Source organism: Microbacterium sp., assembly GCF_041909575.1.
Lineage (GTDB): Bacteria > Actinomycetota > Actinomycetes > Actinomycetales > Microbacteriaceae > Microbacterium.
Genome location: NZ_JAYRDE010000004.1, coordinates 1 through 56,496 on the forward strand (window position 1 = coordinate 1; position 56,496 = coordinate 56,496).

50 protein-coding genes and 1 tRNA gene (1 of these 51 only partly in view) are annotated in these 56,496 nt (G+C 71.7%); 29 read left to right on the plus strand and 22 right to left on the minus strand.

What is annotated here, in order from left to right; all coding sequences use genetic code 11:
* Window positions 1–6 precede the first annotated feature (6 nt).
* Window positions 7–2,571 (minus strand): ATP-dependent Clp protease ATP-binding subunit, encoded by a 2,565-nt coding sequence (locus ACE3O1_RS01115; RefSeq protein ID WP_374311566.1) that lies wholly within the window; start codon window positions 2,569–2,571, stop codon window positions 7–9.
* A 188-nt stretch (window positions 2,572–2,759) separates the two neighbouring features.
* On the opposite strand from ACE3O1_RS01115, the gene ACE3O1_RS01120 reads away from it, so the two are divergent.
* Together ACE3O1_RS01120 and ACE3O1_RS01125 are read left to right on the plus strand one after the other, a co-directional pair.
* Window positions 2,760–3,131, plus strand: a complete 372-nt coding sequence (locus tag ACE3O1_RS01120) for a VOC family protein (RefSeq protein WP_374311568.1) — start codon at window positions 2,760–2,762, stop codon at window positions 3,129–3,131.
* Window positions 3,132–3,215: 84 nt separating this feature from the next.
* Window positions 3,216–6,104, plus strand: a complete 2,889-nt coding sequence (locus tag ACE3O1_RS01125; protein ID WP_374311570.1) for an aminotransferase — start codon at window positions 3,216–3,218, stop codon at window positions 6,102–6,104.
* Between the two features lie 3 nt (window positions 6,105–6,107).
* Here the strand turns inward: ACE3O1_RS01125 and ACE3O1_RS01130 are convergent, their stop codons facing one another.
* On the minus strand, window positions 6,108–6,572 hold the full coding sequence (locus ACE3O1_RS01130) for a DUF3817 domain-containing protein (protein ID WP_374311572.1): 465 nt from the start codon (window positions 6,570–6,572) through the stop codon (window positions 6,108–6,110).
* A 171-nt stretch (window positions 6,573–6,743) separates the two neighbouring features.
* On the opposite strand from ACE3O1_RS01130, the gene ACE3O1_RS01135 reads away from it, so the two are divergent.
* Window positions 6,744–7,853, plus strand: a complete 1,110-nt coding sequence (locus tag ACE3O1_RS01135; protein WP_374311574.1) for a class I SAM-dependent methyltransferase — start codon at window positions 6,744–6,746, stop codon at window positions 7,851–7,853.
* 19 nt (window positions 7,854–7,872) lie between these two features.
* Here ACE3O1_RS01135 and ACE3O1_RS01140 read toward each other — a convergent pair whose 3' ends face one another.
* The 3 genes from ACE3O1_RS01140 to ACE3O1_RS01150 all read right to left on the minus strand — a co-directional run bounded on the left by ACE3O1_RS01140 (window position 7,873) and on the right by ACE3O1_RS01150 (window position 10,134).
* On the minus strand, window positions 7,873–8,487 hold the full coding sequence (locus ACE3O1_RS01140) for a hypothetical protein (protein WP_374311576.1): 615 nt from the start codon (window positions 8,485–8,487) through the stop codon (window positions 7,873–7,875).
* 138 nt (window positions 8,488–8,625) lie between these two features.
* Window positions 8,626–9,006, minus strand: coding sequence for a hypothetical protein (locus ACE3O1_RS01145; RefSeq protein ID WP_374311676.1), 381 nt, complete (start codon window positions 9,004–9,006; stop codon window positions 8,626–8,628).
* A gap of 126 nt (window positions 9,007–9,132) precedes the next feature.
* Window positions 9,133–10,134, minus strand: coding sequence for an Lrp/AsnC family transcriptional regulator (locus tag ACE3O1_RS01150; protein WP_374311578.1), 1,002 nt, complete (start codon window positions 10,132–10,134; stop codon window positions 9,133–9,135).
* Window positions 10,135–10,232: 98 nt separating this feature from the next.
* Between ACE3O1_RS01150 and ACE3O1_RS01155 the strand changes: the two genes are divergently transcribed.
* From ACE3O1_RS01155 to ACE3O1_RS01165, 3 genes are read left to right on the plus strand one after another with little or no spacing between them, the layout of a single operon-like run.
* Complete coding sequence (locus ACE3O1_RS01155; RefSeq protein WP_374311581.1) at window positions 10,233–11,726, plus strand: MFS transporter; 1,494 nt, start codon at window positions 10,233–10,235, stop codon at window positions 11,724–11,726.
* Window positions 11,723–12,967, plus strand: coding sequence for a M20 family metallopeptidase (locus ACE3O1_RS01160; RefSeq protein ID WP_374311583.1), 1,245 nt, complete (start codon window positions 11,723–11,725; stop codon window positions 12,965–12,967). Before ACE3O1_RS01155 ends, ACE3O1_RS01160 begins: the two co-directional genes overlap by 4 nt.
* Window positions 12,964–14,349 carry an L-serine ammonia-lyase gene (locus tag ACE3O1_RS01165; protein WP_374311585.1) on the plus strand — a complete coding sequence of 462 codons (1,386 nt, stop codon included), beginning with the start codon at window positions 12,964–12,966 and terminating at the stop codon, window positions 14,347–14,349. Before ACE3O1_RS01160 ends, ACE3O1_RS01165 begins: the two co-directional genes overlap by 4 nt.
* A gap of 160 nt (window positions 14,350–14,509) precedes the next feature.
* On the opposite strand, the gene nrdF is transcribed toward ACE3O1_RS01165, so the two are convergent.
* From nrdF to nrdH, 4 genes are read right to left on the minus strand one after another with little or no spacing between them, the layout of a single operon-like run.
* Window positions 14,510–15,484: a class 1b ribonucleoside-diphosphate reductase subunit beta gene (nrdF, locus tag ACE3O1_RS01170; protein WP_204978861.1), complete on the minus strand. Its 975-nt coding sequence runs from the start codon at window positions 15,482–15,484 to the stop codon at window positions 14,510–14,512.
* A gap of 32 nt (window positions 15,485–15,516) precedes the next feature.
* A complete protein-coding gene (gene nrdE, locus ACE3O1_RS01175; RefSeq protein ID WP_374311587.1) occupies window positions 15,517–17,673 on the minus strand; it encodes a class 1b ribonucleoside-diphosphate reductase subunit alpha in 2,157 nt (718 codons plus the stop codon).
* On the minus strand, window positions 17,655–18,119 hold the full coding sequence (gene nrdI, locus ACE3O1_RS01180) for a class Ib ribonucleoside-diphosphate reductase assembly flavoprotein NrdI (RefSeq protein ID WP_374311589.1): 465 nt from the start codon (window positions 18,117–18,119) through the stop codon (window positions 17,655–17,657). Before nrdI ends, nrdE begins: the two co-directional genes overlap by 19 nt.
* Before the next feature lie 4 nt (window positions 18,120–18,123).
* Window positions 18,124–18,357, minus strand: a complete 234-nt coding sequence (gene nrdH, locus ACE3O1_RS01185; RefSeq protein WP_019181042.1) for a glutaredoxin-like protein NrdH — start codon at window positions 18,355–18,357, stop codon at window positions 18,124–18,126.
* A gap of 351 nt (window positions 18,358–18,708) precedes the next feature.
* On the opposite strand from nrdH, the gene ACE3O1_RS01190 reads away from it, so the two are divergent.
* Both ACE3O1_RS01190 and ACE3O1_RS01195 read left to right on the plus strand, forming a co-directional pair.
* A complete protein-coding gene (locus ACE3O1_RS01190; protein ID WP_374311591.1) occupies window positions 18,709–19,914 on the plus strand; it encodes an MFS transporter in 1,206 nt (401 codons plus the stop codon).
* 68 nt (window positions 19,915–19,982) lie between these two features.
* Window positions 19,983–20,873 carry a 3,4-dioxygenase subunit beta gene (locus ACE3O1_RS01195; protein WP_374311593.1) on the plus strand — a complete coding sequence of 297 codons (891 nt, stop codon included), beginning with the start codon at window positions 19,983–19,985 and terminating at the stop codon, window positions 20,871–20,873.
* 13 nt (window positions 20,874–20,886) lie between these two features.
* On the opposite strand, the gene ACE3O1_RS01200 is transcribed toward ACE3O1_RS01195, so the two are convergent.
* Entirely contained in the window at window positions 20,887–21,291 is a 405-nt protein-coding gene (locus ACE3O1_RS01200) for a pilus assembly protein CpaE (RefSeq protein WP_374311596.1), read from the minus strand.
* Window positions 21,292–21,367: 76 nt separating this feature from the next.
* Here ACE3O1_RS01200 and ACE3O1_RS01205 point away from each other — a divergent pair, with 76 nt between their 5' ends.
* The 7 genes from ACE3O1_RS01205 (at window position 21,368) to ACE3O1_RS01235 (ending at window position 27,898) form a co-directional block, all read left to right on the plus strand.
* Window positions 21,368–22,126, plus strand: a complete 759-nt coding sequence (locus ACE3O1_RS01205; protein WP_374311598.1) for an alpha/beta fold hydrolase — start codon at window positions 21,368–21,370, stop codon at window positions 22,124–22,126.
* Window positions 22,123–23,295, plus strand: coding sequence for an acyl-CoA dehydrogenase family protein (locus ACE3O1_RS01210; RefSeq protein WP_374311600.1), 1,173 nt, complete (start codon window positions 22,123–22,125; stop codon window positions 23,293–23,295). Before ACE3O1_RS01205 ends, ACE3O1_RS01210 begins: the two co-directional genes overlap by 4 nt.
* A gap of 104 nt (window positions 23,296–23,399) precedes the next feature.
* On the plus strand, window positions 23,400–24,719 hold the full coding sequence (locus tag ACE3O1_RS01215; RefSeq protein ID WP_374311602.1) for a hypothetical protein: 1,320 nt from the start codon (window positions 23,400–23,402) through the stop codon (window positions 24,717–24,719).
* Between the two features lie 94 nt (window positions 24,720–24,813).
* Window positions 24,814–26,085 (plus strand): DUF445 domain-containing protein, encoded by a 1,272-nt coding sequence (locus ACE3O1_RS01220; protein WP_374311604.1) that lies wholly within the window; start codon window positions 24,814–24,816, stop codon window positions 26,083–26,085.
* Between the two features lie 23 nt (window positions 26,086–26,108).
* The gene (locus tag ACE3O1_RS01225; protein ID WP_374311606.1) at window positions 26,109–26,450 is read left to right on the plus strand and encodes a gamma-glutamylcyclotransferase family protein; all 342 of its coding nucleotides are present in this window, start codon (window positions 26,109–26,111) and stop codon (window positions 26,448–26,450) included.
* Between the two features lie 72 nt (window positions 26,451–26,522).
* Window positions 26,523–27,431 carry an agmatinase family protein gene (locus tag ACE3O1_RS01230; protein ID WP_374311608.1) on the plus strand — a complete coding sequence of 303 codons (909 nt, stop codon included), beginning with the start codon at window positions 26,523–26,525 and terminating at the stop codon, window positions 27,429–27,431.
* Window positions 27,428–27,898, plus strand: coding sequence for a histidine phosphatase family protein (locus ACE3O1_RS01235; protein ID WP_374311610.1), 471 nt, complete (start codon window positions 27,428–27,430; stop codon window positions 27,896–27,898). The genes ACE3O1_RS01230 and ACE3O1_RS01235 overlap by 4 nt, the downstream gene beginning before the upstream one ends.
* Window positions 27,899–28,157: 259 nt before the next feature.
* Here the strand turns inward: ACE3O1_RS01235 and hutI are convergent, their stop codons facing one another.
* The 3 genes from hutI to hutH all read right to left on the minus strand — a co-directional run bounded on the left by hutI (window position 28,158) and on the right by hutH (window position 32,730).
* Window positions 28,158–29,339: an imidazolonepropionase gene (gene hutI / locus ACE3O1_RS01240; protein WP_374311612.1), complete on the minus strand. Its 1,182-nt coding sequence runs from the start codon at window positions 29,337–29,339 to the stop codon at window positions 28,158–28,160.
* Between the two features lie 29 nt (window positions 29,340–29,368).
* A complete protein-coding gene (gene hutU, locus ACE3O1_RS01245; RefSeq protein ID WP_374311614.1) occupies window positions 29,369–31,045 on the minus strand; it encodes a urocanate hydratase in 1,677 nt (558 codons plus the stop codon).
* Between the two features lie 107 nt (window positions 31,046–31,152).
* The gene (hutH, locus tag ACE3O1_RS01250; RefSeq protein WP_374311616.1) at window positions 31,153–32,730 is read right to left on the minus strand and encodes a histidine ammonia-lyase; all 1,578 of its coding nucleotides are present in this window, start codon (window positions 32,728–32,730) and stop codon (window positions 31,153–31,155) included.
* Between the two features lie 61 nt (window positions 32,731–32,791).
* Here hutH and ACE3O1_RS01255 point away from each other — a divergent pair, with 61 nt between their 5' ends.
* Window positions 32,792–33,568 (plus strand): IclR family transcriptional regulator, encoded by a 777-nt coding sequence (locus ACE3O1_RS01255; protein WP_374311619.1) that lies wholly within the window; start codon window positions 32,792–32,794, stop codon window positions 33,566–33,568.
* A 91-nt stretch (window positions 33,569–33,659) separates the two neighbouring features.
* Here ACE3O1_RS01255 and ACE3O1_RS01260 read toward each other — a convergent pair whose 3' ends face one another.
* Complete coding sequence (locus ACE3O1_RS01260) at window positions 33,660–34,667, minus strand: LacI family DNA-binding transcriptional regulator (protein WP_374311621.1); 1,008 nt, start codon at window positions 34,665–34,667, stop codon at window positions 33,660–33,662.
* Between the two features lie 217 nt (window positions 34,668–34,884).
* Between ACE3O1_RS01260 and ACE3O1_RS01265 the strand changes: the two genes are divergently transcribed.
* The 4 genes from ACE3O1_RS01265 to ACE3O1_RS01280 are packed head-to-tail and all read left to right on the plus strand — an operon-like array spanning window position 34,885 to window position 40,181.
* Window positions 34,885–36,153 (plus strand): extracellular solute-binding protein, encoded by a 1,269-nt coding sequence (locus tag ACE3O1_RS01265; protein WP_374311623.1) that lies wholly within the window; start codon window positions 34,885–34,887, stop codon window positions 36,151–36,153.
* A 4-nt stretch (window positions 36,154–36,157) separates the two neighbouring features.
* A complete protein-coding gene (locus tag ACE3O1_RS01270) occupies window positions 36,158–37,351 on the plus strand; it encodes a carbohydrate ABC transporter permease (protein ID WP_374311625.1) in 1,194 nt (397 codons plus the stop codon).
* Window positions 37,348–38,259 carry a carbohydrate ABC transporter permease gene (locus ACE3O1_RS01275; protein ID WP_374311627.1) on the plus strand — a complete coding sequence of 304 codons (912 nt, stop codon included), beginning with the start codon at window positions 37,348–37,350 and terminating at the stop codon, window positions 38,257–38,259. The genes ACE3O1_RS01270 and ACE3O1_RS01275 overlap by 4 nt, the downstream gene beginning before the upstream one ends.
* Entirely contained in the window at window positions 38,256–40,181 is a 1,926-nt protein-coding gene (locus ACE3O1_RS01280) for a glycogen debranching N-terminal domain-containing protein (RefSeq protein WP_374311629.1), read from the plus strand. Before ACE3O1_RS01275 ends, ACE3O1_RS01280 begins: the two co-directional genes overlap by 4 nt.
* A 1-nt stretch (window position 40,182) precedes the next feature.
* On the opposite strand, the gene ACE3O1_RS01285 is transcribed toward ACE3O1_RS01280, so the two are convergent.
* Both ACE3O1_RS01285 and ACE3O1_RS01290 read right to left on the minus strand, forming a co-directional pair.
* Window positions 40,183–40,659: a YbaK/EbsC family protein gene (locus ACE3O1_RS01285; protein ID WP_374311631.1), complete on the minus strand. Its 477-nt coding sequence runs from the start codon at window positions 40,657–40,659 to the stop codon at window positions 40,183–40,185.
* A 77-nt stretch (window positions 40,660–40,736) separates the two neighbouring features.
* Complete coding sequence (locus ACE3O1_RS01290; RefSeq protein WP_374311633.1) at window positions 40,737–41,537, minus strand: class I SAM-dependent methyltransferase; 801 nt, start codon at window positions 41,535–41,537, stop codon at window positions 40,737–40,739.
* Window positions 41,538–41,781: 244 nt separating this feature from the next.
* Here ACE3O1_RS01290 and ACE3O1_RS01295 point away from each other — a divergent pair, with 244 nt between their 5' ends.
* Together ACE3O1_RS01295 and ACE3O1_RS01300 are read left to right on the plus strand one after the other, a co-directional pair.
* On the plus strand, window positions 41,782–42,858 hold the full coding sequence (locus tag ACE3O1_RS01295) for a Glu/Leu/Phe/Val dehydrogenase dimerization domain-containing protein (protein ID WP_374311635.1): 1,077 nt from the start codon (window positions 41,782–41,784) through the stop codon (window positions 42,856–42,858).
* Between the two features lie 193 nt (window positions 42,859–43,051).
* Entirely contained in the window at window positions 43,052–43,810 is a 759-nt protein-coding gene (locus ACE3O1_RS01300) for a ZIP family metal transporter (RefSeq protein WP_374311637.1), read from the plus strand.
* A gap of 37 nt (window positions 43,811–43,847) precedes the next feature.
* On the opposite strand, the gene ACE3O1_RS01305 is transcribed toward ACE3O1_RS01300, so the two are convergent.
* From ACE3O1_RS01305 to ACE3O1_RS01315, 3 genes are all read right to left on the minus strand, one after another.
* Entirely contained in the window at window positions 43,848–45,224 is a 1,377-nt protein-coding gene (locus ACE3O1_RS01305; RefSeq protein ID WP_374311639.1) for a DUF222 domain-containing protein, read from the minus strand.
* 143 nt (window positions 45,225–45,367) lie between these two features.
* Entirely contained in the window at window positions 45,368–46,204 is an 837-nt protein-coding gene (locus ACE3O1_RS01310; RefSeq protein WP_374311641.1) for a MerR family transcriptional regulator, read from the minus strand.
* A gap of 81 nt (window positions 46,205–46,285) precedes the next feature.
* Entirely contained in the window at window positions 46,286–47,542 is a 1,257-nt protein-coding gene (locus ACE3O1_RS01315) for a glutamyl-tRNA reductase (RefSeq protein ID WP_374311643.1), read from the minus strand.
* Window positions 47,543–47,601: 59 nt separating this feature from the next.
* On the opposite strand from ACE3O1_RS01315, the gene hemE reads away from it, so the two are divergent.
* The 7 genes from hemE (at window position 47,602) to ACE3O1_RS01350 (ending at window position 54,714) form a co-directional block, all read left to right on the plus strand.
* A complete protein-coding gene (gene hemE / locus ACE3O1_RS01320) occupies window positions 47,602–48,660 on the plus strand; it encodes a uroporphyrinogen decarboxylase (RefSeq protein ID WP_374311645.1) in 1,059 nt (352 codons plus the stop codon).
* Window positions 48,653–49,870: an NAD(P)/FAD-dependent oxidoreductase gene (locus tag ACE3O1_RS01325; protein WP_374311647.1), complete on the plus strand. Its 1,218-nt coding sequence runs from the start codon at window positions 48,653–48,655 to the stop codon at window positions 49,868–49,870. Before hemE ends, ACE3O1_RS01325 begins: the two co-directional genes overlap by 8 nt.
* 160 nt (window positions 49,871–50,030) lie before the next feature.
* Window positions 50,031–50,720 (plus strand): hydrogen peroxide-dependent heme synthase, encoded by a 690-nt coding sequence (gene hemQ, locus ACE3O1_RS01330; RefSeq protein ID WP_374311649.1) that lies wholly within the window; start codon window positions 50,031–50,033, stop codon window positions 50,718–50,720.
* Window positions 50,717–51,646, plus strand: a complete 930-nt coding sequence (gene hemC, locus ACE3O1_RS01335) for a hydroxymethylbilane synthase (protein WP_374311651.1) — start codon at window positions 50,717–50,719, stop codon at window positions 51,644–51,646. Before hemQ ends, hemC begins: the two co-directional genes overlap by 4 nt.
* Entirely contained in the window at window positions 51,643–52,677 is a 1,035-nt protein-coding gene (gene hemB / locus ACE3O1_RS01340; RefSeq protein WP_374311652.1) for a porphobilinogen synthase, read from the plus strand. The genes hemC and hemB overlap by 4 nt, the downstream gene beginning before the upstream one ends.
* Window positions 52,674–53,987, plus strand: a complete 1,314-nt coding sequence (gene hemL, locus ACE3O1_RS01345) for a glutamate-1-semialdehyde 2,1-aminomutase (RefSeq protein WP_374311653.1) — start codon at window positions 52,674–52,676, stop codon at window positions 53,985–53,987. The genes hemB and hemL overlap by 4 nt, the downstream gene beginning before the upstream one ends.
* A gap of 109 nt (window positions 53,988–54,096) precedes the next feature.
* On the plus strand, window positions 54,097–54,714 hold the full coding sequence (locus tag ACE3O1_RS01350) for a DUF6624 domain-containing protein (RefSeq protein ID WP_374311654.1): 618 nt from the start codon (window positions 54,097–54,099) through the stop codon (window positions 54,712–54,714).
* An 89-nt stretch (window positions 54,715–54,803) separates the two neighbouring features.
* Here the strand turns inward: ACE3O1_RS01350 and ACE3O1_RS01355 are convergent.
* From ACE3O1_RS01355 to ACE3O1_RS01365, 3 genes are all read right to left on the minus strand, one after another.
* Window positions 54,804–54,876 (minus strand) — tRNA-Ala (locus ACE3O1_RS01355).
* A 403-nt stretch (window positions 54,877–55,279) separates the two neighbouring features.
* Window positions 55,280–56,359 (minus strand): large exoprotein, encoded by a 1,080-nt coding sequence (locus tag ACE3O1_RS01360; RefSeq protein ID WP_374311655.1) that lies wholly within the window; start codon window positions 56,357–56,359, stop codon window positions 55,280–55,282.
* A gap of 57 nt (window positions 56,360–56,416) precedes the next feature.
* Window positions 56,417–56,496: the 3' portion of a GNAT family N-acetyltransferase gene (locus ACE3O1_RS01365; protein WP_374311656.1), read on the minus strand. 550 nt of this gene lie beyond the right edge of the window; the window shows 80 of its 630 coding nt (coding positions 551–630); its start codon lies off the right edge, out of view; the stop codon is at window positions 56,417–56,419.

The following is a 56,496-nucleotide window of genomic DNA, read 5'->3' on the forward strand; positions in this document are numbered from 1 at the left end:
GCCGGATCAGGCGGCGGCGGAGAGAGGGAGGCCGGCGCCGACGAGGAGGCCACCGGCTGCGGCATCCACCGTCACGGTCCCGAGGTCGGCGAGCTCGCCGGTGACGAGGAGATCGGCGATGCGGTCGTCGATCTCACGCTGGATGAGCCGGCGCAGCGGACGTGCCCCGTACTCGGGCTCGTAGCCGTTCTCGGCCAGCCAGTCGATCGCGGCGTCGGTGACGACGAGCCGGGCTTCGCGCCCCGCCAGCCGCGCCTGGGTGGCCCCGAGCAGCAGGCCCACGATCTCGCGCAGCTGAGGCTTGTCGAGCTTGCGGAACAGCACGATCTCGTCGATGCGGTTGAGGAACTCCGGCCGCATCGCCTCGCGCAGCTTGGCGAACACGCGGTCGCGCAGATCCTTGTCCGAGCCGAAGCCCGTCGAGCCGCCGCCGTCGGCGATGAAGCCGATCGCCCCTCCGCGCGAGGCGAGGAACTCCGAGCCGAGGTTCGAGGTCATCACGACCACCGTGTTGCGGAAGTCGACCGTGCGACCCTGCCCGTCGGTGAGCCGCCCGTCGTCGAGCACCTGCAGCAGCAGGTTGAACACGTCCGGGTGGGCCTTCTCGATCTCGTCGAACAGCACGATCGAGTACGGGTTGCGGCGCACGCGCTCGGTGAGCTGGCCGGCCTCGTCGTAGCCGACGTATCCGGGAGGAGCTCCGACCAGGCGCGATACCGTGTGCCGCTCGCCGAACTCGCTCATGTCGAAGCGGATCACCGCCGCCTCGTCGTCGAACAGCGACGACGCGAGCGCCTTGGCGAGCTCGGTCTTCCCCACGCCCGTGGGTCCCAGGAACAGGAAGGAGCCGACCGGCCGCCGCGCATCGCCCATGCCGGTGCGGTTGCGGCGCACGGCCTTGGCCACGGCGGCGACGGCGTCGTCCTGGCCGATGACGCGGTCGTGCAGCTCGTCCTCCAGCTGGGCCAGGCGCTCCCGCTCCGTCTCGGTGAGGCGGTTGACGGGGATGCCGGTGGCCCGGCTGATCACGGCGGCGATCTCGGGCTCGCCGACGACGGCCTCGCCGCGTGCGGCCGCACCCGAAGCGGTGACGTCGTCGAGGCGCGCCTGCACGGCCGCGATGCGGTCGCGGATGCGCGAGGCCTCCTCGTAGTGCTCGGCCGAGACGGCGGCGTTCTTGTCGGCCTCCAGCGTCGCGAGCTGCTCGATGAGCCCGCTCACGTCGACCTTCGCGCCCAGCCGCAGCCGCAGCCGCGCGCCTGCCTGGTCGATGAGGTCGATCGCCTTGTCGGGCAGCACGCGGTCGCTGATGTAGCGATCGCTCAGCTCGACGGCGGCGCGGATCGCCTCGTCGGTGTAGACGATGCCGTGGTGCTCCTCGTACGCGGGCTTGAGCCCCTGGAGGATGAGCACGGCGTCCGCGACCGACGGCTCGCCCACGCGCACCGGCTGGAACCGGCGCTCCAGCGCCGGATCCTTCTCGATGATGCGGTACTCCTTGAGCGTCGTGGCGCCCACGAGGTGCAGGTCGCCGCGTGCGAGGCGGGGCTTGAGGATGTTGCCGGCGTCCATGCCGCCGTCGCCCGCACCGCCGGCGCCGACGACGGTGTGCACCTCATCGATGAAGATCACGAGCTCGCCCTTGTGGGCGGCGATCTCGTCCATCGTCTTGGTGAGGCGCTCCTCGAAGTCGCCGCGGTAGCGTGTGCCGGCGAGCATGGCGGGCAGGTCCAGCGCGATGACGCGCTTTCCGAGCAGCTGCTCGGGGACGGCCCCGTCGACGATCGCCTGGGCCAGTCCCTCGACGATCGCGGTCTTGCCGACGCCCGCCTCGCCGACGAGCACGGGGTTGTTCTTCGTGCGACGGCTGAGGATCTCGATCGTCTGCTCGATCTCGTCGGCGCGGCCGATCACGGGGTCGAGCTCGCCGCCCGCGGCGCGCTCGGTCAGGTCGGTGCCGTACGTGTCGAGCATCGGGGTGGCCGATGCCGAGGCATCCGTCCCCTCCTCCGTCGCGGGAGCGGAGCTCGGCGCCACGGTCTCGCGGAGGCCCTGCGTGAGAGCCTCGGCCGTCACGCCGGCGCGCGCGAGCACCTGGCCGGCGGGGGTGTCCTGCGCGAGGACGAGCGCGAAGAACAGGTGCTCCGGGTCGACGTAGGTCGACCCCGAGGAACGCGCGACCTGGAAGGCGTGGAACAGCGCGCGCTGCACCGACGACGTGATGACCGCGCCGTCGACGTCGGCGGGGGCGGATGCCGCAGGCAGGCGCTCCTCGGTGGCGCGCAGGATCGCCCGAGGGTCGGCGCCGATGTGCTCGACCGCGTCGCGCGCGGGAGCGTCCTCGACGAGGACGCGCAGCACGTGGAGGGCGTCGAGCTCGCGCTGGCCGCGCTCGAGGGCGAACCGGCCGGCGCGCTGCAGCAGTTCCTGCGTGCGCGCCCCGAGGAAGCGACTGAGGTCGATCGACCGCTCCGCACGCGCGCGCTCTCCGGCCAGATACCGCGCGAGGAACTCGTCGAACGAGCTGCCGCTGTCGTCGGCGCCGGCGGAGGGGGTGAAGTCTTCGGGCATTCCGTCTGTCTCCTGGGATCGGGAAACGACTGCACGGATTCATAACTTGAGCGCAGTCGTATCAACTTCAACGCTCGCGGAGGCGCCGTATTCCCGACGGTCGGGTGACGCGGCACCCGGTGTCCGCGGCCGGGCCTACCGTGGGCAGCGAGTCGGGCACCGCCGCCCGTCGAGAGGAAGGCCGCAGCATGGACTGGAAGATCGAGCTCATCTTCGTGCCGGTGACCGATGTCGACCGCGCCAAGGACTTCTACGTGAAGATCGGGTTCACCGCCGACCACGATCAGGTCCCCTACGAGGGAGTGCGGTTCGTGCAGCTCACGCCGCCGGGGTCTGCCTGCTCGATCGCGATCGGCGAAGGGCTCGGCATCGATCTCGAACCCGGGCGGCAGAACACCATCCAGGTGGTGGTGCCCGACGCCGACGCGGCTCTCGCCCATCTGCGGGGTTTCGGCGTCGAGGCCGAGGGTGTCCAGGACCTGGGCTGGGGACGCTTCGTCTTCTTCGCCGACCCCGACGGCAACCGCTGGACGCTGCAGGAGCTGCCCGCCCGTTCCTGACAGCTCGCCTCGTGGCGCGCGGATTCCGGACGGATCCGCCGCCCCGACCCGGTAGCCTCGTGCTGATTCCAGCGAGGAGCACGCATGAGCGCCGATCCGGTCACGCCCGCCCCGCCCGACATCGACGAGGCCGCCGCGGCGGCGATCGCCCTCGAGCACTGGGGCATCGTCGCCACCGCGCGGGCACTGGGCAGCCATCAGGACCGCAACTTCCTGCTCGAACCCGCCGACGGGCCGCGGCTGCTCCTCAAGATCGCGAACCCCAGCGTCTCGGCCGCGGAGCTCGAGGCGCAGTCCGCCGCGGCCGCGCTGCTGTCCGAGCGGGCCGGCTGCCGCGCTCCCCGGGCCCGCGCCGCGAGCGACGGCACCACGGCGATCCTCCTCGACGTCGACGGCGTCGCCATGCACGGGCGGGTCCTGGAGTTCCTCGAAGGCGAGACCCTGTCGGGGCACCTCCCCCGGCCCGTCGTCGAGGCGATGGGCGACCTCGCCGCACGGGTCGCGCTCGCCCTCGCGGACCTCGACGCGCCAGCCGCCGAGCGTGTGCACCAGTGGGATCTGCGTCACGCCCGCGCCGTCCTGGACGATCTTCTCCCGTTCGTGGCCGACCCGGCTCTGCGCGCACGACTGACGGATGCCGCAGCCTCGGCCTGGTCGGTCGTCGACGCCGTCGCGCACGAGCTGCCGACGCAGTTCATCCACGGCGATCTGACCGACGACAACGTCGTGACCGGCGACCCCGTCGCCCGCGTGCCCGACGGCGTGATCGACCTCGGCGACCTCAACCGCACCTGGACGGTCGGCGAGCTCGCGATCACCGTCTCATCGCTGCTGCACCACGACGGCATCGACCTGCCGGCCGCGATGCGGGCCGTCGCGGCCTACCATCGGCGACGCCCGCTCTCCGACGCCGAGACGACGGCACTGTGGCCGCTCCTCGTCGTGCGCGCCGCCACGCTCGTCGCGAGCGCCCATCATGTGCTGGCGACCGACCCCGGAAACGACTACGCCGCCGGGAACCTCGATCACGAGCTCGCGATCCTCGACGCCGCGACCTCCGTCCCGCTCGAGGTCGCGACGGCGCTCGTCGCGGCGGCGACCGGACGCGCGGCGGATCCGCTCGCGCTCCCGCCCGGCCAGGCCCTGCTCCCCCGGCTCGGGCCGGGCGAGGTCGCCGTCGCCGATCTGTCGCCGACGAGCCCGGCGCTGCACGAAGGACGGTGGCTCGCCGCATCCGCCGAGGCCGACGTGATGAGCGGATGCCTCGGCTCCGCCCGCGTCGTCGTGGCGAGGTTCGGCGAGGCCCGGCTCACACGCTCACGACCGCTCCACCCCGCCGAGCCGCTCAACGTGGCACTCGGCGTCGAGCTGCTCTTCGGTGGAGCTGAGCGGGTCTCGGCGCCCTGGCCGGGAACGATTCAGGCCACGACGCAGGGGGTGCGACTGCGCAGCGGCACGGTCGACCTCGTGCTCGACGGCGTGCGCAGCGCGGTGCCCGACGGCACCGCCGTCCAGGCCGGCGACCTCGTCGGCGAGGCACAGGGATCGCTGTGGGTCCAGGTCGTCCGCACCGGCGCGGAGGCGCCCCGGTTCGCTCCTCGCAGCCTCGCCGCGGCCTGGCGCGTGGTCGTCGCCGATGCGGGTGCGCTCGTGCCGGGGCATCCGTCATCGACCGCCGATCCGGACGCCGACGCCGCAGAGCTGCTCGCCCGGCGGGAGGCCGCGTTCGCCGACGTGCAGGAGCACTACTTCGCCGACCCGCCCGTGATGGTGCGCGGCTGGCGCGAGCACCTCGTCGACGCCGACGGGCGCGTGTACCTCGACACCCTCAACAACGTGACCTCGATCGGGCACGCCCACCCGCGTCTGGTCGCCGCCGTCGCGGCCCAGTGGAATCTGCTGAACACGAACTCGCGCTTCCACTACCCCGCGGTCGTGGAGTTCTCCGAGCGCCTGGCGGGGCTCCTCCCCGACCCGCTGGACACCGTGTTCCTCGTCAACAGCGGCTCCGAGGCCGTCGACCTCGCCCTGCGGCTCGGCCAGGCGTGGTCGGGGCGCACCGACGTGCTGGCGCTGCAGGAGGCGTACCACGGCTGGACCTACCTCAGCGATGCCGTCTCGACCTCGGTCGCCGACAACCCCGCCGCGCCGGAGACCCGACCCGCCTGGGTGCACACGCTCCCCGCCCCGAATCCGCTCCGCGGCGCCCACCGCGGCGCCGACGCGGCGCGCTACGCCCCGGAGGCCGTCGCCGAGATCGACCGGCTGGCCGCCGCGGGAGCGGCACCCGGCGCGTTCATCGCCGAGACGCTCTTCGGGAACGGCGGCGGCGTGGCCCTTCCCGACGGATACCTCGACGCCGTGTACACCGCGGTCCGCGCCCACGGCGGGCTCGCGATCGCCGACGAGGTGCAGGTGGGCTACGGCCGGCTCGGCGAGTGGTTCTGGGGTTTCGACCAGCAGGGCGTCGTCCCCGACGTCGTCACCGTCGCCAAGGCGATGGGGAACGGGCATCCGCTCGGCGCCGTCATCACCACCCGCGAGATCGCCGACCGCTACCGCTCCGGCGGCTATTTCTTCTCGTCAGCGGGAGGGAGCCCCGTGTCGAGCGTCGTCGGCCTCACCGTGCTCGACGTGATCCGCGACGAGCGCCTGCAGGAGAACGCCCGCGACGTCGGCGGCTACCTCAAGGGGCGGCTCGAGGAGCTCGGGGAGCGGCATCCGCTCATCGGCGCGGTGCATGGATCGGGTTTCTATCTGGGCCCGGAGCTCGTGCGCGACCGCGCCACGTGGGAGCCCGCCACCGCGGAGACCGCGGCGATCTGCGTGCGCCTGCGCGAGCTCGGCGTGATCGCCCAGCCCACCGGCGACCACCAGAACATCCTGAAGATCAAGCCGCCGATGTGCTTCACGCGCGAAAGCGCGGATGCGCTCGTCGCGACGCTCGACCGCGTGCTGACGACCGGCTGGTGAGGGTCAGTCGCGGCCGCCGGGTGGCCCGACGATGAGCAGCACGACGTAGAGCGCCACGACCGCGAGCGCGATCAGCAGGGCCAGCAGCCACGCGCGCGCCAGGAACCACCGCATCAGGCGGTCGTGCCACGCGGCGTCACGCGGATCGCCGGTCGCTGTCAGGCGCCACGGCCCGGCCAGGCGCCCCGAGCGGTGCAGCCACAGCTCGGTGGGGATCGTCGCGTACGGGATCACCGCGCTCGCGATCGCCACGATCGTCGGCCACGCCCCCCAGCGCTGGTTCTTCGCGACGAGCACCGCCGTGGCGCCGTACGAGAGGAACACGAACCCGTGGATGCCGCCGCCGATCGTCACCGCGACGGCGAGGTCGCTGGTCGCCCGCACGATGAGCCCCGCGATGAGCAGCGTCCACGAGATCGCCTCCGCGACCGCCATGACTCGGAACAGGTTCAAGGGCGTGCGGAACACAGGTCTCCTTCGGGTGTGGATGCCCCCAGCCTACGTTCGTGCGTCGTCGCGTCCTGACCGCCCGATCCGGTGAAACGGCGGGGAGATTCCGGGGGCAGCGCCGCGGGACCGGCCCGGAAGCGGCCGTTTCTCCCCGCCGTTTCACGCCGCGCCGCCCGATACCGTGGGACTGTGGACTTCTCCCCCGCCGCGCTGCGCCGCTGGCCCGATCTCGAGGGCCCTGATCTTCCGGCCTCGGATGCCGCGGACCGGCTGATCCTCGACGAGTCGGCGGACGCGCGCTCCGCCGCAGCGGACGGAGCGATCGCAGTGATCGGCGACGCGTACGGAGCGCTCGCGCTGGGAGCGGCCGCCGACGGCGCGAGCGGCATCCGCGTGCACCAGGATGCGCTCACCGGCGAGCGCGCACTCGCGGCCAACGCCGAGCGCTTCGGGCTCCAGGTCGCGTTCACGTCGCTGCCGCTCTCGCCCGATGTGGTGCGCGGGGCGCGAGTCGTGCTGCTGCGACTGCCGCGCTCGCTGGACGCGCTGCGCGACATCGCCGGCCTCGTCGCCGCGCACGCCGACCCGGACGTCGTCGTCTACGCCGGCGGGCGGCTCAAACACATGACGGTGGCGATGAACGATGTGCTGCGCGAGCACTTCGAGCGGGTCGACGTGACCCACGCGCGCCAGAAGTCACGCGCGCTCATCGCCCGCGGCCCCCACGACGGCCGCGACCCCGCGCCGCGGCGCGAGCGGCACGACGGACTCGTCGTCTGCGCGTTCGGAGGGGTCTTCGCGGGGGCGTCCATCGACATCGGCACCCGGCTGCTCCTCGAGCACCTGCCCGTTCCACCGAAGGGGACGGATGCCGCCATCGACCTCGCGTGCGGCACCGGTGTGGTTGCCGCGACGCTGGCGCTGCGGCATCCGGAGCTGCGCGTGTACGCGTGCGACCAGTCCGCCGCCGCCGTCGCATCGGCGCGCGCCACCGCGGAGGCGAACGGCGTCGCAGACCGTGTCGAGGTCGTGCGCGACGACATGCTGGCCACGCGCGCCGATGCGTCGGCCGACTTCATCGCGCTCAATCCGCCGTTCCACGTGGGTGGGGCGATCAGCGAGAGCGTCGCGCCGCGCCTGTTCGCCGACGCCGCTCGCGTGCTGCGGCCGGGGGGCGAACTGTGGACCGTGTGGAACTCGGCCCTGCACTACCGGCTGGCTCTCGAGCGCCTCGTCGGACCGACGCGTCAGGTCGCGCGCAACACCAAGTTCACCCTGACGGCGTCGACCCGGCGCTGACTCACCGGGCGACCCGGGATCACTCCTCGGGCGCGGTCTCCTCGGCCGGCGGGGCGAACGACACCCACACGCCGTCCGCGCACTGGTAGAACATCGGCGCGGACGTGTCGATGTAGATCTCGTCGCCCTGGCAGCTGTCGGGCTCCGGCTCTCCCTCGCCGAGCGAGATCTGCGTGCCGGGATCGCCCTGCTCCCCCTGCTCGCCCTGCTCGCCGTCCGACCCGGAGGCGCCGGGGGCACCGGTCGCTCCCGTGAGGTTCGCGGCGGCGGACTCGCGGATGTTGCCCACGAGGGTCCAGTCGTCCTCGAAGAGGTACACGTCGGCCGTCGCGACGTCGATGTACACGTCGCCTTCGTATCCCTTGCCCGATTCGGGCGCACCCGATCCGGCGCGCACGGACGAGCCCGCCGGCAGGATCTCCTCGAGCGCGGCTTCGTAGTCCTCGGCCGTCGCCGTCTCCTGCACGGTCGGGGTGGGCTCGGCGGCGACCGGGGTCGTGTCGACCGATCGCGCGAGCCACGATCCGAGGAAGGCGGCGAAGAAGGCGAGGACGACGATCGCGAGGCCGAACCAGATCAGGGTGCCGCGTGAGATGGATCCGGGCGCGGCGGGGGGCGGGATGCTGGCGGACATGGGCGAGGCTCCGTTCGACCACTCCCCAGAGTGCCACGGGGGTTTCGGCACGGAGCGGCGTGACGCTCACTGTAGGGAGGGACGCGGGTGAGCGGCCTCACCCGAGGAGGATGATCCGCCGCCTACCGCGGGTGGGCGTCAGCGCGGGCTCCGCGTCGACCAGAGGGCCCACGCCACCAGCACCGGCTGGAAGAAGAGGCGCACGAGCCGCTTGCTGTCGCTGTCGAGCCCGAACCCGTCCCGGCGCTTGGCGTACTGCTCGATGTTGCCGGGGAAGACCGCCACGAAGAAGGCGGCCAGGATCGCCCCCACGCGCCCACGGGACTCGGGGAGGGCGACGAGGGCGGTGCCGAGCATGATCTCGGCGACGCCGGAGGCCACCACCACGGCATCCTCGTCTATGACCTTGGTGGCGAGGTCGGGCACCTGCGCCCGGAACTCGCGGCGTGCCCAGAACAGGTGGCTGATGCCGGCGAAGACCATGGCGGCCGCGAGCGTCCACCGGGCGAGGGTTCTCATCATGGCCCCACCGTCGCAGAGGATCCCCGGCACCGCGAGCACTTGACAGGCCCTACGATCACGCCATGGACTATGCCCGCTGGCAGCGCGTGACCGGATACGAGTAGGGCGGCGGAACCGTCGCCATCAGATCGAGATGGGCACGACTTCGCCGGAGGCCCGCCCGTCCGCGTGCAAGAGGTGACCGAGGTGCTTCGTCGTCCGCAGCACGACCGACCGGTCCGCGATGCTCACACCGGGCAGCCGCTCTTCGATGATCGCCTCCATGCGGCCGACGTCCTGCAGCGTCCGCAGCCAGACCGCCATGATCACGTTGTACTCGCCGACCGTGTTCGCCACCAGACGCACCTCCTCGATGCGGCCGAGCTGCTCCCCGATGCGGCCGGCTATCGCAGCAGGCACCCGCAGGAAGTACCAGGCGTAGATCGGCCACGGCGTGTACCGCCGCGCGACATCGACACGGATCGCCAGCCGACCTGATTCCCGCATCTCCGCGATGGCGTCGCGCACTCGTCGCGGGGCCATGCCGAGGCGAGACGCCAGCTCGGTGACCCCCACGCGCCCGTCGTACGCCAGCTCTGCCGCGATCGCGCTGCGCTGCTCCACCGACATGCGCACGGATGCCGAGGGTGCGCGCCGTTCCAGGCTCTCAATCCGCGCGACCTCCTGCGACGAGAGCGCGCGGAGGCGCCAGCCCCGGGCATCGCGCACCGTCTCCGAGACCAGATGAGTGCGCATCGCACTGACTCCGGTCACGCCCCGGATGCGCTCCAGCGTCCAGATCGCGAGCGCTTCGGCATCCGGAACTGCGAGCGAAAGGAGGATGTCCCTCCCGCCGGCGGTGAGGTCGATCGTGAACGCCTCAGGGTCGTTCCCGAGCGTCTCGGCCACCGACAGGGTCTCACCAGGGCGGCATTCGATCTCGATGAGGACGAGCATTCTCGACGCCCCGCCGCCGTAGCCCGTGACGTACACGATGCCCTGCTCGACGAGCCGCGCCCACCGGCGCGACAGCGTCACGGGGTCGACGCCGACGATCGGGGCGAGGGCTCTCCACGTGGCGCGCGGACTGACCTGCACGGCATGAATGAGGCGCTGATCGACGTCATCCAGGCCAATATCCTGCATTCTGACCAGCTCTCGGTTCGATTTCCGGCACGCTGACAGGATTCTAGCGCCGCGGTTCTTAGAGTCGCTCACACCCCGATCCGATCTGAGGAGTTCATATGGCTGTTCCCGCTCCGCCCGGCACGTCCTCCAGCGGCCGCTCCGCTCTCCGCGGTGCCGTCGGCTTCCTCGTCGTCATGGAACTCGGCTCCGGCATGCTGCAGGGCTGGTACCCGGTTCTGCTCGGCGCGATCGGCGAGGAGTTCGGCGTCGGCGCCGCGCAGCTCAACTGGGTCAGCGCCGCGTACATGCTGGCGACCGTCGTCTTCGTGCCGATCCTCGCGAAGCTCGGCGACCGGTACGGACACAAGCGCCTGCTGCTGATCTCGACCGCCCTCGTCGCGCTCGGATCCATCGTCGTCGCGCTCGCACCGACGTACGAGATCTTCCTCGTCGGCCGGGCCATCCAGGCCCCACTCGCGGCTTTCCTCCCGCTCGAGTTCGCAATCGTCCGCAACCGCGACGAGAAGTCCGCGGGTCGATCGATCGGCAAGCTCGTCGGCGCCCTCACGTTCGGCGCCGCGATCGGGGCGCTCGGCGCCGGTCTCCTGTTCGGGGCGATCGGCGACCTCCGGGCCGTGCTCTGGGTACCCGCGATCTTCCTCCTCATCTGCGTGCCCGTCGTGGCCCTCCTGGTGCCGGAGACCACGGTCCGCGCCGCCGGCAAGACCGACTGGCTCGGCGCCTCCCTGCTCGGCATCGGCCTCCTCGCTGCCCTCGGCGGGATCTCGAACGCCTCGGCATGGGGCTGGGCGAACCCGATCACCTGGCTCGCGATCCTCGGCGGCATCGCCCTGCTCGCTTCGTGGGTCGTGGTCGAGAAGCGCGTCGAGCACCCGCTCATCGATCTTGCGCTGCTCACCCGCGGCGGCATCGGCCTGCCGATCATCATCGCCTTCCTGTTCGGCGCGCAGCTGTTCGGCGGTCAGACGGCATCCAGCGTCTACCTGCTCAGCGACCCGGATGCCGTCGGTTTCGGGCTCGGCTTCACCGCTGCCGCCGTCGGCCTCGTCTCGCTCGCGGCAGCGTTGTCGGCCTTCGTCGCCTCCATCCTGGGAGACCGGGTCGCCGGTCGGATCGGGGCGAAGGGGGCGATCGTCCTCGGGGGACTCCTCATCGCGGGCAGCTACCTCGCGTTCCTCACCGCGCCGACCGTCGTCGCCGTGCTCGTCGCCGCCCTGGTGATCGCCGGCCTCGGCAACGGACTGCTCATCTCGGTGCTGCCGACGATCGTCGTCCGCCGCGCCCCGGCCGACTCCGTCGGTATCGCCTCCGCGCTGTACAACACCTCACGCACGGCGGCCGGTGCGGTCGCGGGTGCGGTGTTCGCCCTCGTGATGGGCAGCTTCCTCATCACCGTCGGCACGGGAGAGGCCGCAGTCACGACCACGGCGTTTGCCGGATACGCCGCCGTATGGAGCATCTGCGCCGCCGTCGGCATCGCGATCGCCGCCCTCGCCCTGTTCCTCCGAGTTCCCGCGCCTATGGCTGAGGATCCCGTTCCCGTCCCGGCGGCCACGGCCGACCCCATCCTTGAAGGAGAATCCGCATGACCCTCGCCGACCCCGCCACCGAGACCCTGATCGACCTCACCGAGGCGAAGGAGCGCAGCGCTGAAGCGGTGCGCTCCTGGGAGGAGCGGCTCGTCCAGGTCAGTCACGAGATCCACGCGAACCCCGAGATCGCGTTCCAGGAGCACCACGCCGCGGAGCTCGTCGCGGCAGCCCTTCGCGATGCCGGCTTCACGACGACGGTCGGAGCCTTCGGCGTCGATACGGCGATCGAGGCGAGCTTCGGCTCCGGAGAGTTCGTCGTCGCCGTGTGCGCCGAGTACGATGCGCTGCCCCTCATCGGTCACGCGTGCGGGCACAACATCATCGCCGCCGCGGGCCTCGGAGCCGCGATCGGCCTCGCCGCCATCGCCGATGAGGCCGGGATCACCGTCAAGCTGCTCGGCACGCCCGCCGAGGAGCACGGCGGCGGCAAGGTGCTCATGCTCGAGGGCGGAGCCTGGGAAGACGCGACGGTCTCGCTCATGGTGCACGGCTCCCCCGGTGTCGACCTGCGGTGCGAGAGCTTCCGGACGCAAGCCGTCGACCGCTTCCAGGTCGTCTACACGGGTCGTCCCGCGCATGCGGCGGCGGCCCCCGACAAGGGTGTGAACGCATTGGATGCCGCGACTGTGGCGCTCACGGCGATCGGACTGCTGCGACAGCAGCTTCCCGGAACGGTGCGCACGGCGGCGGTGATCACCCAGGGCGGGGAGGTGACGAACATCATCCCCGCCCGCACGGTGCTGCAGGCCGAGGTGCGCTCGTTCGATCTCGACGAGCTGCGCGACGCGAAGCGGCGCGTGCTCGCGTGCTTCGAGGCCGGAGCCCTCGCGTCGGGATGCTCGTGGGAGCAGGAGCGCACCGAGCCCCGCTACGACCCCCTCATCCAGGAACCGCTCCTCGCGGACGCCTGGAACGACGCCCTCGCCGAGCTCGGCCGCGAGCCGATCCCGTACACCGGCGCGGCCGGCGGCTCCACCGACATGGGCAACGTCTCGCAGGTCGTCCCGTCGATCCATCCCGGAATCGCGGTCCTCGGGTCGACCGCCGCACCGCACACCGAGGGCTTCGCCGCGGATGCGGCCACGCCCGAGGCCGACCGGGCGGTCATCGATTCCGCGATCGGGCTCGCGTGGGCCGCAGCGACGGCAGCGCTCACCCCGCCATCCCGCGCTGAGCTGCTCAGCCGGCAGTCGGCCCGTCCGGTCGGGGCGACGACTCACCCGCAGAGTCACGAGTGACGACGATCGCACCGGTCACCGACGCGCGGAGCGGCGTCTACGTCTCCGCGTTCGAGCTGTTCTCCATCGGCATCGGCCCCTCCTCCTCGCACACGGTGGGGCCGATGCGGGCGGGGCGCGACTTCGCGCGGCGCGTGCTCGCGCAGCACCCACACGACCTCCGTCGCGTCGAGGTGGTCCTGTACGGATCGCTCGCCGCGACCGGACTCGGCCACGGAACGCCGGATGCCGTCGTCGCCGGGCTCGCCGGGATGGACCCGGAGACCTGCGACCCGGCATCCGTCCGTGGCGCGTGGTCTGGGCACCGCGCGGGAGAGTCTCTGCCGTTCGGCGGTGTGCTGCCGGTGCCGTTCGACAGCTCCGATGTCGTGCTCGATCCGTTCACGCGTCCACGTGGGCACCCGAACACACTCCTGCTTCGGGCGTTCACCGCCGAGGCGGTCGTCGAGGAGACATATCTGTCGGTCGGCGGTGGCTTCATCCAGCGCGTCGGCGCCGTCGCCGATGAGGCGGCACCTCGCGACGGCGTCCCGGTGTTCCGCACGGCCGCAGAGCTGCTCGCGTTATGCGTCGACGGCCGGTCCATCGCCGACGTCGCCCGCACCGGTGAACTCGCCTCGCGCCGCGCGGACGAGGTGGCGGCGGGTCTCGACGCGATCTGGGATGCCATGCGCGGCTGTATCGAATCGGGCCTCGATGCCGATGGCACCCTGCCGGGCCGGCTCGGTGTTCCGCGGCGTGCCCGCGCGATGCGCGACAGCATCCGGCGGGCGGAGCAGGCGGGGCGACCGGTCACGACGGACTGGCTGCAGGCGTTCGCCCTCGCAGTGAACGAGGAGAACGCGGGCGGCGGCCGGGTGGTCACCGCGCCCACGAACGGGGCGGCCGGCATCCTGCCCGCCGTGCTCATGTACTACGTGCGTTTCGAGCCGGGATCGGATGCCGAGGGCGTGCGGACCTTCCTCCTCACTGCCGCCGCGATCGGCTCGATCATCAGAGCGAACGCGTCGATCTCCGGAGCGGAGGGCGGATGTCAGGCCGAGGTCGGATCCGCCTGCGCGATGGCGGCCGCCGGCCTGTGCGCCGTGCTCGGGGGAACGCCCGCGCAGGTCGAGAACGCGGCTGAGATCGCCATGGAGCACCATCTCGGACTCACCTGCGATCCCGTCGCCGGACTCGTGCAGATCCCCTGCATCGAGCGCAACGCCGTCGCGGCATCGACGGCCGTCACCGCCGCGCGCCTCGCGTTGCACGGCGACGGTCGGCATGTGGTGTCGCTGGACGCCGTGATCGAGACGATGCGCCAGACCGGGGCCGACATGAGCGAGAAGTATAAGGAGACCAGTCGCGGCGGCCTCGCCGTCAACGTCGTCGAGTGTTGACCGCCTCACCCTTTCCCGTGTCTGTCCCGCCGACGAGCTGGACCCATCCCGCTCAGGTGAGACGGGATGAGCGGAGACATGAAAAGGGCCCCGAACCTGCGCCTCTCTGCAGATTCGGGGCCCACGTCAGCCCGCTCAGGGCCTTCAGAGCTGCGGGAGTCTAGAAGTCCCAGTCCTCGTCTTCGGTGGCCTCGGCCTTGCCGATGACGTACGACGAGCCCGACCCCGAGAAGAAGTCGTGGTTCTCGTCGGCGTTCGGCGAGAGCGCCGACAGGATCGCCGGGTTCACATCGGTCACCGTCGAGGGGAACATCGCCTCGTAGCCGAGGTTCATGAGCGCCTTGTTGGCGTTGTAGTGCAGGAACTTCTTGACGTCCTCGGTCAGTCCGACGCTGTCGTAGAGGTCCTGCGTGTACTGCACCTCGTTGTCGTAGAGCTCGTACAGCAGCGAGAACGTGTAGTCCTTGATGTCGTTGCGCGTGGCCTCGTCGACCTTCTCGAGCCCGCGCTGGAACTTGTAGCCGATGTAGTACCCGTGCACGGCCTCGTCGCGGATGATGAGGCGGATGAGGTCTGCTGTGTTGGTGAGCTTGGCGCGGCTCGACCAGTGCATCGGCAGATAGAAGCCCGAGTAGAACAGGAAGCTCTCGAGCAGGGTCGAGGCGACCTTGCGCTTGAGGGGCTCGTCGCCGCGGTAGTACTCCATGACGATCTGAGCCTTCTTCTGAAGGTTCGGGTTCTCGATCGACCAGCGGAACGCCTCGTCGATCTCCTTCGTCGAGCACAGCGTCGAGAAGATCGACGAGTACGACTTGGCGTGCACCGACTCCATGAACGCGATGTTCGTGTAGACGGCCTCCTCGTGCGGGGTGATCGCATCGGGGATCAGCGACACCGCGCCGACCGTGCCCTGGATCGTGTCGAGGAGCGTCAGCCCCGTGAACACGCGCATCGTCAGCGTCTGCTCTTCGGGGGTCAGCGTGTTCCACGACTGGATGTCGTTGGACAGCGGCACCTTCTCGGGCAGCCAGAAGTTGTTCACGAGGCGGTTCCACACCTCGAGGTCCTTGTCGTCCTGGATGCGGTTCCAGTTGATGGCCTGGACGTGATCCAGGAGCTGGAGCTTCTCGCTCATCTTTCCTCTTCCAAAAGTCCCGGGTCAGACCGTCAGAGCGTGCACGAGACGCACTCGGACATGTCGGTGCCCTCGAGCGCCATCTGACGCAGGCGGATGTAGTAGATCGTCTTGATGCCCTTGCGCCAGGCGTAGATCTGAGCCTTGTTGATGTCGCGCGTGGTCGCGGTGTCCTTGAAGAACAGCGTGAGCGACAGGCCCTGGTCGACGTGCTGGGTGGCGGCGGCGTACGTGTCGATGACCTTCTCGTAGCCGATCTCGTAGGCGTCCTGGTAGTACTCCAGGTTCTCGTTCGTCATGAACGCCGCCGGGTAGTAGACGCGGCCGAGCTTGCCTTCCTTGCGGATCTCGATCTTGGCCGCGATCGGGTGGATCGACGACGTGGAGTTGTTGATGTACGAGATCGAGCCGGTCGGGGGCACCGCCTGCAGGTTCTGGTTGTAGATGCCGTGCTGCTGGATCGAGGCCTTCAGCGCGCGCCAGTCGTCCTGCGTGGGGATGTGGTGACCCGCGAACATCTCGGTCACCTTGTCGGTCGCGGGGACCCACTCCTGGTCGATGTACTTGTCGAAGAACTCCCCCGACGCGTAGGTCGAGTCCTCGAACCCGTCGAAGGTCTCGCCGCGCTCGATGGCGATCTTGTTCGAGGCCGTCAGGGCGTGGAAGAGCACCGAGTAGAAGTAGATGTTCGTGAAGTCGACACCCTCCTCCGACCCGTAGTGCACGTGCTCGCGGGCGAGGTAGCCGTGGAGGTTCATCTGGCCCAGGCCGATCGCGTGGGACCGGTCGTTGCCGTCCTCGATGGAGCGCACCGAGGCGATGTGGCTCTGGTCGCTGACCGCGGTGAGGGCACGGATGCTGGTGTCCACCGTCTTCGCCAGGTCGCCGCCGTCCATCGCGAGCGCGATGTTGAGCGATCCGAGGTTGCAGGAGATGTCCTTGCCGATCTGCGCGTACGAGAGGTCCTCGTTGTACGTGGTCGGTGTGTTGACCTGGAGGATCTCGGAGCAGAGGTTGGACATGTTGATCCGGCCCTTGATCGGGTTGGCCTTGTTCACCGTGTCCTCGAACATGATGTACGGGTAGCCCGACTCGAACTGGATCTCGGCGAGGGTCTGGAAGAACTCGCGCGCGTTGATCTTCGTCTTCTTGATGCGCGGATCGTCGACCATCTCGCGGTACTTCTCGGTGACCGAGATGTCGCCGAACGGCACACCGTAGACCTTCTCGACGTCGTACGGCGAGAAGAGGTACATGTCCTCGCCGTTCTTGGCGAGCTCGAACGTGATGTCGGGCACGACGACGCCGAGCGACAGCGTCTTGATGCGGATCTTCTCGTCGGCGTTCTCGCGCTTGGTGTCGAGGAACCGCATGATGTCGGGGTGGTGGGCGCTGAGGTACACCGCGCCGGCGCCCTGACGCGCACCGAGCTGGTTGGCGTAGCTGAAACTGTCTTCGAGCAGCTTCATGACGGGGATGATGCCCGACGACTGGTTCTCGATCTGCTTGATCGGGGCGCCCGACTCGCGGATGTTCGAGAGCAGGAGGGCCACGCCGCCGCCGCGCTTGGACAGCTGCAGCGAGGAGTTGATGCCGCGCGAGATCGACTCCATGTTGTCTTCGATGCGCAGCAGGAAGCAGGAGACGAGCTCGCCGCGCTGCGCCTTGCCGGCGTTGAGGAACGTGGGCGTCGCCGGCTGGAACCGGCCCGAGATGATCTCGTCGACGAGGTTCGTCGCGAGCTTCTGGTCGCCGTCGGCGAGGGCGAGGGCGGTCATCACGACGCGGTCCTCGAACCGCTCGAGGTAGCGCTTGCCGTCGAACGTCTTCAGCGTGTAGCTCGTGTAGTACTTGAACGCCCCGAGGAACGTCTCGAAGCGGAACTTCTTGCCGTAGGCGAAGTCGTTGAGCTCCTGGACGAACGAGAACGGGTACTTGTTCAGCACCTCGGGCTCGTAGTACTCCTTCTCGACCAGGTAGTCGAGGCGCTCCTTCAGCGAGTGGAAGAAGACCGTGTTCTGGTTCACGTGCTGCAGGAAGTACTCCCGTGCGGCGCGCTTGTCGGCGTCGAACTGGATCTTCCCGTCGGCGTCGTAGAGGTTCAGCATCGCGTTGAGGGCGTGGTAGTCCATGCCCTCGAAGCGCACCTCGGTCTTGAAGTCCTGCTCGGTCACTGCGGCGTCTGCCATCTTTCCAATCCCTCGCTCACGCGTTCCACGTCTTCAGGCGTGCCGAATACTTCGAGCCGGTACAAGTGCGGCACATGACACTTGCGGCTGATGATGTCGCCGGCGATGCAGAAGTGCTCGCCGAAGTTGGTGTTGCCCGCGGAGATCACTCCGCGAATCAGGCGCCGGTTTCGCTCGTCGTTGAGGAAGCGGATCACCTGCTTGGGAACGGCACCCTTCTCCTCGCCCCTGCCCTGGCCTCCGCCATAGGTCGGGGTGACGAGGATGAACGGTTCGTCGACCACGAGGGGCGGGTCCGCATGATGCAGCGGAATCCGCACCGCCCTCGCTCCCAGCTTCTCGATGAAGCGTGCCGTGTTGCCCGAGACGCTCGAGAAGTAGACGAGGAGCGGGGTCGCGGTCCGGCGCCCGGCAACCGCGTCTCGCTGTGCGACCGCGGTTGCCATGGCGTCACGCGAGCCGCGAGGCGAGCTCGTCGATCTTGTCGGGACGGAAGCCCGACCAGTGGTCTTCATCGGTGATGACGACCGGCGCCTGGAGGTACCCCAGCGCCTTGACCTGCTCGAGGGCCGAAGGGTCCTCCGAAAGGTCGTGGATCTCGTATTCGATGCCCTTCGAGTCCAGTGCTCGGTAGGTCGCCGTGCACTGTACGCACGCAGGCTTTGTGTAGACGGTGATCGCCATATCGATCCTGTCTCTCCCCTCAGATCCGCTTGTTCTCCGGCAGGCCCCCCACCGGGAGTCCAATACTACATATGGGTACCGACATTCGATAGCACCACAAGGGCTAGTAGTTACATCAGTGTGATTTTCCACCGCTCTCCCCATGTACAACACAGGTTCTCCACCGTTTCATCCACAGGAGGAGCCCTGATCTCGAACCTGGAAAAAGCCTGAATCACGCGCTTTTCGGATGCCGCTCGCGCAGCTCTCCACAGGTGGGACGCTAAACGGGGCATCCGACATCGGATCTGCCTGTGGATGACCGTCTTCGGCGTGTCGCGGCGTGTCGCAGCCGGGCGCTAACGTTGTCGGGTGGCGGGCTACCGGGATCTTCTTCGCACACCGGGAGTCGGGCGCATCATCGCCGCCCAGCTCACCGCTCGGTTCCCGAACGGCATGACCAGCCTCGCGATCCTGCTGCACATCGAGTACGTCACGGGCTCCTACGGCGCGGCCGGTCTCGTGCTCGCCGCCGCATCGATCGGGCAGGCGATCGCCGGCCCCGTCACCAGCCGCTGGATGGGCCGCTGGGGCATGCGCCCCGTCATCACGGCCACCATGATCGTCTGCGCGCTGTCGATCACCGCCATCGCCCTCATCACCCTTCCCGTGCCCGGCTACATGGCGCTCGGCTTCGTCAGCGGACTCTCCACGCCGCCGATCCAGTCCGCCGCGCGAACGATCTACCCGAAGCTCGTCACGGCCAAGCAGCTGACACCGCTCTTCTCCCTCGACGCCTCACTGCAGGAGATCATCTGGATCATCGCCCCGGTGGTCATCACCCTCGTGGCGACGCAGGTCGGCACTGTCCCCGCCCTGCTGCTCATCGTCGTCATCCTCCTCGGCGGCGGCGCGTGGTTCGTCCTCTCCCCCGAGGTCGGGCGCGTCCGCATCCCGCGCAGCCGGCGCAGCATCGGCAAGGTCCTCACCAAGACGCCCGTGCTCCTCGCCACGGTCGTCGGGTTCCTGCTGATCGGCGCGTGCTCGGCGGTCGAGGCCGGCGTCGTGGCGACGTTCGACCACGGCGGACTCGAGGCGGGGATCGTGCTCGCGCTCTTCTCGGTCGGCAGCCTCGCAGGCGGCCTGTCGTTCGGGCACATCCCGATCGGCCCGTGGGCGATGGCGCGCCGGCTCGCGATCGTGACCGTCGGCCTCTCCCTCACCATCGTGTCGCTCGACGTGTTCTGGCTCGGCGGCACCCTCGTGCTCGCCGGCATCGGCATCGCCCCCGCCCTCGCGGTGCTCTTCGCGATGACCTCGGCGAGCGTCAAATTCAGCGACACCGCCGAGGCGTTCGGCTGGGTCGGCACCGGCCAGCTCATCGGCGCCGCGGCCGGATCGGCCATCGCCGGCTTCCTCATCGACGACATCGGGCCCACCGGTGCCTACATCGCGGCCACGGCGTTCGCGGTCGCCGGGCTCCTCGTCGCGATCGTGTTCGTCCGCGGATTCCCCGACCTCCGCGGCCGCGACGCGAGCCCCATCCCCGACACCGAGCCGGTCCACACGATCACCTGATCGACTGCCGAAGCCCGCCACAGCGATCCCATGGCCGCCGCATAGCCCGGTGGGGTTGCCTCGTTCCCATGAGAGACGACGACACCCGCTGGACCGACGCGAACGGCCGGGTCATCGACGAGGACCACCGCGGTCTCGTCTATGACATCCGCACGCTCATCGACCGCCGCCGTGCGCTGGGCATCTTCGGCGGGGTCGCCCTCACGAGCCTCCTCGCGGCATGCGGCGCCAAGAGCGAAGCGGATGCCTCGGACGGCCCGACTGCGTCGCCTTCCGCGACGGCGAGCGCGACGCCGAGTCCCACCGCGAGCGCCGCTGCCGAGGCATCCGTCCCCCTCGACGAGGTGCCCGACGAGACCGCGGGCCCGTACCCGGGCGACGGCTCGAACGGGGTGAACGTCCTCGACGACTCGGGCATCGTGCGCGCCGACATCCGCTCGAGCTTCGGATCGTCGACGACGACGGCGGCGGGTGTCCCGCTCACGATCGCGCTGACGGTGCGGGATGCCGCGACCGGCGCAGCTCTCGCGGGGCGCGGCGTCTACCTGTGGCACTGCGACCGGGAGGGCCGGTACTCGCTCTACAGTCAGGGCGTCGAGAACGAGAACTACCTGCGCGGCGTGCAGGAGACCGACCAGAACGGAACCGTGCGGTTCACGTCGATCTACCCGGCCTGCTACTCGGGCCGCTGGCCGCACATCCACTTCGAGGTGTACGAGGACGTCGCGACCGCCGTGGCTTCGGGTCCGATCGTCAAGACGTCGCAGATCGCCCTCCCGGACGAGACCAACGCGGCCGTGTACGCGACGGCGGGCTACGAGCAGAGTGTGCGCAACGCCTCCCAGGTGTCGCTGCAGAGCGACAACGTGTTCGGCGAAGACGGCGGCATCCACCAGATCGCGTCCATGTCGGGCTCGGTCTCGGCGGGATACATCGCGTCGCTCACGATCGGGGTGTGACCACGCGGCCGGGTCACGCGAGTCGGCGCAGCTGCTCCAGGAGCGCCAGGGCGTAGGCGTCGGCGGGCTCGGGATGCTCGAACACCCGCGCCGTGCCCGCGAGGTCGATCTCGACCTCGAACGCGTCGGGCAGTCGCCGCAGCGCCCGGAACGAGCGCCCGAGCATCTCGCGCAGCTGACTCTCGTGCGGCAGCCACAGCGCGTCCTCGAGCGCGACGGAGTCCAGCGCCCACTCGGTCGTGCCGTTGAAGGCGAGGATGCGCCCCGTCGGATACTCGCGCGGCTCGATGGTCATCTCGCTCACCGTGAAGACGTCGGCCTCGAACTCGGGCTCGTCCAGCTGGAAGCGGTCGCCCGAGCGCGGCCGCCACGACAGGCCGGCATCGCGCAGGGCCTGGGCCAGGTCGGTCGAGATCATGGGTCCATTGTCCCCGCGGCCGGGAGGTCAGGGGCCGACGCACCGGACGGCCCCCGGGGATCCGTAGCATGGCGGTATGCCTGCACCCGTGACGCTCCCCCGCCTCTCGTGGGGCGATCCCGCCGCCGAACGCCGCGCCCTGCTCGTCCACGGGCTGGGCTCGAACGCCCCCCTGATGTGGCGCTACGGGGTCGCGCTGGCCGACGCCGGCTGGCGCGCCGACGCGGTCGATCTGCGCGGACACGGCACGGCGCCGCGGACGCTGGACTACACGCTCACCGCCTACGGCGCCGACCTCGCCGCCACCCACCCGCACGACGGCGGCGCATGGGACCTCGTGATCGGCCATTCGCTCGGCGGCGCGGCGGCGACGCTGGCAGCGGCAGCCGATCCCTCGTGGACGCGGCACCTGGTGCTCATCGATCCCGCCCTCTCGCTGACCGACCACGACCGCGATGTCGTGCGCGCGAGCCAGGAGGACTCCTTCGCCGACCCGACGATGCGCGCGGTCCGGGCGGCGCACCCCGACTGGCACGACCAGGACGTCGAGCTCAAGGCGCTGTCGGCGCAGCAGGCGAGCCGGTGGGCCGTCGAGCAGACGAGCGCGCAGAATCCGGAATGGGACGTGACGGATGCCGCGGCCGCCCTGGCCGTGCCCACGCACGTGATCGCGTCCGACCCAGAGGTGTACAGCATCTTCGCCGGCAAGCCCGCCGAGTCCGTCGTCGCGGCCAACCCGCTGATCACGATGTCGGTGGTCGCCGGCGCCGGCCACTCGCCCCACCGCGACGAGCCCGAGGCCACGATCGCCGCCCTCCGCGAGGTGCTCGCGTGAGCGCGTTCGACCCCGAGGCGCTGCTGCCCGACGACCTCATCGCCCGCATCCGCGAGCGCGCCCCGATCCACGACCGCGACAACACGTTCCCCGACGCCGACCTGGCCGAGCTGCGCGAGGCCGGGTATCTCTCGATCCTCGTCCCCGCCGAGCTGGGGGGTGCGGGGCTCGGCCTCGCCGAAGCATCCGTCCTGCAGCAGCGGCTGGCCGGCGCCGCACCGGCGACGGCGCTCGCGGTGAACATGCACCTCGTCTGGACGGGCGTCGCCAAGGTGCTCGCCGACCGCGGCATCGACGCACTCCGGTTCGTCCAGGAGGGCGCGGCCGCGGGCGAGGTCTTCGCGTTCGGCATCAGCGAGGCGGGCAATGACCTGGTGCTGTTCGGCAGCGGGACGGATGCCGCTCCCCGCGCCGACGGAGGCTACGCCTTCACCGGCACGAAGATCTTCACCTCGCTCGCACCGGTGTGGACGCAGCTCGGCCTGCACGGCCTGGACACGACGTCGCCGGACGCCCCGAAGATGGTCTACGCCTTCGTGCCACGGGACGAGGAGGCCGCCGGCCGCGTGATCACGCGCGACGACTGGGACACCCTCGGGATGCGCGGCACGCAGTCGCGCACGACCGAGCTGCACGGCGCCGTCGCCCCCGCCGATCGGGTCGCGCGCCGCATCGACCCCGGCCCGAATCCCGATCCGCTCGTGTTCGGCATCTTCAGCGTCTTCGAGATCCTGCTGGCCTCGGTCTACACCGGCGTGGCGCGCCGCGCGCTCGACGTCGCGGTCGACGCGGCGGGGCGGCGGACATCGAAGAAGTCGGGCAAGCCGTACAGCCAGGATCCCGACATCCGCTGGCGCATCGCCGGAATGGCGCTGGCCTACGACGCGCTGCCACCGCAGCTGGATGCCCTCGCGCGCGATGTCGACGAGCGGGCCGATCACGTTGCGCGCTGGTTCTCGCTCCTCGCCGGCCTCAAGCACCGGGCCGTCGTCGCGGCGAAGTCGATCGTCGATGACGCCGTGCTGGTCGCGGGCGGATCCTCGTACTTCGCATCGCACGAGCTCGGCCGCCTCTACCGCGACGTGCTCGCCGGACTGTTCCATCCGAGCGACCCGGAATCGGCGCACGCGACCGTCGCATCGGCGTGGCTGGGACCGCTCGAGGACTGACCCTGTCGCGGGTGCGGGCGCGGGGCTAGACTCCGGCCAGCCGGTCGAACACGACCGCCGGGCATCACCTCCCCTCGCCGGGGCCGATCGAAATCGAGGCTGACATGTCAGCGATGCCCTTCCGCGCGCCCGCGCGCGCCCTCCGTGCCGGAACCGCCGCCCTCGCCGGGGCCGCGGTGATCGCCGTCGTCGCGCTGTCCGCCCCTGCCGCCACCGCCGCGCCGCCCTCGTACAACCTGCGCGGCGTCACCGTCGTCGACACCTTCGAGAGCGACGCGGACGGCGACGGTGTCGTGGACTACATCATGACGACGACGACCACCATCGACCGCCACGGGCGTGAGGAGCTGCGGGTCATGGCGAGCGACGTCGACGCCGACGGCGTGGTCGATTCGACGACGATCATCACCCCGACCTACGACCACCGCGGCCGGCAGACCCTCCTGACGGAGGAGACGTTCCAGGGCGCGGATCCGATCGCGGACTTCCGGACGACGTTCGAGTCCTTCTACGACGCGCGCGGCGACCTGCTGCGATCGGTCTACTCGGTGGACTACGACGCGGACGGGGTGATCGACGACTCCTCCGTGACCACGATCACGACGTCGAAGAACCCGGCCACGACAACGTACGCGATCACGGTCGATGCGGACGGCGACGGGGGCTCGGACGACCTCTCCTCCTCGTACGCGGAGTTCGACCGCCGAGGCAACCCGGTCCTGGACCGCCTCGCGATCGACATCGACTCGGACGGCGTCATCGACGGGGCCTACGAGGTGACCCGCACCTTCAGCGTGCGCGGCGCGATCCTGACGGCCCACGTCGAGACATCGGGGCTGTACGGGGACACCGCCGACGACACCACCTGGACCTATGCGAAGGGCGGGGTCCTGACCGGATGGGTCACCGTGAGCGAGGACGGCGAGGTGGCGACCACCGCGCTGACATATGACTCCGAGGCGCGCCTGATCGAGTACGTCGAGACCGTCGACGCCGAGGGCGACGGCGTCGTCGACTCGTCGATCACCAGCACCGACGTGTGGGAGGGAGACCTCCTCATCACGACGTCGCGGGTGAGCGTGGAGGCGATCGGCACGCCGGAGGAATCGGTCTCGGTGATCACACGGACGCACACGTACGACGCCGCGGGTCAGCTCGTCGCGATCCTGGACGAGGACGACAGCGACGGCGACGGCGATGCGGACCGGACCGAGAGCACGCAATACGGGTACGACGAGGCCGCGCGCATGGTGTCGGTGCTGATCCAGTTCGACGACGACGGCGACGGGGCGGCGGATCGGGCGATGCGCGAGCTGTACGTGTACGACGAGGACGGATTCCTGGGCCAGTGGTCGCAGGAGTACGACAACGACGGCGACGGGGTGTGGGACTCCCGCGACGTCACGACCACGACCATCTCGTAGCGGAGCATCTCGGGCGGGACGGGGGCCGCTGGCGCGGGCGGCCCTCGACCACAAGCCCCACCGCGCTTCGGAGGCGTCGTGCGAGGATGACGGCATGGCGCGCACTGCGACGGAACTGCTGAGCCCGGCCGATCAGGAGCGACGCCGCGGCCTGCGGCTCATGAAGGGCGTCGCCCTCGGCGCACTCGTCGGCATGGCGGTCGTGTTCGCGTTCTCGTTCGCGTTCCAGGCGCAGGTCCCCGCACTCGCGTACGTGCGCGCCGCCGCCGAGGGCGGGATGGTCGGCGCTCTCGCGGACTGGTTCGCGGTGACCGCGCTGTTCCGGCATCCGCTCGGCATCCCCATCCCCCACACCGCGATCATCCCCAGTCGCAAGGACGAGATCGGCCGCACGCTCGGGGAGTTCGTCGAGACGGAGTTCCTGCGCGGCGACGTCGTGCGGACGAAGCTCGACGCGACACCGATCTCGGCACGGCTGGGCGAGTGGCTGAGCGATCCCGAGCATGCCGAACGGGTCGCCGCCGAGGCATCCGTCATGGCCTCCGGTGTTCTCCAGGCGCTCAGCGACGACGACGTGCAGAGCGTGATCGAGGACCTCGCCCGAGAGCACCTCATCTCGCCGGAGTGGGGACCGCCGCTCGGGGCGTGGCTCGGGCGCATCGTCGAGTCGGGGGCGCACCACGGAGCGGTCGACCTCGCCGCCGAGACGATCGCCGCGTGGCTCGAGGCCAATCGCGCCTCGTTCACGGGGCTCGTGTCGCGACGGCTTCCCGGGTGGGTGCCCTCCATCGCGCACCGCCTGGTCGACGACACGGTCTACAACGAGGCGGTCAAGTTCGTCGCTGCGGTGCGGGCCGACCCGCAGCATCCGGCCCGCGGTGCCGTGGACGGGTACCTCGACCGGCTCGCCGAGAACCTGCAGCACGACCCGGGCACCATCGGCCGCCTCGAGGACGCGAAGTCGACGCTCTTCGACAGCCCGCGCATCCGGGAACTCGCCGCCGAAGCATGGAACACCGCCAAGGCCGGGCTGCTGGCCTCTCTCGCCGACCCCGCCAGCGGGCTGCGGCGCCGAGCGGCGACCGCGCTCGCGGAGATCGGCGAGCGGCTGACGACGGATGCCGCGCTCCAGCGCCGCGTGGACTCCTGGGTCACCGATGCCGCCGTGTTCCTCGTCGACCGGTACCGTCACGACATCGCCTCGATCATCACCGACACCGTCGAGCGGTGGGACCCGAACGAGACCACCGAGAAGATCGAGCTGATGGTCGGACGCGACCTGCAGTACATCCGCCTCAACGGCACGATCGTCGGCGCGCTGGCCGGGCTCGCGATCTTCTCCATCGCCCACGCATTCCTCGGCTGACCGCGCGACGATACCCTGGTCCCGTGGCCGCCGACCAGCTCCTCTTCAGCTACGGGACGCTCCAGAACCCCGATGTCCAGCTCGACACGTTCGGGCGCCGCCTCGCGGCGGAGGACGACGTCCTTCCCGGCTACACCGTGGACTACGCCGAGATCGAGGACACGCGCGTCGTCGACCTGTCGGGGATGTCGGTGCACCCGATCGTCCGCGCCACCGGCAGTCCGCTCGACAAGGTGGTCGGCAAGGCTCTGTGGGTGACCGACGACGAGCTCGACGCCGCCGACGAGTACGAGGTCGCGCTGTACCGTCGCGTCTCGGTCGTGCTCGCCAGCGGACGGTCTGCCTGGGTGTACGTCTCGGCGTGACACTCCCCGATCCCTCGACCCGCCCGGGTGTGCGCCTCGGCCTGAGGGCCGCGGCGGAGTAGCGTCGGAGGCGTGACGCTCTCCCACGATCCCCTGTGGCCACGGGCCGGCGGCTGGCCGGCACCCGCGACCGAATCCGGCGGCTGGGACGCCGTCCTGCTCGGCGTGCCGGCATGGCGCACGTCGCTCTCGCCGACGGGCGCGCACGCCACCCCCGCGGCCGTGCGCGACGCGCTCCGGCGCTTCAGTCCGACGCTGCTCGGCCCGCCGCCGGTCGACCTGGCCGAGAGCCTCCGCATCGCCGACGCCGGCGACATCGCGTCGCCCGACGGGCCGGAGGGCGAGGCATCCGTCCGCGCCGCGGTGCGGGAGCTGTCAGCGGATGCCGCGCTCGTCGTCGCCCTCGGCGGCGACAACTCCGCGACCTACGCCGTCGCGCAGGGCGCCGGCGCGACGGGGCTCATCACCCTCGACGCCCACTTCGATCTGCGCGACGGGGTCTCGAACGGCTCGCCGGTGCGCCGGCTCGTCGAGGACGGCCTGGACCCCCGGCGGATCGTGCAGCTCGGCATCGCCGACTTCGCCAACTCGGTCGCCTACGCCCAGCGCGCCGCCGACCTCGGGATCACGGTCGTCGGGCTCGACGAGGTGCGCCGAAGGGGCTCGGCCGACGTCGTAGCCGAGGCACTCGAGATCGCGGGCGCCGGAGGCGGCGGCATCCACCTCGACATCGACGTGGACGTGTGCGACCGCTCGGTGGCGCCGGGTTGCCCGGCCTCGGTGCCCGGCGGGCTCGCGGCCTGGGAGCTGCGCACGATCGTCCGGGCGGTGGCATCCGATCCCCGCGTGCGCAGCGCCGACATCGTCGAGGTGGACGCGACCGCCGACACACCCGATGGGCGCACCGTGCGGCTGGCGGCGCTGTGCGTGTTGGAGCTGCTCGCGGGCAGAGCGATCGCGGGAAGGGCGGTCGCCGCATGATCCGGCTCGCGCTCGTGCGGCACGCCAAGTCCGACTGGGGCGACGCGATGCTCGACGATCACGACCGTCCGCTGAACGAGCGCGGCTCCGGGGATGCGCCGCGCATGGCGCGGTGGTTCGCCGACACGGCCTTCCGGCCGGACGTGATCCTCTCGAGCACGGCGCTGCGCGCCCGCACGACCGCGGCCGCGTTCGGCGCGGCGACCGGCGTCGCGGTCCGGACCCAGGAGCGCCTCTACGGCGCACCGGCGGACGTGCTGCTCGCTGCCGCCGCCGAGGCGGGCTCCGAGGCGGTGATGGTGGTCGCGCACGACCCCGGCCTGAGCATGCTGGCCGAGCGCCTCTCGGACGGCGGCATCGCCCACATGCCCACCTGCGCGGTCGCGACGTTCCGGTGGAGCGCCGACGACTGGAACGCGGCAACGGCCCTCGACCCCGACGACTGGACCTTCGACACCCCGCGCTGAGGGCACGCCGGGGCGCCCGGCGCCTGCTCCTGGCTGCTGGCTTCTGACTCCTGGCTCCTGGCTCCTGCTCCTGGCTCCTGGCTCCTGGCTCCTGGCTCCTGGCTCCGCCGGGCGCATAACTCCTGCACTCTGCTCGCCCGGCGCCCCTTCCTCGGCGGAATTCCGCGAAGCCGCACCGTGTCGACCGCGATTCTGCAGGAGTTATGCGCCGCACGCGAGACGGAGCCCTGCCCCGCGGGCGCGCCCGGCCCCGCCCGAGCTAGACCCGGGCGCCGTCCTTCCACACCGTCCGCACGAGGGGCACGCCGGGCCGGTAGGCCAGGTGCACGCGCGTGGGCGCGGCCAGCAGCACGAGGTCGGCGCGCATGCCCGGAGCGATCGCGCCGACGTCGTCGCGACGCAGGGCCCGGGCGCCGCCGGCGGTCGCCGCCCACACCGCCTCGGCCGGCGTCATGCCCATCTCCCGCACCGCGAGCGCGACCATGAGAGGCATCGAGCTCGTGAAGCTCGATCCGGGGTTGCAGTCGCTCGCGAGGGCGACCGTGACGCCCGCGTCGATCAGCCGCCGCGCGTCGGGGTACGGCTGCCGCGTGGAGAACTCCACTCCCGGGAGGAGCGTCGCCACCGTCTCGGACTCCGCGAGGGCGGCGATGTCGGCGTCGTCGAGGTAGGTGCAGTGATCGACGGATGCCGCGCCCGCCGCGACCGCGAGGCGCACGCCTTCTCCGGGGCCGAGCTGGTTGCCGTGCACCCTCGGCAGCAGTCCGTGGGCCGCTCCGGCCGTCAGGATCCGGCGCGACTCGTCCGGCGTGAACGCCCCGCGCTCGCAGAACACGTCGATCCAGCGCGCGTGCGGGCGCACGGCCTCGAGCATCGGGCCGGTGACGAGATCCACGTACTCCTCGCGCCGGTCGGCGTACTCGGCCGGCACGACATGCGCGCCGAGGAACGTGACCTCCGAAGTGACCTCCGCGGCGAGACGGGCGAGGCGGGTCTCGTCCTCGACGGTGAGGCCGTAGCCGGTCTTGATCTCGAAGGTCGTCGTCCCCTGAGCGTGCAGCTCGGCGGTGAAACCCGCCAGCCGCGCGCGAAGCTCCTCGTCGCTGGCGGCACGCGTGGCCGCGACGGTGCGGCGTATGCCTCCCGCGGCATAGGGCGCGCCGGTCGTGCGCGCCTCGAACTCGTCGGCCCGGTCCCCGCCGAACACGAGGTGCGTGTGGCTGTCGACGAACCCCGGGAGCACCGCCTCGCCGTGGGCGTCGACGATCTCCGCCCCGGAGCGAGCGGCGGCTTGTGCCGGGGCATCCGTCATCCCGCCGACCCAGGCGATCCGCGATCCCTCGAGGAGCACCGCGGCGCCGTGCATCGTGCCGCACGGGTCGCCGTCGCGCGCGACGTTGGTGGTCAGCTCGCCGATGTTCGTGATGAGCGTCGCGGTCACGGTTGCCTCCTCTCGGTACGGGGTCTGCGTCAGTCGTCCAGCATCGGGACCTGCAGGCCGCGCTCGCGCGCGACCTCCTTGGCCCGGTCGTACCCGGCGTCGACGTGGCGCATGACGCCGGTTCCGGGGTCGTTCGTCAGCACGCGCGCGAGCTTCTCGGCGGCCAGTGGCGTCCCGTCGGCGACCGTGACCTGCCCGGCGTGGATCGAGCGTCCGATGCCGACGCCGCCGCCGTGGTGGATCGACACCCACGCCGCGCCCGAGGCGGTGTTGAGGAGGGCGTTGAGCAGCGGCCAGTCGGCGATCGCGTCCGAACCGTCCGCCATCGCCTCGGTCTCGCGGTACGGCGAGGCGACCGACCCCGCATCGAGGTGGTCCCGGCCGATCACGATGGGACCGGCGAGCTCGCCGGACGCCACCATCTCGTTGAACTTCAGCCCGGCGAGGTGGCGCTCCTGGTAGCCGAGCCAGCAGATGCGCGCCGGCAGCCCCTCGAAGTGCACGGCCTCGCCGGCCTTGTCGAGCCAGCGCACGAGCCCCGCGTTGTCGGGGAAGAGCGCCTTGACGGCCTCGTCGGTCTTGCGGATGTCCTCCGGGTCACCCGAGAGCGCCACCCACCGGAACGGTCCGCGGCCCTCGGCGAACTGCGGCCGGATATACGCCGGCACGAATCCGGGGAATGCGAAGGCCCGCTCGAACCCGCCCAGCTGCGCCTCGGCGCGGATCGAGTTGCCGTAGTCGAACACCTCGGCTCCGGCATCCTGGAATCCGACCATCGCCGCCACGTGCTTGGCCATGCTCCCTCGCGCGCGGGCGGTGAAGCCTTCGGGATCGCGGGATGCCTCGGCCCTCCAGTCCTCGAAGGCTATCCCCACCGGCAGGTAGGCGAGGGGGTCGTGCGCGCTCGTCTGGTCGGTCACGATGTCGACCTCGAGCTCTCCGGCCCGGTGGCGCAGGAGCAGGTCGCCGAACACCTCGGCGGCGTTGCCGACGACGCCGACCGAGAGGGCCTCGCCCGCGGCCTTCGCGGCGGCGACGCGGGCCACGGCGGCTTCGAGGTCGGTCGTGTACTCGTCGAGGTAGCCGTGCTCCACGCGGCGCGCGAGGCGGGACTCGTCGACGTCGACGATGAGCACCGCGCCGCCGTTGAGCGTGACGGCCAGCGGCTGCGCGCCGCCCATGCCGCCGGCGCCGCCGGTGAGCGTGAGCGTGCCCGAGAGGTCCTCGCGCCCGAGAGACCGCGCCACGGCGGCGAATGTCTCGTACGTGCCCTGGAGGATTCCCTGCGTGCCGATGTAGATCCACGACCCGGCCGTCATCTGCCCGTACATCGTCAGGCCGAGCGCCTCGAGCCTGCGGAACTCCGGCCACGTCGCCCAGTCGCCCACGAGGTTCGAGTTCGCGATGAGCACCCGCGGCGCCCACTCGTGCGTGCGGAAGACGCCGACGGGCTTGCCCGACTGCACCAGCAGCGTCTCGTCGGGCTCGAGCTCGTCGAGGGTGCGCACGATCGCGTCGTAGGCCTCCCAGCTGCGGGCGGCCTTGCCGGTCCCGCCGTACACGACGAGGTCCTCGGGGTGCTCGGCGACCTCGGGGTCGAGGTTGTTCATGAGCATGCGCTTGGCGGCCTCGGCGCCCCAGCTCTTCGCGGTGCGCTCGGGTCCGCGCGGCGCGCGGACGGTGCGGGCGGTCTCTGTGGCGGTCATCGTCACTCCTTCGTGGTCGTGCCGGGGGTGGTGGACGGGCGGCGGACCGTTCCCGCAATCAGGCGATTCGACGGAATCAGGCTCATGTCGGTCGGATCCGCCTGATCTCACCGGATCGCCTGATCCGGTTCGAGCCCGGTGTTCTCGAACGCGGCCCGCGCCACGGCGCCCGAAGCCACGAGCGCGGTGACGGCCTCCATGTCGGGCGAGAGGAACCGGTCGCGTCCGGGGCCGTCGACGCCGGCGGCGCGCACCAGGTCGCGCACCGCTCCGGTCGCGCGCCCGGGACGCAGGGGGGCACGCAGGTCGAGCGCCCGCGCCCCGGTGAGGACCTCGATCGCGAGCACCCGGGCGAGCCCGTCGATCCCGCGGCGCAGCTTGCGCGCGGCCGCCCACCCCATCGAGACGTGGTCCTCCTGCATCGCACTGGAGGGGATCGAGTCGACGGATGCCGGGACGGCGAGGCGCTTGAGCTCCGACACGATCCCCGCCGCGGCGTACTGGGCGATCATCAGGCCCGAGTCCACCCCCACCTCGTGGGCGAGGAACGGCGGCAGGCCGTGGCTGCGGGCCGGGTCGAGCGCGCGATCGGTGCGACGCTCCGAGATCGAGGCGACGTCGGCGACGGCGATCGCGAGGAAGTCGAGCACGTACGCCACGGGAGCGCCGTGGAAGTTGCCGTTGGACTCGACCCGCCCGTCATCGGTGATGACGGGATTGTCGACGGCCGCCGCGAGCTCGCGCGAGGCGATCAGCCGGGCGTGATCGGCGGTGTCCCGCGCGGCGCCGTGCACCTGTGGCGAGCAGCGCAGCGAGTAGGCGTCCTGCACGCGCGTGCACACGGCCGGATCGCGGTGCGAAGCGACGATCGGCGAGCCCGCGAGCACGGCGCGCAGGTTCGCGGCCGATGCCGCCTGCCCGAGCTGCGGCCGCAGCGCCTGCAGGTCGGCGGCGAACACCGCATCGGTGCCGAGCTGCGACTCCACCGACATCGCGGCCGCGACGTCGGCCGTGTCGAGCAGCACCGACAGATCGTGCAGCGCGAGGAGCAGCATCCCGAGCATGCCGTCCGTGCCGTTGATGAGGGCGAGCCCTTCCTTCTCGCGCAGGACGAGGGGCGGGACGGATGCCGCGGCCAGCGCGTCCGAGGCATCCACCTCGGTCCCGTCGGCGTCGCGCACCCGACCCTCGCCCATCGAGGCGAGCGCGACGTGCGACAGGGGCGCGAGGTCTCCCGAGCAGCCGAGGGATCCGTATTCCCGCACGATCGGGGTGATGCCGGCGTTGAGCATCGCGGCGTAGGTCTCGACGACGACGGGGCGGACGCCGGTGTGCCCGGTGGCGAGGGTCTGCAGGCGCAGCAGCTGGAGCGCGCGGACGACCTCGCGCTCGACCTCGGGTCCGGTGCCGGCGGCGTGGCTGCGGATCAGGCTCTCCTGCAGCTGGAGGCGGCGGTCCGGGGCGATGAACGTCGTGGCGAGCGCGCCGAACCCCGTCGAGATGCCGTAGTGCGGGTCAGGGTCGTCCGCCAGACCTTCGACGAGGGCGCGCGCGGCGGCGACGCGCGCGAGGGCTTCGGGGGCCACTTCGACGCGGGCGTCGTGGCGCGCCACCGCGACGACGTCCTCGGGGGTCAGGGGGGCGACGCCGACGGTGACGACGCGCGAGTCGGTGACGGTGGTCATGGGTCGATTCCACACCGTCGCCCTGGCATCCGACACGGGGTCGTGGCATCCTGTGTCTGGTATGCCAGACAAAGGCCCGTCCTCGCGCCCGCAGGTCCCCGCGGCAGATCAGACACTGCGGATCCTGTCCTTCCTCGCGCGTCAGCGCGGGCCCGCGGCGGCGAGCACGATCTCGTCGACGCTCGGCATCCCCCGATCGAGCGTCTACCACCTGCTCGACGCTCTGGCCGCCCACGGGTTCGTCATCCACTTCCCGTCGGATCGGCGATGGGGACTCGGCACGGCCGCCTTCGAGCTCGCCGGCGGCTACTCGCGCCAGCAGCCCCTCGCCCGCCTCGGCCGCCCCCTCGTCGCCGCGCTCGCCGACCGGGCGGGCGAGAGCGCACACCTGGCCGTGATGACCGGCCGGGACGTGCTCTACATCGTCGAGGAGCGCGCCCCGCGCCGCCCCGCGCTCGTCACCGACGTGGGCGTGCGGCTGCCCGGCCATCTCACCGCGACCGGCCGGGCGATGCTCGCCACGCTCCCGCGCGAGCAGGTCAGGGCGCTGTATCCGGATGCCTCGTCTTTCGCCGACCGCACCGGCCGGGGTCCGTCGCGCCCCGGCGAGCTGCGGGACGTGCTGCGCGAGGTGCGTGCGCGGGGGTACGCCGTAGAGGACGGCGAGGTCACGCTCGGGCTGCGCTCGGTCGGCGTCGTCGTGCGCGACCACGCCGGCTGGCCCGCCGCCGCCCTCGCGCTCACCTGGCCCGTCGACGCGGAGCGCGACGCCGCTGCGCTCGCCGCCCTGCTGGGCGACACCGCCCGCGAACTCGAGCGCCGCATCGGCCGCCACTGACCCCCTCTCTCATCCGTTTGTGCGGGCGAGTGTGCGCTCGGGCCGACGATCAGGCGCGCAAACGCCCGCACAAACGGACCAGGAACGGAGGTCAGCGGATCACGAGGCGGGGCTCGACGAGCACGTGCGCCTCGCCCGCAGCTGCCGCACGCGGGGCCACGATGCTGCCGGTCGCCCCCATGAGCAGCTCGAGGACGCCCGCCGCGACCTGCTCGGGCAGCTGCTCGACGCTGCTGATGCCGATGGCCTCGGCCGCCGGGGTGTTGTCGAAGCCGACCACGGGCAGATCCGCCCGGCCGGCCGCGGCCGTGGCGAGGTGAGCACCGATCGCGAGAGAGTCGCTCACGCACACGATCCCGTCGACCTCCGCCTCGGCGAGCAGGTCGGCCGTCAACGTGCGCGCCTCGCCGACGCTCTCCCGGCACGTGCGGCGCTCCCCGGTCGCCCCGGCGGCGGCCATCGCCTCGCGCCAGCCGCGCTCGCGGTCGTCCCCGGTCCCCGAGCCCCGCGGCCAGCCCAGAAATGCGATGCGCGGACCGGCGATCGCGAGCAGGTGCTCCGTCGCGGCGCGCGTGCCGGCGGCGCCGTCGACGTCCACCCACAGGTGCGCGGGCTGCGCGACGTCGTCGTCGCCCCACGGCCTGCCGAACGCGACGAACGGCACGCCGCGCTCGGCGAGCCAGCGCGTGCGGGGGTCGCCGTGGAAGGTGCCCGTGATCACGACCGCGTCGATCTCGCCGCCCTCGGTGAGCTCGCCCATGCGCTGGATCTCCTCGCCGGGACTGCGCGCGGCGTACAGCTGGATGCGCATCCCCCGCGCGCCGGCGTGCTCGGTCAGGGCGTGCACGAAACGGTCCAGCACGACGCCCGAGATCCCGCCCGCGTAGGGATCGAGATGGATGCCGATGGTCGAGCTGCGCCGCGTGCGCAGGCGTCGCGCGGCCATGTGGGGCCGATAGCCGAGCTCGGCGATCGCCGCCTCCACGCGCTCTCTGGTCGAGGCGCGGACGATACCGGGCGTGTTGATCACGTTCGACACCGTCTGGCGCGAGACACCGGCCACCAGCGCGACGTCCTCCACCGTCGGAAGCTTCGACATCGCACCCCCTCACGCGGACCGTCATCGCTCGAGAGGCATCCTATGCGCGATAGAACCCCCTTGACAGGAGGGTCGCGGTCTTCTTACGGTATGTCTCGCACGAAACTTTGATCGTTCAAAGTCCGGAGCGCGCATGCAGCCTCCGCGCGGCGATCACGCGAACGCGATCAAAGGGGTCGAGAGTGACCCGTCACGGCTCATCGAAGGAGAGAGACTCATGACACGGCAACACACACGCGCCTGGCTCGGTGCGGGAGCCCTGGTGCTCACCGGCACGCTGGCCCTCACCGGATGCGGCTCGGGCTTCGACGACGAGGGCGGCACCGGGTCGACCGGCGACGCGGGCGAACTCACGTCGAGCGACGACGCGCTCTCGATCCTCATCGGATCCTCGGGCGACGCCGAGACCGCCGCGGTCGAAGAGGCCGTCGCGGCGTGGTCCGAGGAGTCGGGGGTCGAGGCATCCGTCCAGGTCGCCAACGACCTCCCCCAGCAGCTGTCGCAGGGCTTCGCGGCGGGCTCGCCGCCGGACCTGTTCTACCTCGCGTCCGAGGCGCTGGCCGGCTACGCCGGGAACGGCTCGCTCATCGCCTACGGCGACCTGCTCGAGAACAAGGACGACTTCTACCCCTCGCTCGTCGAGAACTTCACCGTCGACGACCAGTTCTACTGCGCCCCGAAGGACTTCTCGACCCTGCAGCTCATCATCAACAAGGGGCTGTGGGATGCCGCGGGCCTGACCGACGACGACGTCCCCACCACGTGGGACGAGCTGGCCGAGGTCGCCCAGACGCTCACCACCGACGGGGTGACGGGTCTGGCGTTCGGCGCCGAGTATCAGCGTCTCGGGGCGTTCATGGCGCAGGCGGGCGGCCAGCTCGTCAGCGATGACGGCACCGAGGCCGTCGCCAACAGCGCGGAGAACGTCGAGGCCCTCACCTACGTGCAGGAGCAGATGAACGCCGGCAGCTTCGCCTACGCGACGACCGACCTCGGCGCCGGCTGGGGCGGCGAGGCATTCGGCCAGGAGCTGGCCGCGATGACCATCGAGGGCAACTGGATCACCGGCGCACTGTCGAACGACTTCCCCGACGTGGAGTACGTCGTCGCCGAGCTGCCGGCGGGTCCGGCCGGCCAGGGAACGATGCAGTTCACGAACTGCTGGGGAATGGCCGCCGACAGCCCCAACCAGCAGGCGGCCCTCGAGCTGGTGGAGTACCTGACCACCGCCGAGCAGCAGCTCGCGTTCTCCGAGGCCTTCGGACCGATGCCCTCGGTGCAGTCGGCCGCCGACCAGTGGACGGCGGACAACCCCGACCTGGCCGCATTCCTGGCGGGAGCGGACTACGCGAAGGGCGTACCCACGAACGACGGCATCGCCGCGGTCATCACCGACTTCAACGCCTCGCTCGAAGGGCTGAAGTCCGGCGATCCGCAGGAGATCCTCGACACGGTCCAGGCCAACACCGAAGCGGTCGTGGACTGACCCCATGACCGCGACAGCGACGGCGCCTTCCCGCGTCCGGCGCCCCCGAAACGGGCTCCGGCGCGGGGAGGCGCTGGCCGGGTGGGTGTTCACGGGACCGGTCCTGATCATCCTCGGCGTCTTCCTCCTGATCCCGGTGCTCATGGCGCTGTGGGTCAGCTTCTCCGACTGGTCGGGGCGCGGCAGCCCGTTCTCCGGCAACGTGAGCTTCGTGGGCTTCGACAACTACGCCGCCGTCACCGTCGACGGCGGCCTGCCCACCCGCGACTTCGGCATCGCCCTGCGCAACAACGCGTGGTACGTGCTGCTCGTGGTCCCGCTCCAGACGGCGCTCGCGCTGTTCCTCGCGGTGCTGGTCAACCGGGCGATCCTCCGCGGCCGCGGGTTCTTCCGCACCGCGTTCTACTTCCCCTCGGTGACCAGCACCGTCGCGATCACCGTGCTGTGGCTGTTCCTGTTCTCGGCTTCCGGAGTCGTCAACGAGGTCCTCTCGTGGATCGGCATCAACGGCCCGAACTGGTTCAGCGACCCCAGCGGCATCATCCACAACGGTCTCGCCTCGGTCGGCGTGACCGAGGGTCCGGCCGTGCTCACCGACAACGACTTCCTCGGACTGTCCTGGTGGCAGTGGCTCGGCGGGCCCTCCGTGGCGATGACCGCCCTGATCTTCATGGCGGTCTTCACGACGAGCGGCACCTTCATGCTCCTGTTCGTCGCGGCGCTGCAGAACATCGGCGGCGAGATCCAGGAGGCGGCGATGATGGACGGCGCCAATGGCTGGCAGCGCTTCTGGCGCGTGACGCTGCCGCAGCTGCGGCCGACCCTGTTCACCGTGATCACGCTGGGACTCATCGGCTGCTGGCAGATCTACGACCAGATCTACACCGGCACGCAGGGCACGCCCGCCAAGACGACGATGACCCCCGCGTACCTCTCGTACACGTCGGCCTTCCTCGACCAGGACTGGGGCCAGGGCGCCGCGATCGCCTTCATCCTCTTCGCGATCATCGTGGCGTTCACCGCGTTCCAGCGGTGGGTGCTCCGTGAGCGCCCGGTGTCCAAGCGCCGTGCCCGGCAGTACCAGCTGCCCACCCGGCCGTCGACCGCGTCTCCGGCGGTCGCGGCATCCGCCCGGGTGCCCACGGTTCCGGAGCCGACCGACGTGCCCGAGCCGACGGACAAGGGAGCAAAGCCATGACCGGAACGACGCTGTCCGAGTCGCTGGTGCTCAACCAGGAGCAGCCGCGCCTCGAGAAGCCGACCAGGCAGCGCATCCTCTCGCGCCGCATCGTGTGGCAGATCCTCCTGTACGCACTGCTCATCGTGCTCGCGGTGATCTACATCTACCCGTTCCTCGTGCAGGTGGCGACGTCCTTCAAGACCGAGGCCGAGGCCGCCGCCGATCCGATCTCGCTGATCCCGCAGACCATCACGTTCGCGGCGTACGAGCGGCTCTTCGGCAACAGCGATTACCCGGTGTGGTTCGCCAACTCGACGATCGTGACGATCTGCGTGACCCTCGGCCGCGTGTTCTTCGTGTCGCTCGCCGGCTACGCCCTCGCGCGGCTGCAGTTCCGCGGGCGCGGGATCGTGTTCGCCGCGGTCATCGCGGTGATGGCGGTGCCGGGCGTGGTGCTCCTCATCCCGAAGTTCCTCGTGATCAATCAGCTCGGCATCTACGACACCTACGCCGGCATGATCATCCCGCTGCTCGTGGACGCGGCCGGCGTGTTCATCATGAAGAACTTCTTCGAGTCCATCCCGGTCTCGGTGGAGGAGCAGGCGCGCATCGACGGCGCCGGTGCGTTCCGGATCTTCTGGTCGGTCGTGCTGCCGATGGCCCGGCCGGCGCTCATCACCATCGTGATCCTGTCGTTCCAGGGTTCATGGAACGAGCTGAGTCACTTCATCGTGTCGACGCAGTCGCCCGAGCTGACCACGCTGACGAAGGGCGTCGCCTCACTGGCGTCCAATCAGCTGGGCCAGGGTCAGCAGTACCCGATCAAGCTCGCCGCTGCGGCGATCATGACCATTCCCGTCGCGGTGATGTTCTTCATCTTCCAGCGGCAGATCATGAACACCTCCGAAGGAGCCGTCAAGGGATGACCCCCGCCCACGACGAGGCCTCGCCGCCTCTTCAGCCCCTGCTCGACGATGCCGTCATCGTGCTGCGCGCGCCCACCCAGGTGTGGTCGGGACGCGACGGCGAGATCGGGACGCAGCCGATCGACGGCGTGTACCACGGGGATGTGCGCCATGTCCGGGCTCTCTCGGTCACATGCCGCGACTCGCCGGTGGAGTGGATCTCAGCGGCGGCCGACGGACCGTCCCGCGTGGTCTTCGGCGGTCTGCTGCGCGGGGTCGACGACGCCACGCCCGACCCGAAGGTGCGGATCGTCCGGGACCGCCGGGTGGCAGACGGCGAGCTGACCGAGACCTGGACCGTGCGCTCGCGCCTGGCCGGACCGATCGACACCGCCCTGACGCTCGAGGTCGAGCCGGAGTTCGCGTCGCTGCACGACGTCAAGGCGGGCATCGCCTCGCCGCAGCCGTTCGAGGTGCAGACGACGGATGCCTCAGCCACGGCGCATTCGGGTGAGCAGTCGTTCGCGCTCACGGCCGGCGGCGCCGGCGTGCGGGCGGCCGGCGGGCGACTTCGTGTCGAATGGCCGGTCCGCGTGGAGGCGGGGGGCGAGGCATCCGTCTCGTTCACCCTCGCGCTGCACGACGCGACCCTCGTCGTCCACGGGGCGCGCGAGCCCTGGGCGGGGACGGTGGCGCGCCCGGCGGCGACTCCGGAACCTCGACTGGACCGCTGGCTCGACACCGCTATGGGAGACCTGGACGCGCTGCGGCTCACGACGTCTGGCGAGGGCGGGGACGTGTTCTTCGCCGCGGGGGCGCCGTGGTTCTTCACGTTGTTCGGACGCGACTCGCTGTGGGCGGCGCGGCTGGTGCTGCCGCTCGACGCCGGGATCGCGGCATCCACGCTCCGCGCTCTCGCGGCCATGCAGGGCACGCACGACGACCCGGCGACGGCGCAGGAGCCGGGCAAGATCCTGCACGAGCTGCGTGCTTCGGCGCTGGAGATGCCCGGAGAGGGCATCGTGCTGCCGCCGCAGTACTACGGCAGCGTCGACTCGACGCCCCTGTGGGTGTGCCTCCTCGCCGACGCGTGGCGAGCGGGGATGCCGGAGGCCGAGGTGCGCGCGCTGCTTCCCGCGCTGCGCGGGGCGCTGCGCTGGATCCTGGAGCACGGCGACAGCGACGGCGACGGGTTCCTCGACTACATCGACCGCAGTGGCCGCGGGCTGGCCAATCAGGGCTGGAAGGACTCGGGCGACTCGATCCAGTGGCGCAACGGGCGCCTCGCGGACGGGCCGATCGCACTGTGCGAGGTGCAGGGCTACGCGTATGAGGCGGCGCTGTCCGGCGCCGAGGTGCTGGCGGCGTTCGGCGGCGCCGACGAGGGTGTCCTCGCGCCGGAGGCGCTGCGGACGTGGGCGGCGGAGCTTCGGGACAGGTTCCGCGCAGCGTACTGGGTGGAGACGCCCGAGGGGCACTACCCCGCGATCGCCCTCGATCGCGACAAGCGCCCGGTCGACGCGCTCACGAGCAACATCGGGCACCTGATCGGCACGGGCATCCTCGACGCCGACGAGGAGCGCGAGGTCGCGGAGCTGCTCGCGGGATCCTCGATGTCGACCGGGTTCGGCATCCGCACGATGTCGACGGGAGCCGCCGGATACTGGCCGCTGTCGTATCACGGCGGCAGCGTCTGGACCCACGACACCGCGATCGTCGCGCGTGCCCTGCACCGTGCCGGGCTGGACGGGCATGCGCGCAGCGTCGCGGAGGGGATGCTCGCCGCGGCCGACGGCTTCGCCTATCGCGTGCCCGAGCTGCATGCCGGGGATCCGGCGTCGGAGTCGTCCGTGCCGACGCCGTACCCGGCGGCGTGCCGACCGCAGGCCTGGTCGGCGGCGGCAGCCGTCGTGTGCCTCGAGATCCTCGGGGATCCGGCCTGAGTCAGTCGACCTTCGCGACCGTGCCACCGGTCAGGGCGACGAGCTCGTCGTAGGTCAGGGGGAAGACCGTGTGCGGGGTGCCGCCGGCGGCCCAGATCTCGTCGTAGCGCGCGAGGTCCTCATCGATCACAGTGGTGAGCGGCGACGGATGCCCCGTGGGCGCCACTCCCCCGATGGCCTGGCCGGTGGCCTCCCGCACCTGCTCCGGGGTCGCGCGGCGGATGCTGCCTCGCCCGAGGCGCTCCGCGAGTGCGGCGGTGTCGACGCGGTGGGCGCCGCTCGTCATCACGAGCAGCGGCTCGTCGTCCGACCAGAACACGAGGCTGTTGGCGATCGCGCCCACCTCGATCCCGAGGGCGGCTGCGGCGAGCGCGGCGGTGGATGCGGCATCCGGGAGCACCACGATGTCGCCGGTGATGCCGGCGGCGCGGAGCGAGTCGTGGACGAGGCGGCTGCGGGCGGGGAGGTGGGAGGTCACGCGCTCAGCCTACGAGGATGCCGGGCACGCGATCGTCGGAGGGTCGGGCGTCGTCGGTCGGACTCGTCGGCCGGGGGTCAGCCGCGCGCGATGATCTCGCCGTGCGGCATGAGGAACCAGCCGTCGTCCGACGCGGCCCATGTCCGCCATCCCTCCGCGATGCGCTCGAGGCCGGCCCGGTCGGCGATGCCCCGTTCGACCGCGTGCTGCGCGAACGACGAGTGCAGGGCCCGGTCGGCCCACGATCCTCCCCACCACCGGCGGGCCTCGGGCGTCTCGAAGAGCCAGAGCGATGCGGAGGAGACGACGTCGGCGAAGCCCGCTTCGCGCGCCCACGCCTTGAGCCGGCGGCCGGCGGCCGGCTCTCCCGCCACCTCGCGGTGCACCCGCAGGTAGACCTCGTGCCACTCGGCCAGGCCGGGGAGGAGCGGGTACCAGATGACGCCGGCGTAGTCGACGTCGCGGACGGCCACGATTCCGTCGGGCGCGAGCACGCGCCGGAACTCGCGCAGCGCGTCGACCGGGCGCGACAGGTGCTGCAGCACCTGGTGGGCGTGGACGACGTCGAACGCCCCCGCCGCGGCATCCAGCGCGTAGGCGTCGCCGACCTCGAACGAGACGTTGCGGGCGCCGCGCTGGGCGGCCAGCGCCGTGGCCTTCTCGACGACGTCGGCGGCGGCATCCAGTCCCGTGACGTGGCCCGGTGCCACGCGCTCCGCCAGGTCGATCGTGATGGTGCCGGGTCCGGAGCCCACGTCGAGGATCCGCTGGCCGGGTCGCAGCGACGGGACGAGGTAGGCCGCCGAGTTCTCGACGGTGCGCTTGTCGTGCGAGCGCAGGACGCTCTCGTGGTGGCCGTGGGTGTACTGCTCGGGCATGGTCCGACAGTAACCCCGTGACCGTCGTCCGGGTGATTGATGACGCGCGCCGGGGCGGCGTCGCGCACGGGTCACCAGCGTGCGCATCTTCGGCACCGATCGCCGGGTGCCCGTTGCGCACTTTGCGCGCTTCAGCGTGGCCCGGTTGAACACTTCGTTGCGCAGTGGTGCAATGGAGGTGGATGCCGCAACGCCGTGGCGTCCGCAGCGCACTGCCCACAAGGCCCGCCGAAGGAAGAACGCGATGACGCACACCCTGCCCCTGCCCGATTTCACGCACGAGCGCGTGGAGGTGATCACCGGCCGGCGGAGCGGACTGTTCATCGCGGTCGCGCTGCACTCGTCCGTACTCGGCTCCGCTCTGGGCGGTGCGCGTCTGTGGACCTACCCGCACTGGAGCGACGCTCTCGGCGACGCGCTGCGCCTGTCGGCCGCGATGACGCTCAAGAACGCCGCGGCGGGCCTGGATGCCGGCGGCGGCAAGTCCGTCATCGCCCTCCCCGAGGGCACGGTGCTCGACGCCGAGCGCCGTCGCGCGGCGTTCCTCGACCTCGGCGACGCGGTCGAGTCGCTGCACGGTCTGTACCGCACGGCGGAGGACGTGGGCTCGACGACGGAGGACATGCTCGTCGTCAGCGAGCGCACCGAGCATGTCGTGGGCCTTCCGGATGCGGTCGGCGGCTCGGGTGAGCCCGCGGGTCCGACGAGCCTCGGTGTGTACGAATCGCTGCGGGCGACCCTGGAGCGGGTGACCGGTTCGGCGGAGCTGACCGGTCGTCGCATCACGGTGTCGGGCCTCGGTCAGGTCGGCAGCCGCCTCGCGGTGCGCCTGGCAGCCGAGGGCGCCGTGCTCACCGTCACCGACGTGAACCCCGCGAAGCGCGACCTCGCCGCGGAGCTCGGTGCGGCCTGGAGCATGCCCGGCGAGGAGCATCTCGTTCCCGCCGACGTGTTCGTCCCGGCCGGCATCGGCGGGCTGCTCACCGAGGACGTCATCGACGCGCTCGACGCGAAGGCCGTGTGCGGTCCGGCGAACAACCCGCTCGCGGCGCGCGCGGGAGCCGACCGTCTGGCCGGTCGCGGCATCCTGTACGCCCCCGACTTCGTCGTGAACGCCGGCGGGGTGATCTATCTCGACCTCGAGGCGAAGAAGCTCGGGACGCGCACCGAGATCATGGACCGCGTCTCGCGCATCGGCGACACCCTGCGCCGCATCTACGACGAGGCCGAGGCGCGTGGCGTCACCCCGCTCGAGGCGGCGGAGGGGCTCGCGGCCGAGCGCCTTGCGGCCGGCGAGCGGGGGCACGCGCTCGCGCACTGATCCGCGGCGCTGACTCGGTGATGATCCGCGGCGCTGATCCGCGGCGCTGACGCGGCGATGACGCGCTGCGCTGATTCACGCTGATGACCGGCGGTGATCGGCGGTGATCGGCGGTGATCGGCGATGACACGACCGGATGCCCCGACCCGCGTGGCCGGGGCATCCGTCGTCGTGCGGGGTCTATGTTGACGCCATGGCGAATGTGTGGCTCGCTGCACTGAGCGGCCTCATCGGCGGCGGCACCCTTCTGGTGGGTGCGGCGGTGGCGTGGTTCGTCGACACTCCGCAGCGGGTGGTGGCGGGGATCATGGCGCTCGGCGCCGGCGTCCTCATCTCCACGCTCGCGTTCGAGCTCGTCGAGGAGGCCGCGGACGACGGCGGGCTCGTGCCGACGACGGTCGGCTTCCTCGCGGGCGCGGTGCTCTACATCGTCGCGGACTGGCTCGTCTCCCGGCCGAAGCATCCGACGGCGGATCTGCCGGCGAACATCGCCGCGCGGCGCGCGGGTTCTCGGCTCGCCGGCGGCACGGGCGTCGCGATCGCGATCGGCGCCCTCATCGACGGCATCCCGGAGTCGATCGTGATGGGACTCTCGGTGCTGCAGGGCGGCATCAGCATCCCCATCGTCGCCGCCATCGCGATCAGCAACTTCCCCGAGGGGCTTGGCTCGACCGCCGCCCTCAAGCGCAGCGGGACGAGCGGCCGAAGCATCGCCCTGCTGTGGTCGGGCATCGCGCTCGTGACCGTCGTCGCCGCCGTCCTCGGCTTCGTCGCCTTCCAGTCCGCGTCGCCGCAGCTCATCGCCCTCATCACCACGATCGCCGCGGGCGGCCTGCTCGCGATGGTGTGCAACACGATGATCCCCGAAGCGTTCGAGGAGCAGCGCGCGCTGACCGGCCTGTATGCGACCGTGGGCTTCCTCGCGGCCTTTCTCCTGCACGAGCTGGCCTGACGACAGGCCTGCCCAGACGCCCGGCACCCCATGGGCGTCAGAAGGGCGCAGCATCCGTCGCCACCGCGTCGGCGCTCACTCGGAACACCGGCACCCGCCGCTCGGGCTCCACGACATAGCGGCGCCCGGTGGGCGAGATCCACTCCAAGGCTCCGCCGCTCCCGTCGAGCTGGCGCACCGTCCATCCCCCGTGATGCTTCACCCGATGATGCCCCTTGCACAGCGGACACAGGTTCCACAGCGCGGTCTCACCGCCGTCCTGCCACGCGATCGAATGGTCGATCTCGCACCGCGACGCCGGCATCCCGCACCCGGGCGCCATGCACCTGTCGGCTCGCCATCGGACCAGCCTGCGGAGTTCGGGCGGTGGCCGGTACCTGTCGCGGCCGACCGAGAGGACGATGCCGGTCTCGGGATGCGTCAGCACGCGCGTCCAGTCGGTCTCTCCGCCGCACAGCTCGCGCGCGCGGGCATGCGGGATCGGCCCGATGCCCTCGACCGACGCCGGCTCAGCGCCCGGCGGCAGAGCATCGCTGAGCAGTGCGAGGGCGGGAACCGTGACGACGACAGAGGCCCGGATGCCGCGGGCGGCCTCGGGCACCGCCGCCGTCTCGCCCTCGATGAGGAGGTCGCCCAGCACGTCGGCACGCACCTGGTCGAGCGTGCGGGACTCGCCTTCGTCCGCGACGATCGCCTTCGCCATCGCGGTCAGCCGGCCGTGGATGGCGTGGGCCTCGACGGCAGGCAGATAGGCCGACAGCCACGCCATGCCCTCATCGACCTGTTCGACATGGACGCGCCGCTGCCGAAGCGCCTCGCGGTGCCGGGCGTCGAGCGTCTGCGCCCGCACAGTCTCGATGAGTCTGGTCAGCGAGCGGCGGAATGCGCCGACCGCCTCGACCTCGGCGAGCGCGACGGCCTGCGGCACCACCACGGCGTGGAACTCGGGCTCGACCGCCGCCATCGCCCGGACGAAGATCGCGGTGTGGCGCTCGGTGGTGCGGCCGGCGCCGAGGGCGTCGAGCATCGCCGGGAAGCGATGCACGAGTGCGTCTGCCTGCGCGATCAAGTCCCCCGCGGCCGATTCGGTCACGCGCAGCGCCGCCGCCAGCTCGAGACGGATGCCGCGCTCGACGACCTCGGTCAGCGCGACACCCAGCCGCGCCGCGGCGTCCAGCGCATCGTGCCGCATCGCGTCGACGCGCTCGAGCCGCTGCGCGGCGAACACCGCCATCATGGCGTCCACCTCGACGACGAGGTCGACGGCATCCGGGATGGGAGGGAGAAACTCCGCGCCCCAGTCGTCGGGATACGCGCCCCAGTCGTCCGGCTCCGGCCCCCAGTCGTCCGGATACGCCTCCCCGTCATCGGGGCCAGAGTCCGCGCCGTGCGGCGAATCGGGAATGGATGACATGGTCCAATATTAGAACATATGTACGACACCCATCCCGAGTTATCCACAACCCACCCGAGGGCACCGAACCGCGGCCCCCACCCGGCGCGACCCCGCCAAACCCAGGGAGGGCCGAGAACCCCGCCGCGCGGCGTCCGTCCGGCTCAGACCTTCTCGACGGGCGCGATCAGCTCCGTCACCCACTCCGATTGCGGCCGGTCGTCGGGCGCGTGCACGTAGACCTCCCGGGTGGGGCCGACGACGCGGTAGCCGTCGTCCACGAGCCGGCCCATGAGCTCCATCCACGAACGGCCGATCGACGGCATGTCGCCCCGATGCGCCAGCACGGCGGCCGTCTCGACGGCCGGGAGCTCGACGACGTCGTACCCGTCACCGGCTGCGGGCGGAGCATCCGCTGTGAACGAGACGTGCACGGCGAGCGCCTCGGAGTCGGGGACGGCCTCGTACCAGAACACGCCGGGTTCGAGCGGCGATCGCCCGGCGGCCTCGATGGCGCCGATGAGCCTTCCGAGCAGCGGATCGATGACGGGCGAGACGTTCTCGGGCCCCATGCCGGGGGCACGGCCCTCGACGGCGTAGACGGTGACAGGCTCCAGCGGGCGGTACTCGACACGTGCGGACATGGTGTCCTCTCCTTCCAGGCGACGGAGTCGTTCGCCGATCCTGGCGACGCGGTCGCGGTCCTGCGCGATCGACGCTTCGAGCTCGGCGCGACGCCGCACGAGGAGGTCGTGCATCGCCGCGGACGGATCGCCCGCGGCCAGTACGACGCCGATCTCGTCCAGACCGCAGCCGAGGTCCCTCAGCTCGACGATCCGCAGCAGCGAGCCGAGCTGCGCGTCGGCGTAATGCCGATAGCCGCTCCGCTCGTCGACGCGAGCGGGCTCCAGCAGCCCGATCGCGTCGTAGTGCCGCAGCATCCGCACGCTCACGCGCCCGAGGGCGGCGAACTCTCCGATGGTGTACATGGTGGAGACCACGCTCGACCCTGACACAGCGTGAGAGTCAAGCGGAAGAGCCGGCACCCTCGAAAAGCTCGAGTCGGAGACCCCGAAACCGCGTCAGGCCGAGGCCGACCAGCCGTCATCGACCACGCGCGCGGCCGCTTCCCCGTCGTCGACGGTGAGGCCGTGGAGCGTCTCGAGGGCGGCGTGCGCCTCGTCGAGGCGTCCGTCCACGGCGAGCTCGCGGATGCGCACGGACGGCCGGTGCAGCAGCACGCCGGCGAGGTGGCGCAGCGCCGCCTCGGTATCGGCTCCGGCTCCGCGGGCGCGGGCACGGGCGATCTCGGCCTCGACGATCCCGAGCACCTCGCTGCGCAGCGCGGTGATGGCGGGGCCGGCGGCGCGGTCGGCGGCGAACTCGGTCGCCGCGTCGCCGACGATGGCGCGGGCGTCGGAGTGGGCGCTGAACTCCTCGAGCGGAGCGTGCAGGCGGATCGTCTCGAGGTCGAGCAGCTCGACGGCGTCGACGGCTCCGACCTCGGGGTCGACGTTGCGCGGGAGCCCGAGGTCGATCACGAGCACGCGATGCCCGGGAGTGAACGCGTCGGCGTGCACGACGGCGTCGGCCGTGCAGGTGATGACGACGTCGGCGTCGGCGGAGGCCGCGGCGAAGTCCTCGACGGGCACGAGTCCGTGCTGGGCGGCGAAGGCGCTCGCCCGGCCCGAGGGCGAGAAGACCCGAAGATCGCGGGCACCGCGGGCGCGCACGGCCTCGACGGTGCGTGCGGCGTAGCGCCCGGTGCCGACGATGACGACGCGCGCCGCGGACCAGTCGGCGATGCGCGACGAGGCGAGTTCGAGCGCGAACCGCACCAGCGAGCGGTGGGTGCCGCGAAGGCCGGTGCGATTGCGGATGCCGCGGCTCGTGTGGGTCGCCTTCTGGAACAGCCGCTCCAGCTCGCCGCTCGTCATTCCCTCGGCGCGTGCGGCGTCCAGCGCGCGGCGCACCTGGCCCGAGATCTCGTCTTCGCCGACGACGACGGATTCGAGGCCGCTGGTCACCGCGAAGAGGTGGGCCGCGGCATCCGCCCCCTGGTGCACGGCGACGGACGAGCGCAGCAGGTCGACGGGGACATCGGATGCCGCGGCCATCGCCTCGACGACGGATTCGACCGCGACCGCCTCACCGCCGGTGAGCGGCTCATCAATGTCGAGGTAGGCCTCGAAGCGGTTGCAGGTGGCGAGGACCACCGCGCCGGCGACGAAGAGCTCCTCGTCGACGAGCGCGCGCGTGGCGGCCGGAGCCCCCTGGGAGAGTCGCTCCAGGACGTCGAGACTCGCGTTCCGATGGTTCGCGGTGAGACAGAGGAGCACCCCTCCATGTTAAGGCACCCTCGGAGTCCCGTTTCGGAAGGTGTGCCTAAGGTTGTTCCGTGCCCCTGGAAGATTCCCACCCCACCCTGGCCGCCGGGTATGTCGCCCCGCCGCTGATCCGCGCCTACCGCGGCGAGCGCCCGGCGACGACACCGGTCTGGTTCATGCGCCAGGCGGGCCGCTCGCTGCCGGAATACCGCGAGCTGCGCGTGGGCACCGACATGCTCGACGCCTGCCTGAACCCGGCGCTCGCGAGCGAGATCACGCTGCAGCCGGTGCGGCGCCACGGGGTGGACGCGGGCATCTTCTTCAGCGACATCGTGATCCCCGTGAAGCTCGCCGGCGTCGACGTGCGCATCGTCCCGGGACGGGGTCCGGTGCTCGCCGAGCCCGTGCGCACGGCGGCCGACGTCGCGGCGCTGCCGCCGCTGGATCCTGGTGCTCTCGAGCCCGTCCGCGAGGCCGTGCGCCTCACCGTCGCCGAGCTCGACGCGACCCCCCTCATCGGGTTCGCGGGGGCGCCGTACACTCTCGCGTCGTACCTCGTCGAGGGCGGTCCGTCGAAGGAGCAGCTGAAGACGCGCGCGCTCATGCACTCCGACCCCGCGACGTGGTCGGCGCTGCTCACGTGGTGCGCGGATGTCACGGGAGCCTTCCTCGCAGCGCAGCTCGAGGCCGGAGCCTCCGCCGGCCAGCTCTTCGACTCGTGGGCGGGATCGCTGAGCCTCAGCGACTACACCTCGCACGTGGCCCCGCACTCGGCCCGAGCCCTCGAACCGGCCCGGGCCCTCGGAGTGCCGCTCGTGCACTTCGGCGTGGGCACCGCCGAGCTGCTCGCCGCGATGCACGGCATCGGGGTGGACGTGATGGGCGTGGACTGGCGCCTCCCCCTGGACGAGGCCTCACGCCGGCTGGGCGGGGGTGTGCCGCTGCAGGGCAACATCGACCCGGCGCTGCTCGCCGCGCCGTGGCCGGTGCTGGAGGCCCACGTGCGCGATGTGCTCGACCGCGGACGGGCCGCCCCCGCGCACGTGGTGAACCTCGGCCACGGCGTGCCGCCCGAGAGCGATCCGACCGTGCTCACGCGACTCGTGGAGTTCGTCCACGCACATGGCTGAGGTCTCCGTCGTCGGCGGCGGTGTCGCGGGGCTCGTGGTGGCCCGGCGACTCGCACTGTCGGGAGTCTCCGTCGCCGTGCACGAGGCCACGGGCCGCCTCGGCGGAACGGTCGCGCGCCACGAGGTGGCCGGCATCGCCCTGGATGCCGGCGCGGAGAGCTTCGCCGTCCGCGGCGGGGTCGTCGCGAGGCTGCTGGCCGAGCTCGGCCTCGGGGACGACGTCGTCGAGCCGCGCCCGGGCCCGGCCTGGCTGCAGCCCGCCTCCGGCGACGCGGTCCCGCTGCCGGCGACCGCGCTGCTCGGCATCCCCTCAGATCCGCTCGCAGACGACGTCGTGCGGGTCGTCGGGCGCGAGGCCGCGGAGGCGGCCGTGCGGCTGGATGCGCTTCCCCTGGCGCCCGGCGCGGCGGAGATGTCGCTCGGTGCGCTGGTGCGGGCGCGCTTCGGCGACACGGTGCTGGAGCGGCTCGTCGCGCCCGTCGTGCACGGGGTGCACTCGCAGCACCCGGACGAGGTCCCGCTGACGCGCGCGCACCCGTCCCTCCCCGCCGAGCTGATCGCCGCCGGATCGCTCGCGGGCGCGGTCGGCGCCCTGCGCGCGACCGCTCCCCCGGGATCCGCGGTCGCCGGGATCCGCGGCGGCCTGCACCGGATCATCCCGGCGCTCGCGGCCGACCTCCAGCGCCACGGCGGCACGATCCGGCTCGGCTCGCGCGTCGAGGACGTCTCGCAGCTGCCCGGCCGGGTGGTCGTGGCGGCGGCGGGCGCAGCATCCGCTTCTCGTCCCGGGCGCCGCATCGACCTCGTCACGCTCGTCGTCGAACAGCCGGAACTGGATGCCGCTCCCCGCGGCAGCGGACTGCTCGTCGCCGACGGGGCCGAGGTGTCGGCCCGCGCCCTCACGCACGCGACGGCGAAGTGGGACTGGCTGCGCGAGGCCGCCGGTGGACGCCACGTGCTGCGCCTGTCCTACGACGCGACCCCGGCCGACCCCGCGGGCACGGCTCGCGCCGACGCCGAGGCCCTTCTCGGCGTGGAGCTGCCGATCGTGGTCGGCACCGCCCACGTCGTGTGGACCCGGCCCGCCCCCGCAGCACCCACGAAGGCGGCGTCCGACCCGATCGTCGTCGGCGAGACCGTCGCCGGCTCGGGCCTGGCCGGCATCGTCGCCCACGCCGAGCGCACCGCCCAGCTCCTCCTCGCCTCCTGACGCACTGCCGCCGGGGGTGGCGCGAGCACAACGTCGGCATCTGCGCCTGAGCCGGCCCGGAATCCTCCCCAGATCACCGCCCGACCGCGCGGATTTGCCGACGTTGTGCACAGACAGCCCCCGGCACCGGGCCCGGCGACAGGGTGAAACAATGGAACCCATGAGCGAAACCTCGGCTGTCCCCCCGTCCGAGAACGAGGCGCTCGGCTACACCCTGTGGGCCGTCTTCCGCCGCGACCCCGCGAACCCCGCACCGGCAGGCGACCTGACCGCCGCCGTCGCCGAGGTCGAGGCATCCGGCGTCACGGTTCGCGGCTGGTACGACGTGTCGGGCCTGCGAGCCGACGCCGACCTCATGGTGTGGCTGCACGGCACGGATGTCGCCCCCGAGAAGCTGCAGGCCGCGCTGCGCACCCTGCGGCGCGCCGAGCCCCTGAGCACGCTCGTGCCGGTGTGGAACGCCATGGGCGTGCACCGCGACGCCGAGTTCACGGCGAACCACCTCCCCGCGTTCATGCGCGGCAAGGAGCCCGAGACGTGGCTCACCGTCTACCCGTTCGTGCGGTCGTACGAGTGGTACATCCTGCCCGACGACGAGCGGCGCGCGATGCTCGCCGACCACGGCCGGAAGGGCTCGGAGTACCGCCAGGTGCTCGCCAACACGGTCGCCTCGTTCGCGCTCGGCGACTACGAGTGGATCCTCGCGCTCGAGGCGCCCGAGCTCGTCGACCTCGTCGACCTGATGCGCCACCTGCGGCAGACCGAGGCCCGGCGTCACGTGCGCGAAGAGGTCCCGTTCTTCACGGGCCGCCGCATCGGACTGGACGAGATCGCCGAGGTCCTGGCGTGAGCGCCGCGTCGAACGACGTGCTGCGCATCGGCACGCGCGGCAGCGCCCTGGCCCTTACGCAGACGGGGATGGTCGCCGACGACCTCGCCGACGCGACCGGCGCCCGCACCGAGCTCGTCACGATCACGACCGACGGCGACCGCTCGAACGAGCCCCTCTCCCGCGCGGGCGGTGCCGGGCTCTTCACCGGAGCCCTGCGCGACGCCCTCCTCGAGGACCGCTGCGACCTGATCGTGCACTCGCTCAAGGACCTGCCGACGGCCCCGCACGACCGGCTCGTCGTCGCCGCGATCCCGGCACGCGAAGATCCGCGCGACGCCCTGTGCGCGCGGGATGGCCTGACCCTCGAGTCCCTGCCCGCCGGCGCCCGGATCGGCACCGGATCGCCGCGCCGCATGGCGCAGCTGCGCGCGAAGCGACCGGATGTCGAGGTCGTCGACATCCGCGGCAACGTCGACACGCGCCTTGGCCGCGTCGCGCCGGGCGATCTCGACGCCGTCGTCCTCGCCGCCGCGGGGCTGCGCCGGCTCGGCCGCACCGACGTCATCACCGAGTACCTCGACGCCGACCGCTGGCCGACGGCGCCGGGGCAGGGCGCCCTGGCGGTCGAGGTGCGCCGCGGCGATGAGCGCCTCGTCCACGCGCTCGACCACGCCGAGACCCGCGCCGCCGTCGAGGCCGAGCGCGAGGTGCTCGCCCTCCTCGAAGCCGGCTGCTCCGCCCCGCTCGGAGCCCGCGCCGTCGTGGATGCCGGACTCCTCCTCCTCTCGGCCAGCGTCTACAGCCTCGACGGCCGGACCGTGCTGACCTCCTCCCACGCGGCGACATGGCCCGACGACGGCGACCCGTCGCGCGAGGTCGCGGCCCGCGTCGCCCGCGAACTGATCGACGCCGGCGCCGCCGGCCTCACCGGAGCCCGCCCATGAACTCTGCCCACGCCTCCGAGGGGGCCCACCCCCTCGGACACCCCCGGCCCGCCCCCGCGGACCGCCCCGTCGTGCGCCCCCGACGCCTGCGCGCCACCGCGGCGATGCGGCGCCTCGTCGCCGAGACCCGCCTGCACCCCGCCGACCTCGTGCTCCCGATGTTCGTCCGCGAGGGCGCGAGCGAGCCGGTGCCGATCTCGTCCATGCCCGGCGTCGTGCAGCACACTACGGAGTCCCTCAAGCAGGCGGTGACGGATGCCGCGACCGCCGGCATCGGAGGCATCATGCTGTTCGGGGTGCCCGAGCACAAGGACGCGACCGGATCGGGTGCGACCGATCCCGACGGCATCCTCAACGTCGCCACGCGCATCGCCGTCGCCGAGGCGGGGAGTGCGCTCGTCGTGCAGACCGACCTGTGCCTGGACGAATTCACCGACCACGGCCATTGCGGCGTGCTCGACAGCGACGGCGCGGTCGACAACGACGCCACGCTCGAGCGCTACCGCCAGATGGGCGTGGCGCAGGCCGAGGCGGGCTCGCAGCTGCTCGGGCTCAGCGGCATGATGGACGGTCAGGTCGCCGCCGTGCGCGACGCCCTCGACGGCGCCGGTCACGCCGGCGTGCCGCTCCTCGGCTATGCCGCGAAGTACGCGTCGGCGTTCTACGGACCGTTCCGCGAGGCCGTGCAGTCCTCGCTCGAGGGCGACCGCCGCACCTACCAGCTCGACCCCGCGAACCGTCGCGAGGGTGCGCTCGAGATCGACCTCGACGTCGCCGAGAGTGCCGACATCGTCATGGTCAAGCCGGCGATGAGCTATCTCGACGTGCTGGCCGATGCCGCGGCATCCAGCCCCGTCCCCGTCTGGGCGTATCAGGTGTCGGGCGAGTACGCCATGATCGAGGCCGCCGCCGCCAACGGCTGGATCGACCGGCGCCGCGCGATCGAGGAGTCGGTGCTCGGCATCCGTCGCGCCGGAGCCGACGCGGTGCTCACCTACTGGGCCACCGAGCTGGCGGGATGGATCCGATGACGACGAACGAGCAGGAGTTCGAGCGCGCCCGCGGCGCCATGCCGGGAGGGGTCAACTCCCCCGTGCGCGCATTCGGGTCGGTCGGCACGACCCCCCGGTTCTTCGTGTCGGCCTCGGGCCCGCGCGTGACGGACGTCGAGGGGCGCGAGTACGTCGACCTCGTCGGGTCGTGGGGTCCCGCGATCCTCGGGCACGCGCATCCGGCCGTCGTGAAGGCGGTGCAGGATGCCGCGTCCCACGGCCTCGGGTTCGGTGCATCCACCCCCGGCGAGACCGAGCTGGCCGAGCTGATCGAGGCCCGGGTGACGCGTGACGGCGCGCGTCCGATCGAGCGCGTGCGCCTGGTGTCGACGGGCACCGAGGCGACGATGACCGCGATCCGCCTCGCGCGGGGCGCGACCGGCCGCGACCTGATCGTGAAGTTCGCCGGGCACTACCACGGGCACTCCGACGGCCTGCTCGCCGAGGCGGGGTCCGGCGTCGCGACGCTGGCGATGCCCGGCTCGGCGGGGGTCCCCGCGCCGATCGCCGCGCAGACGCTCGTCGTGCCCTACAACGACCTCGAGGCGCTCCGGGAGGTGTTCGCCGCGCGCGGCTCGGACATCGCCGCGATCATCGTGGAGGCCGCGCCGGCCAACATGGGCATCGTGCCGCCCGCGCACGGCTTCAACGCCGCGATCGCCGACCTCGCTCACGCCCACGGCGCGCTGCTGATCCTTGACGAGGTGCTCACCGGCTTCCGGGTCGGCCCCGCGGGCTGGTACGGCATCGACCCGGTGCCGTTCTCCCCCGACCTCATCACGTTCGGCAAGGTCGTCGGCGGCGGTCTCCCGCTCGCCGCGCTCGGCGGATCGGCGGCGCTCATGGAGCTGCTCGCCCCGCTCGGACCGGTGTACCAGGCGGGCACGCTGAGCGGCAATCCGCTCGCCGTCGCCGCCGGACGGGCCACGCTCGACCACCTCGACGCCGACGCCTACGCCCGCATCGACGCCGCCGCCTCCCGGATCGCGGAGGCCGCGGCATCCGCCCTCTCTGACGCCGGGGTGACACACGTCGTGCAGCGCTCGGGGAACCTGTTCTCGATCCAGTTCGCCGCGGCCCCGCCCACCGACTACGACTCGGTGAAGGCGCAGGAGGCGTTCCGGTATGCGCCGTTCTTCCGCGCGATGCTCGAGCAGGGCGTCTCGCTGCCCCCGTCGGTCTTCGAGGCTTGGTTCGTCTCGGCCGCGCACGACGACGAGGCCGTTGCCCAGATCATCGACGCGCTCCCTGCCGCCGCTCGGGCCGCCGCCGAGGCCTCCCCGGCCTGACCCCGGCAACGGCGATCAGGAGAAATCCGCTCCGCAGGACGATTCCCCGGCCGAGCGTCCTGCGTGCGGGAGATGTCCTGCACAGGGGATGGACGGTAGCGTCGGCGCCATGCGCCGGTCACCGCTGCTCGCCGTCCTCGCCGCGGGTGTGCTCGCGCTGAGCGCGTGCGCCGGGTCACCGGCCGGCGCACCGTCCACGTCGCCGAGCCACGACATCCTCGTCCACACGATCGCCGAGCAGGTCGACGAGGAGCTGCGCGACGAGCTGCTCCAGCTGCTCGAGGACGACCAGGCGGAACGCCTCGAAGGAGCCGACTTCGGAGGTGACGCGCCGCGCACCGAGCGCCTGGCCGAGATCATCGACGAGCACGGCTGGCCGGGCTACTCCCTCGTGGGCGAGGAGGCGGAGGACGCCGCCTGGGCGATCGCCCAGCACTCCGACCACGACGTCGAGTTCCAGCAGTATGCGCTGCACCACCTCGTCGTGGCCGCGGAGGCCGATGACGCCTCACCCGGGAACGTCGCCTATCTGACGGACCGGGTGGCGGTGAACCTGGGTGAGCCCCAGGTCTACGGCACACAGGTCGCGTGCGGCGAGGACGGCCCCGCCCCGGTGGTCCCGATCGCCGAGGAGGCATCGGTCGATGACAGACGAGCGGATGCCTCGCTCCCGCCGCTGGCGGATTACTACGCCGAGATGGAGGCGATCTGCACGGAGGAGTTCTGAGGGCTGTCCGACGCAGGACCTGAGGGGACTCCGTCGGACCGCTCAACGAAACGACGAAACGCCCCGCAAGGGGGCGTTTCGGCGTTTCGTGGACCTGAGGGGAATCGAACCCCTGACCTCCTCGATGCGAACGAGGCGCGCTACCAACTGCGCTACAGGCCCGTGAACCTCCGTTAGATTATCACGCTCCGAGAGGCCTCCCGCGCCGCCCTGTTCCACCGGCCGCCGCGCCATAACTCCTCAAGAATCCGCCGCCTTCGGCCACTTTCCCCGCGGTCACGCCGATTCCGCGCCGAGCGTGAGGAGTACGGACACCGCGGCTCCGCGCACCCCCGGCCGATCCCGCGACCGACGCCTGCAGAACTCCACGGAATCGGCATCCGGCCCCGCCGCCGTCCGCGCCGCACCGAGGGCTTCCGCGGCGGTGGCGTCGAGATCCGTGGAGTTCCGCAGACGCCGGCGCCAGCCCTCATCCCCGCGCGAACGGAGAGCGTACGGTTGACCGCTTCACGGCCGCCGAATCGGTCGTCCGCGCTCTCTCGACGAGACCCGGCGAACTCGGCGACTACTCGCCGGACGCGCGGCGCGTCAGCAGATCGCGGACGTGCGCCTCGATCTCGGCGTCGTCGACGTAGCCCATGCGCACGAAGTCCGAACCCGCCGAACTCCCGGAACCCGCCGAACCCCCGGCACCCGCCGAACCGCCGACGCGGGCGACCCGCGCCGTGTCGATCGACGGCGGCCGCTGGGCTTCCGCCCGCTCGCGCATGGCCTCTTCGAGCGCGGCCTGACGCAGCGACTCGCGTGCCGCCTCGGCTTCAAGCACCGCGGCCGCGCGCGAGCCCGCAGACGCGGTGAGCGGGCGGGGCAGCTCTCGCGGCGCCCACGCGCGCGACGCCTGCTCGAGCTCGACGTCCTGCAGCCGTACATCGGGGCGCTCGACCGGCGCCTGGGCGACCCTCACCGCGGCGCGCGCGGCGACGCGGGAGAGCCGGTGAAGAACGAGACCGGATGCCGCGGCCACTGCGCCACCGGCCCACAGCCACAGCTGCGCGCCGGTCGTCACGACCGCGAAGGCTCCCCAGCCCGCGAGCGCCAGACCGCCCACCCCGGCGAGCGTCGCCGCGAACCGGAACCAGCGCCGCGCCCGCGCCCGGCGAGCCGGCGGAGTGGAGCGTGCGGCGACGATCTCGGCGCGCGCCGAGGCCTGCGCGGCGAGCATCTCGGCCCGCGCGGCGGCCTGAGCCGCCTGGATCTCGGCCCGCGCGGCGGCCTCGGCGGCCGCGCGCGCACCGCGGGCGCGCGCGAGCTCCACCTTCGCGAACGCCACGCTCGTCACCCCGTCGGGGCGGGCGCGCTCGAGTTCGACGCGGGCCTGCTCGAGCGCCGCGGACTCGCGCTCGGCGAGGGCCTGGCGTGCGAGCCGCTGCTGGGCCATCGCCGTGCGGGCGTTGAGCTCGAGGCGCACCTCCGCGGGCGTCTCGCTCGTCTCGGCCAGCACGCGCAAGGCCTGATTGAGCCGCACCGCGTTGCGCTCGGCGGCGTCGTACTGGCGCCGGCTGTACAACGACGGAAGCAGATAGACCAGCCACAGGAGCACGGCGACGAGCATGATGACGCCCCCGCCCAGCACCTGACCGTCCATGGGGACAACCGTACGTGCCGCGGGCGCCCGGGCCGCGGCATCCGTTCGCGTGTCGTCCTATGCGTGCAGGCGGTCCGCGGGCGGCACCGTCGCGGCATCCGCCGGCGCACGCCCGTCGATCCACCGTCGCAGCACCC

Bases quoted from the DNA above. Each gene is read 5' to 3' on its own strand.
- ACE3O1_RS01115 (WP_374311566.1), bottom strand. From the start codon at position 2,571: ATGCCCGAAGACTTCACCCCCTCCGCCGGCGCCGACGACAGCGGCAGC.
- ACE3O1_RS01120 (WP_374311568.1), top strand. From the start codon at position 2,760: ATGGACTGGAAGATCGAGCTCATCTTCGTGCCGGTGACCGATGTCGAC.
- ACE3O1_RS01125 (WP_374311570.1), top strand. From the start codon at position 3,216: ATGAGCGCCGATCCGGTCACGCCCGCCCCGCCCGACATCGACGAGGCC.
- ACE3O1_RS01140 (WP_374311576.1), bottom strand. From the start codon at position 8,487: ATGTCCGCCAGCATCCCGCCCCCCGCCGCGCCCGGATCCATCTCACGC.
- ACE3O1_RS01145 (WP_374311676.1), bottom strand. From the start codon at position 9,006: ATGAGAACCCTCGCCCGGTGGACGCTCGCGGCCGCCATGGTCTTCGCC.
- ACE3O1_RS01150 (WP_374311578.1), bottom strand. From the start codon at position 10,134: ATGCAGGATATTGGCCTGGATGACGTCGATCAGCGCCTCATTCATGCC.
- ACE3O1_RS01155 (WP_374311581.1), top strand. From the start codon at position 10,233: ATGGCTGTTCCCGCTCCGCCCGGCACGTCCTCCAGCGGCCGCTCCGCT.
- ACE3O1_RS01160 (WP_374311583.1), top strand. From the start codon at position 11,723: ATGACCCTCGCCGACCCCGCCACCGAGACCCTGATCGACCTCACCGAG.
- nrdF (WP_204978861.1), bottom strand. From the start codon at position 15,484: ATGAGCGAGAAGCTCCAGCTCCTGGATCACGTCCAGGCCATCAACTGG.
- nrdE (WP_374311587.1), bottom strand. From the start codon at position 17,673: ATGGCAGACGCCGCAGTGACCGAGCAGGACTTCAAGACCGAGGTGCGC.
- nrdI (WP_374311589.1), bottom strand. From the start codon at position 18,119: ATGGCAACCGCGGTCGCACAGCGAGACGCGGTTGCCGGGCGCCGGACC.
- nrdH (WP_019181042.1), bottom strand. From the start codon at position 18,357: ATGGCGATCACCGTCTACACAAAGCCTGCGTGCGTACAGTGCACGGCG.
- ACE3O1_RS01195 (WP_374311593.1), top strand. From the start codon at position 19,983: ATGAGAGACGACGACACCCGCTGGACCGACGCGAACGGCCGGGTCATC.
- ACE3O1_RS01200 (WP_374311596.1), bottom strand. From the start codon at position 21,291: ATGATCTCGACCGACCTGGCCCAGGCCCTGCGCGATGCCGGCCTGTCG.
- ACE3O1_RS01205 (WP_374311598.1), top strand. From the start codon at position 21,368: ATGCCTGCACCCGTGACGCTCCCCCGCCTCTCGTGGGGCGATCCCGCC.
- ACE3O1_RS01215 (WP_374311602.1), top strand. From the start codon at position 23,400: ATGTCAGCGATGCCCTTCCGCGCGCCCGCGCGCGCCCTCCGTGCCGGA.
- ACE3O1_RS01220 (WP_374311604.1), top strand. From the start codon at position 24,814: ATGGCGCGCACTGCGACGGAACTGCTGAGCCCGGCCGATCAGGAGCGA.
- ACE3O1_RS01235 (WP_374311610.1), top strand. From the start codon at position 27,428: ATGATCCGGCTCGCGCTCGTGCGGCACGCCAAGTCCGACTGGGGCGAC.
- hutU (WP_374311614.1), bottom strand. From the start codon at position 31,045: ATGACCGCCACAGAGACCGCCCGCACCGTCCGCGCGCCGCGCGGACCC.
- hutH (WP_374311616.1), bottom strand. From the start codon at position 32,730: ATGACCACCGTCACCGACTCGCGCGTCGTCACCGTCGGCGTCGCCCCC.
- ACE3O1_RS01255 (WP_374311619.1), top strand. From the start codon at position 32,792: ATGCCAGACAAAGGCCCGTCCTCGCGCCCGCAGGTCCCCGCGGCAGAT.
- ACE3O1_RS01260 (WP_374311621.1), bottom strand. From the start codon at position 34,667: ATGTCGAAGCTTCCGACGGTGGAGGACGTCGCGCTGGTGGCCGGTGTC.
- ACE3O1_RS01265 (WP_374311623.1), top strand. From the start codon at position 34,885: ATGACACGGCAACACACACGCGCCTGGCTCGGTGCGGGAGCCCTGGTG.
- ACE3O1_RS01270 (WP_374311625.1), top strand. From the start codon at position 36,158: ATGACCGCGACAGCGACGGCGCCTTCCCGCGTCCGGCGCCCCCGAAAC.
- ACE3O1_RS01275 (WP_374311627.1), top strand. From the start codon at position 37,348: ATGACCGGAACGACGCTGTCCGAGTCGCTGGTGCTCAACCAGGAGCAG.
- ACE3O1_RS01280 (WP_374311629.1), top strand. From the start codon at position 38,256: ATGACCCCCGCCCACGACGAGGCCTCGCCGCCTCTTCAGCCCCTGCTC.
- ACE3O1_RS01290 (WP_374311633.1), bottom strand. From the start codon at position 41,537: ATGCCCGAGCAGTACACCCACGGCCACCACGAGAGCGTCCTGCGCTCG.
- ACE3O1_RS01295 (WP_374311635.1), top strand. From the start codon at position 41,782: ATGACGCACACCCTGCCCCTGCCCGATTTCACGCACGAGCGCGTGGAG.
- ACE3O1_RS01300 (WP_374311637.1), top strand. From the start codon at position 43,052: ATGGCGAATGTGTGGCTCGCTGCACTGAGCGGCCTCATCGGCGGCGGC.
- ACE3O1_RS01305 (WP_374311639.1), bottom strand. From the start codon at position 45,224: ATGTCATCCATTCCCGATTCGCCGCACGGCGCGGACTCTGGCCCCGAT.
- ACE3O1_RS01325 (WP_374311647.1), top strand. From the start codon at position 48,653: ATGGCTGAGGTCTCCGTCGTCGGCGGCGGTGTCGCGGGGCTCGTGGTG.
- hemQ (WP_374311649.1), top strand. From the start codon at position 50,031: ATGAGCGAAACCTCGGCTGTCCCCCCGTCCGAGAACGAGGCGCTCGGC.
- hemB (WP_374311652.1), top strand. From the start codon at position 51,643: ATGAACTCTGCCCACGCCTCCGAGGGGGCCCACCCCCTCGGACACCCC.
- hemL (WP_374311653.1), top strand. From the start codon at position 52,674: ATGACGACGAACGAGCAGGAGTTCGAGCGCGCCCGCGGCGCCATGCCG.
- ACE3O1_RS01350 (WP_374311654.1), top strand. From the start codon at position 54,097: ATGCGCCGGTCACCGCTGCTCGCCGTCCTCGCCGCGGGTGTGCTCGCG.
- ACE3O1_RS01360 (WP_374311655.1), bottom strand. From the start codon at position 56,359: ATGGACGGTCAGGTGCTGGGCGGGGGCGTCATCATGCTCGTCGCCGTG.